General features: G+C 71.1%; 41 protein-coding genes (1 of these 41 only partly in view). 25 read left to right on the top strand and 16 right to left on the bottom strand.

The window, feature by feature from the left end; genetic code table 11:
- From WMF34_RS39510 to WMF34_RS39530, 5 genes are all read left to right on the top strand, one after another.
- Positions 1-605 carry the 3' portion of an AAA-like domain-containing protein gene (locus WMF34_RS39510; RefSeq protein WP_437991023.1) on the top strand. The gene continues 2,929 nt to the left of window position 1, outside the view, so only the last 605 of its 3,534 coding nucleotides appear in the window; its start codon lies off the left edge, out of view; its stop codon occupies positions 603-605.
- Positions 606-903: 298 nt separating this feature from the next.
- On the top strand, positions 904-4,548 hold the full coding sequence (locus WMF34_RS39515; protein WP_437991024.1) for a protein kinase domain-containing protein: 3,645 nt from the start codon (positions 904-906) through the stop codon (positions 4,546-4,548).
- Positions 4,545-7,679 carry a hypothetical protein gene (locus WMF34_RS39520; protein ID WP_437991025.1) on the top strand — a complete coding sequence of 1,045 codons (3,135 nt, stop codon included), beginning with the start codon at positions 4,545-4,547 and terminating at the stop codon, positions 7,677-7,679. Before WMF34_RS39515 ends, WMF34_RS39520 begins: the two co-directional genes overlap by 4 nt.
- Positions 7,679-8,293 carry a hypothetical protein gene (locus tag WMF34_RS39525; RefSeq protein ID WP_437991026.1) on the top strand — a complete coding sequence of 205 codons (615 nt, stop codon included), beginning with the start codon at positions 7,679-7,681 and terminating at the stop codon, positions 8,291-8,293. The genes WMF34_RS39520 and WMF34_RS39525 overlap by 1 nt, the downstream gene beginning before the upstream one ends.
- Before the next feature lie 165 nt (positions 8,294-8,458).
- Entirely contained in the window at positions 8,459-9,364 is a 906-nt protein-coding gene (locus tag WMF34_RS39530; RefSeq protein ID WP_437991027.1) for a hypothetical protein, read from the top strand.
- A gap of 88 nt (positions 9,365-9,452) precedes the next feature.
- Here the strand turns inward: WMF34_RS39530 and WMF34_RS39535 are convergent, their stop codons facing one another.
- The gene (locus tag WMF34_RS39535; RefSeq protein WP_437991028.1) at positions 9,453-10,976 is read right to left on the bottom strand and encodes an MFS transporter; all 1,524 of its coding nucleotides are present in this window, start codon (positions 10,974-10,976) and stop codon (positions 9,453-9,455) included.
- A gap of 515 nt (positions 10,977-11,491) precedes the next feature.
- Here WMF34_RS39535 and WMF34_RS39540 point away from each other — a divergent pair.
- Both WMF34_RS39540 and WMF34_RS39545 read left to right on the top strand, forming a co-directional pair.
- A complete protein-coding gene (locus tag WMF34_RS39540) occupies positions 11,492-12,550 on the top strand; it encodes a tyrosine recombinase XerC (RefSeq protein WP_437994697.1) in 1,059 nt (352 codons plus the stop codon).
- On the top strand, positions 12,547-14,859 hold the full coding sequence (locus WMF34_RS39545) for a sulfatase-like hydrolase/transferase (protein ID WP_012240397.1): 2,313 nt from the start codon (positions 12,547-12,549) through the stop codon (positions 14,857-14,859). The genes WMF34_RS39540 and WMF34_RS39545 overlap by 4 nt, the downstream gene beginning before the upstream one ends.
- Before the next feature lie 76 nt (positions 14,860-14,935).
- On the opposite strand, the gene WMF34_RS39550 is transcribed toward WMF34_RS39545, so the two are convergent.
- Positions 14,936-16,099: a formylglycine-generating enzyme family protein gene (locus tag WMF34_RS39550; RefSeq protein WP_437991029.1), complete on the bottom strand. Its 1,164-nt coding sequence runs from the start codon at positions 16,097-16,099 to the stop codon at positions 14,936-14,938.
- 439 nt (positions 16,100-16,538) lie between these two features.
- Here WMF34_RS39550 and WMF34_RS39555 point away from each other — a divergent pair, with 439 nt between their 5' ends.
- The 3 genes from WMF34_RS39555 to WMF34_RS39565 all read left to right on the top strand — a co-directional run bounded on the left by WMF34_RS39555 (position 16,539) and on the right by WMF34_RS39565 (position 19,651).
- The gene (locus tag WMF34_RS39555; protein ID WP_437991030.1) at positions 16,539-16,964 is read left to right on the top strand and encodes a MarR family winged helix-turn-helix transcriptional regulator; all 426 of its coding nucleotides are present in this window, start codon (positions 16,539-16,541) and stop codon (positions 16,962-16,964) included.
- Between the two features lie 53 nt (positions 16,965-17,017).
- Positions 17,018-18,001 (top strand): hypothetical protein, encoded by a 984-nt coding sequence (locus WMF34_RS39560; RefSeq protein WP_437991031.1) that lies wholly within the window; start codon positions 17,018-17,020, stop codon positions 17,999-18,001.
- Positions 18,002-18,103: 102 nt separating this feature from the next.
- Positions 18,104-19,651 (top strand): Eco57I restriction-modification methylase domain-containing protein, encoded by a 1,548-nt coding sequence (locus tag WMF34_RS39565; RefSeq protein ID WP_437991032.1) that lies wholly within the window; start codon positions 18,104-18,106, stop codon positions 19,649-19,651.
- A 350-nt stretch (positions 19,652-20,001) separates the two neighbouring features.
- On the opposite strand, the gene WMF34_RS39570 is transcribed toward WMF34_RS39565, so the two are convergent.
- Positions 20,002-21,237 carry a TIR domain-containing protein gene (locus WMF34_RS39570; protein ID WP_437991033.1) on the bottom strand — a complete coding sequence of 412 codons (1,236 nt, stop codon included), beginning with the start codon at positions 21,235-21,237 and terminating at the stop codon, positions 20,002-20,004.
- Between the two features lie 554 nt (positions 21,238-21,791).
- On the opposite strand from WMF34_RS39570, the gene WMF34_RS39575 reads away from it, so the two are divergent.
- The 4 genes from WMF34_RS39575 (at position 21,792) to WMF34_RS39590 (ending at position 27,926) form a co-directional block, all read left to right on the top strand.
- Positions 21,792-22,355: a hypothetical protein gene (locus WMF34_RS39575; RefSeq protein WP_437991034.1), complete on the top strand. Its 564-nt coding sequence runs from the start codon at positions 21,792-21,794 to the stop codon at positions 22,353-22,355.
- Positions 22,356-23,358: 1,003 nt separating this feature from the next.
- Positions 23,359-24,195, top strand: coding sequence for an HNH endonuclease (locus WMF34_RS39580; protein WP_437991035.1), 837 nt, complete (start codon positions 23,359-23,361; stop codon positions 24,193-24,195).
- 173 nt (positions 24,196-24,368) lie between these two features.
- Positions 24,369-25,454, top strand: a complete 1,086-nt coding sequence (locus tag WMF34_RS39585; protein ID WP_012240402.1) for an ATP-binding protein — start codon at positions 24,369-24,371, stop codon at positions 25,452-25,454.
- Between the two features lie 9 nt (positions 25,455-25,463).
- Positions 25,464-27,926, top strand: coding sequence for a DUF5682 family protein (locus tag WMF34_RS39590; protein ID WP_437991036.1), 2,463 nt, complete (start codon positions 25,464-25,466; stop codon positions 27,924-27,926).
- A 70-nt stretch (positions 27,927-27,996) separates the two neighbouring features.
- Here WMF34_RS39590 and WMF34_RS39595 read toward each other — a convergent pair whose 3' ends face one another.
- The gene (locus WMF34_RS39595; RefSeq protein WP_437991037.1) at positions 27,997-28,953 is read right to left on the bottom strand and encodes a hypothetical protein; all 957 of its coding nucleotides are present in this window, start codon (positions 28,951-28,953) and stop codon (positions 27,997-27,999) included.
- A gap of 171 nt (positions 28,954-29,124) precedes the next feature.
- A complete protein-coding gene (locus WMF34_RS39600; RefSeq protein ID WP_437991038.1) occupies positions 29,125-30,105 on the bottom strand; it encodes a LysR family transcriptional regulator in 981 nt (326 codons plus the stop codon).
- Between the two features lie 134 nt (positions 30,106-30,239).
- Here WMF34_RS39600 and WMF34_RS39605 point away from each other — a divergent pair, with 134 nt between their 5' ends.
- The 8 genes from WMF34_RS39605 to WMF34_RS39640 all read left to right on the top strand — a co-directional run bounded on the left by WMF34_RS39605 (position 30,240) and on the right by WMF34_RS39640 (position 37,909).
- A complete protein-coding gene (locus WMF34_RS39605) occupies positions 30,240-30,560 on the top strand; it encodes a putative quinol monooxygenase (RefSeq protein ID WP_437991039.1) in 321 nt (106 codons plus the stop codon).
- Positions 30,561-31,192: 632 nt separating this feature from the next.
- On the top strand, positions 31,193-31,465 hold the full coding sequence (locus tag WMF34_RS39610; protein ID WP_044966922.1) for a hypothetical protein: 273 nt from the start codon (positions 31,193-31,195) through the stop codon (positions 31,463-31,465).
- Positions 31,466-31,632: 167 nt separating this feature from the next.
- Positions 31,633-33,093: a sensor histidine kinase gene (locus WMF34_RS39615; RefSeq protein ID WP_044970084.1), complete on the top strand. Its 1,461-nt coding sequence runs from the start codon at positions 31,633-31,635 to the stop codon at positions 33,091-33,093.
- Positions 33,090-34,475, top strand: a complete 1,386-nt coding sequence (locus tag WMF34_RS39620; protein ID WP_012240409.1) for a sigma-54-dependent transcriptional regulator — start codon at positions 33,090-33,092, stop codon at positions 34,473-34,475. Before WMF34_RS39615 ends, WMF34_RS39620 begins: the two co-directional genes overlap by 4 nt.
- A gap of 222 nt (positions 34,476-34,697) precedes the next feature.
- Positions 34,698-35,366 carry a UPF0158 family protein gene (locus WMF34_RS39625; protein ID WP_044966924.1) on the top strand — a complete coding sequence of 223 codons (669 nt, stop codon included), beginning with the start codon at positions 34,698-34,700 and terminating at the stop codon, positions 35,364-35,366.
- A 23-nt stretch (positions 35,367-35,389) separates the two neighbouring features.
- Positions 35,390-36,022 carry an OmpA family protein gene (locus tag WMF34_RS39630; protein ID WP_012240411.1) on the top strand — a complete coding sequence of 211 codons (633 nt, stop codon included), beginning with the start codon at positions 35,390-35,392 and terminating at the stop codon, positions 36,020-36,022.
- Between the two features lie 50 nt (positions 36,023-36,072).
- Positions 36,073-36,459 (top strand): AgmX/PglI C-terminal domain-containing protein, encoded by a 387-nt coding sequence (locus WMF34_RS39635; protein WP_012240412.1) that lies wholly within the window; start codon positions 36,073-36,075, stop codon positions 36,457-36,459.
- Positions 36,460-36,667: 208 nt separating this feature from the next.
- Positions 36,668-37,909 carry a VWA domain-containing protein gene (locus tag WMF34_RS39640; protein WP_012240413.1) on the top strand — a complete coding sequence of 414 codons (1,242 nt, stop codon included), beginning with the start codon at positions 36,668-36,670 and terminating at the stop codon, positions 37,907-37,909.
- Between the two features lie 854 nt (positions 37,910-38,763).
- On the opposite strand, the gene WMF34_RS39645 is transcribed toward WMF34_RS39640, so the two are convergent.
- The 5 genes from WMF34_RS39645 to WMF34_RS39665 all read right to left on the bottom strand — a co-directional run bounded on the left by WMF34_RS39645 (position 38,764) and on the right by WMF34_RS39665 (position 48,240).
- Positions 38,764-40,953, bottom strand: coding sequence for an ATP-binding protein (locus tag WMF34_RS39645; protein WP_437991040.1), 2,190 nt, complete (start codon positions 40,951-40,953; stop codon positions 38,764-38,766).
- 16 nt (positions 40,954-40,969) lie between these two features.
- Positions 40,970-45,304 (bottom strand): HAMP domain-containing protein, encoded by a 4,335-nt coding sequence (locus tag WMF34_RS39650; protein ID WP_437991041.1) that lies wholly within the window; start codon positions 45,302-45,304, stop codon positions 40,970-40,972.
- A 112-nt stretch (positions 45,305-45,416) separates the two neighbouring features.
- Positions 45,417-45,836, bottom strand: coding sequence for a response regulator (locus tag WMF34_RS39655; protein ID WP_437991042.1), 420 nt, complete (start codon positions 45,834-45,836; stop codon positions 45,417-45,419).
- A gap of 17 nt (positions 45,837-45,853) precedes the next feature.
- On the bottom strand, positions 45,854-47,434 hold the full coding sequence (locus WMF34_RS39660; RefSeq protein WP_437991043.1) for an ATP-binding protein: 1,581 nt from the start codon (positions 47,432-47,434) through the stop codon (positions 45,854-45,856).
- Between the two features lie 392 nt (positions 47,435-47,826).
- Positions 47,827-48,240 carry a winged helix-turn-helix transcriptional regulator gene (locus WMF34_RS39665; protein ID WP_012240418.1) on the bottom strand — a complete coding sequence of 138 codons (414 nt, stop codon included), beginning with the start codon at positions 48,238-48,240 and terminating at the stop codon, positions 47,827-47,829.
- A gap of 142 nt (positions 48,241-48,382) precedes the next feature.
- Between WMF34_RS39665 and WMF34_RS39670 the strand changes: the two genes are divergently transcribed.
- Positions 48,383-49,513: an alkene reductase gene (locus WMF34_RS39670; RefSeq protein ID WP_437991044.1), complete on the top strand. Its 1,131-nt coding sequence runs from the start codon at positions 48,383-48,385 to the stop codon at positions 49,511-49,513.
- 192 nt (positions 49,514-49,705) lie between these two features.
- Positions 49,706-52,657, top strand: coding sequence for a HEAT repeat domain-containing protein (locus WMF34_RS39675; RefSeq protein ID WP_437991045.1), 2,952 nt, complete (start codon positions 49,706-49,708; stop codon positions 52,655-52,657).
- A gap of 134 nt (positions 52,658-52,791) precedes the next feature.
- Here the strand turns inward: WMF34_RS39675 and WMF34_RS39680 are convergent, their stop codons facing one another.
- The 3 genes from WMF34_RS39680 to parA all read right to left on the bottom strand — a co-directional run bounded on the left by WMF34_RS39680 (position 52,792) and on the right by parA (position 54,658).
- Positions 52,792-53,214 (bottom strand): response regulator, encoded by a 423-nt coding sequence (locus WMF34_RS39680; RefSeq protein ID WP_437991046.1) that lies wholly within the window; start codon positions 53,212-53,214, stop codon positions 52,792-52,794.
- Positions 53,215-53,319: 105 nt separating this feature from the next.
- Entirely contained in the window at positions 53,320-53,985 is a 666-nt protein-coding gene (locus WMF34_RS39685; RefSeq protein ID WP_437991047.1) for a hypothetical protein, read from the bottom strand.
- On the bottom strand, positions 53,936-54,658 hold the full coding sequence (parA, locus tag WMF34_RS39690; protein ID WP_437991048.1) for a ParA family partition ATPase: 723 nt from the start codon (positions 54,656-54,658) through the stop codon (positions 53,936-53,938). The genes WMF34_RS39685 and parA overlap by 50 nt, the downstream gene beginning before the upstream one ends.
- 182 nt (positions 54,659-54,840) lie before the next feature.
- On the opposite strand from parA, the gene WMF34_RS39695 reads away from it, so the two are divergent.
- A complete protein-coding gene (locus tag WMF34_RS39695) occupies positions 54,841-56,010 on the top strand; it encodes a DUF4419 domain-containing protein (protein ID WP_437991049.1) in 1,170 nt (389 codons plus the stop codon).
- Here WMF34_RS39695 and WMF34_RS39700 read toward each other — a convergent pair.
- From WMF34_RS39700 to WMF34_RS39710, 3 genes are read right to left on the bottom strand one after another with little or no spacing between them, the layout of a single operon-like run.
- Complete coding sequence (locus WMF34_RS39700) at positions 55,991-56,548, bottom strand: flavin reductase family protein (protein WP_437991050.1); 558 nt, start codon at positions 56,546-56,548, stop codon at positions 55,991-55,993. The genes WMF34_RS39695 and WMF34_RS39700 overlap by 20 nt on opposite strands.
- A 22-nt stretch (positions 56,549-56,570) precedes the next feature.
- Positions 56,571-57,098 (bottom strand): N-acetyltransferase family protein, encoded by a 528-nt coding sequence (locus WMF34_RS39705; RefSeq protein WP_437991051.1) that lies wholly within the window; start codon positions 57,096-57,098, stop codon positions 56,571-56,573.
- 15 nt (positions 57,099-57,113) lie between these two features.
- Positions 57,114-57,431 carry a MafI family immunity protein gene (locus WMF34_RS39710; RefSeq protein ID WP_437991052.1) on the bottom strand — a complete coding sequence of 106 codons (318 nt, stop codon included), beginning with the start codon at positions 57,429-57,431 and terminating at the stop codon, positions 57,114-57,116.
- Positions 57,432-57,671 lie beyond the last annotated feature (240 nt).

The raw sequence follows: 57,671 nt of genomic DNA on the forward strand, positions 1-57,671 counted from the left end.
ATGGCCAGCACATCGTGGCGACGTCGGGCCCCAACGTGAAGGTCTGGCCCGCGGACGGCCGCGGCGCCCCGCGCGTCCTCCCGTCGGGGTACGACGACCGGGCGATCGCCGCGATCGCGGTGAGCCCGGACGGGAGCCACGTCGCGATCGCCGCGCTCGACGGCGGCGTGCGGCTGCTCCGCGTCGACGGCCAGGGCCAGCCCGTCCTCCTGAGCGGCCTCGGCGCGGCGGTCCGGACCGTCGCGTTCAGCAGCGACAGCGCGCGCCTCGTCGCGGTGTCGAGCGACGGCATCGCGCGGGTGCTCCCCGTCGACGGGCAGGGCGAGGCGATCACCCTCCGCGCCGAGGGCGTCACGCTGACGGACGCCGTGTTCAGCCCCGACGCCACCCGCGTCGTGACCGCCGCGAACGACGGCGCGGCGCGCGTCTTCTCGATCGCGGCCGAGTCCCTGATGGCGCGGGCGTGCGCCTACGCCGGGCGCAACTTCACGCGCGAGGAGTGGGCGCAGCTCATGCCCGGCATCGACTACCGCGCCACGTGCCCCGAGTGGCCAGGCGCCCCCGAGCAGGACGCCGGCGCAGCGCCGCGGCTGGACGTGCGCTGAAGCGGGGAATCGTCGGTGATTGTCCGGGCGTGTCGGCGCGCTCCGCGGCGGGCCGTGATCGTCGCTATCGGTTGCACGCGAAAACTGAACTCACGTGAACCCACGTGAACCCAGGTGAACCACGCGCTGCGCGCTACGAGGCGCCTGGTAGCAGCCCCAGAGGATGCTTCTCCCACCTTTATTCCGTGGGGGCGGACGTTCTTGTCATGGTTCGCGCTTCAGCGGGAACCATGTATGCTCGGCCAGGCTTGCTCGCCCTCTGCCGCGCACTGCGCGGCCCCTGATCGCTGCCCGGTCTATGGCCCCGCTCGACCCGCACGCCGAGGAGCCGAACCTCGTGGACACCGCCGCTGCGCGGATCGGGACAGCCCTGAACGCCAAGTGGCGGCTCGACGATCTGCTCGGCGTCGGCGGCATGGGCGCGGTGTTCGCGGCGACCCACCGCAGGGGGACGCGGGCGGCGGTCAAGGTCCTCCACATCGAGTTCGCGCGCAACGCCGAGCTGCGGGACCGCTTCCTGCGCGAGGGCAAGATCGCGAACCGGGTCGATCACCCGGCGCGCGTCGCCGTGGTCGAGGACGACCTCAGCGACCGCGGCGAGCCGTTCCTCGTCATGGAGCTGCTCTCCGGCACCACGCTCCAGCGGCTCGCGAGCAGCGCCGGCGGCACGCTCCCCCTCGCCCAGGTGCTGCCGGTCTTCGACGTCGTGCTCGATCTGCTCGAGAAGTGCCACTCGATCGGCATCGTCCACCGCGACATCAAGCCGGCGAACATCTTCGTCACGAGCACCGGCCACGTGAAGGTCCTCGACTTCGGCATCGCCCGGATGCGCGACCCCGAGCGGCAAGCCACGCGCGCGGGGCTCACGTTCGGCACGCCGGCCTTCATGTCGCCCGAGCAGGCGATGGGCGTGTCCGGCATCGACGGCCGGTCCGACCTCTGGTCGGTCGGCGCGAGCCTGTTCACCCTGCTGTCGGGCAAGCGGCTCAACCGCGGCCGGAGCGAGTCCGAGTCGTATTTCCTCGCCGCGACGCAGACCGCGCCGTCGATCGCGACCGAGGTCCCCGACCTGCCGGTCGAGATCGTGGCGTTCGTCGACAAGGCGCTCGCCTTCGAGCGCGGGGGCCGCTTCCAGAGCGCCGCCGCGATGCGCGGCGAGCTCCGCCGGCTGACGGCCGCGCACGCCGCCGGCCAGCTGACGCCCTCGCGCGAGAAGAAGGCGCCGCGCGTGCTCGTCCGCGGCAACGACACCATCGACGAGGACCAGGATCCGCCGTCGATCGTCGAGCAGACCTGCCAGCGGCTCGTCGGCGTCTGGAGGCAGCTCGCGCTCGTGCTCAGCAACATCCGCCAGTACGGGTGGAACCACCCCCACGTGAACAAGGGCATCCACTTCGCGTTCGACGAGATCACGCGGACGCTCTCGCAGAACCCCCTCGGCGTCCGCTGGGAGGTCACCCCGAGCGCGTTCACCTCGGGCGGCCAGCCGATCTGGCAGCCCGACAGGCCCCCGTTCGATCGCATCCCCTACCAGCTCTTCGCCGACGGCGTCCGGAAGATCCAGATCAAGGCCGGCATCACCGAGGCCGAGCTCCGCGATTTCGCGGCCATCCTGCTCCGCGACCAGAGCTTCGGCATGAGCGAGGACGACGACGCCGTGACCGCGCTCTGGGACCGGCGCTTCGAGCACATCGCGTACATGGCGATCGACCAGTTCGCCGAGGGCGACGCGGACCTGGAGGATTTCGAGGAGCAGTGCCGGGAGGTCGCGGTGGGGGCGCGCGCCCTCGCGCAGATCGAGAGCCTGTGGGACGAGAGCTCGCTCGCGGGCAGGGCGCTGCAGCGGAACGTCGAGGCCGCGCTCGCGGAGACGGGCGCGGCCGCCTCGGCGCTCGCCATCGACCCGCTGACCCGGAGCACCCTCGGCGCCCAGATCGCGCTGCCGTCGGAGCAGTGGAACGAGCGCTACATGGACGCGTTCGTCGACGGTTACGTGGACGCCGTCCGGCACGGCGACGAGGACCGCATGACGGGGGCGCTCACCGCGTGGACCGCCGACCAGATCGTCCTGCACAGCTACGAGCTCGCGTTCGAGGTGCAGACGATGCTCCGGCGCGCGTTCTTCGCGCGGCTCGACGGCATGCAGCGCGGCGCGGCGGGCGCGGCAGGTGCGGCAAGTCGATCGAGCGCCGCGCTGCCGCAGCTCTCGCCGCGCGCCGTCGACCGGGCGCTCGCGCAGGCGATGTTCCCGGTCGAGGCGCTCAGGGCGATCCTCAACGACCTCGCGACGGCTCACCCGGAGGAGCCGGCAGCCACCGGCGCGGCGGCCACGGGAGCGTCGGCCCCCGGCGCGGCGGCCGCGGGCGCTGCCCTCGGCGCGGCGGCCGCGGGCGTGGCGGCGCAGGCCGGCGTGGGCCGGAGCGCGGCGCAGGCCGGCGCAGGCCGGAGCGCGACACAGGTCGACGCGGGCCGGAGCACGGCGCAGGCCGACCCAGGGCGCAGCGCGGCGCAGGCCGGCGCAAGCCGGAACACGTTGCAGGCCGGCGCGAGCCGGAGCACGGCGCAGGCCGGCGTGAGCCGGAGCACGGCGCCGCTCGACCCGGCGATCGTCGAGGGGCTGGCCCACGCGCTCGACGCGCTCGAGGACGGCTCGCTCTTCAGCGCCGCATGCCAGTGCCACGGCGCCGTGCAGTCCGAGCGCCTGCGCGAGGTCCTGTTCGGTTACATGCGGCGGTGGGCGCCGGGCCGGGAGGCTGAGCTCGGGGACCTGCTCTCTCGCGCGCCGGCCCCCCTCGCCCTGACGCTCCTCCAGCTGCTCGCGCAGCTCAAGACGCCCGGCGCCCTCGCCGCGCTGGAGGCCGGCTTCGCGAGCCCGCACGTCGAGGTGCGCATCAACGCGCTCGCCGAGCTCCCCGACGCCGCCGCGGGCGAGGGCGGCTCCGCGGGCTCCGCGGCCGAGCGCGTCCGGGAGGAGCTCCAGAAGCTCCTCGACGACCCCGCGCCGCCGGTGCGCTGCGAGGCCCTGCGCCTCATCGGCAAGCTCGGCGTGCTCGCCGCGGGCCCGACGCTCGTGCGGCGGATCGTCGCGCCGTCGTTCCACGACCTCTCGGGGGCAGAGCGGCGGCAGTGGCTCGAGACCGTCGCGCAGCTGAACCCCACGCGCGCCGAGAAGCTCGCGATCGAGCTGCTCGAGAAGCGCCAGCTCATCCCGTCCGAGGCGATCGAGCAGACCCGCGAGCTGGCCGCGCACTTCCTCTGCCAGGCGCGGAGCTACGAGGCGCTCCGCGCGGTCAAGGAGGCGACCAAGCCGCGCTGGTGGAACACCCCGCCGGTGCGCGACGCCGCCGCGCGCGCCGCGGTCGCGATCGCCGCGCGCCTCGTCGCGCCGACCCGCCCGAGCGAGCGCCCGCCGGCGCAGGCGCACCCGGACGCGAGCGCGCCGCCCTCGCGCGCAAAGCGCTCGTACTCGCCCGTCTCGGTCCGGCGCGTGAGCCCGGGCGGGCCGCTCAGCCTGCCGGACCAGCTCGAGCCGTGGAGCACCCCGCGCCCCGGATCCATGGCCCCGAACGGCGGCGACGCCGGCCGATCCGCCTACAGGCCGCCGCTCGTGTCGCCGGTGCCCGCCTCGACGAGCGCCGCCTCGGCGCCTCCCACCTCCGTGCCGTTCAGCCGGCGTGGGCAGCCGCCTTCCTCGACGTCGGCGTCCACCCCGACGGCCGCGCCGCCGCCGATGCCGCCGTCGATGCCGCGCCCGGCCACGCCGCCGAGGTCCCCCGCCCCGCCCTCCAGCGCCAGCGCCGCGCCGTACAGCGCGCGGCAGGGCCCCGCCTCGTTGCCGTTCGGCGCGCCGTCCCGCACGGCCCTCGAGCCTGCGCCCGGCAGCGCGGTGCCCTCGACGAAGCCGGCGCCGTCTCCGTCGCCCCGCGGCGGGAGGAAGCCGTGAGCGAGGAGAAAGCCAACCTCCACGAGAGCACCGGCGACACGGCGATCTCGGGCGTGAAGGCCGACGGGCGTCGCCGCGCGGCGCTCGGCCTGGTGCAGATGATCTACCGGCTCGCGAAGGCGTGCCTCCTGCACAGCGACTCGAACCAGGCGGTGCTGTCGCTCGTCCCGTCCGCGATCGACAGCATCGTCCAGTTCTGCGAGCTGTCGGGGAGCGAGGCCGCGACGATCGTGTTCGCGGGCAACACCCTCTTCATCAACGGCCAGATGCTCCGCGCCTCGCGCGAGACGTACGAGGTCGCCCTGGAGCTCGGCAGCTTCTTCGAGGCCTGCGACGTCTCCGAGCTCGTGCTCGACAAGGCGGTCCGTCGGGCCGAGCTCGCCGCCTTCGCCCGCCTCCTCGCCGACGCCCAGCGCGACCGCAGCATCGCCGCGCGGCTCCTCCAGTCGAGCCTGCGGGGCGTCCGCGTCCGCAAGCTCACGAACCCGTTCCCTGGCGGGGCCATCGACGGCGACGGCACCCGCATCGGCCGGATCAGCCGCACCTACGCGGCGGCGATCCTCGTGATGCGGTCGTTCTATGCGGCCCTGCGCTCGTCCCCGGCGATCCTGCCGCAGCGGGTGAAGCGCGTCGCGCAGAAGCTCGTCGCCGCGGCCGAGGAGGACGCGCGCCTCCTGCTCTCGGTCGCCGCGGGCAAGATCGCCGACCCGGACGAGGGGGGCCTCAGCGTGTCCACGGCGATCGTCGCGCTGGGCATCGCCCGGCAGCTCACGACCGACAGGAGGATGCTCGGGAGCCTCGTCACCGCGGCGCTGCTCTACGACGTGAGCCGGCTGCGGCTCACGGGGGTGCTCGCCGGCTCGGCCGACGGCGAGGAGCCTGTCGCGCGCTCTCTCCTCGAGCGCGGCCTGAGCGACGACGAGAAGGAGCGGCTGCCCGCGAGCGCGGCCGTCATGTTGACGGCGCTCGGCAAGCTGCACGCGCCCTCGATCACGCGCACGGTGATCGCCTACGAGGCGCTCGCGCTCCGGCAAGGCGGCCGGCAGGGCCCGCTCTACGGCGGCCGGCGCAGCCCCACGGTGCTCGCGCGGATCCTGGCGGCCGCCCGCCAGTTCACGGAGCTCCGGACGGCGCCGTTCCCGACGATCGACGCCGCGTCGGGCGGCGCCTCGTCGCTCGACGCCGTGCTCCAGCGCATGATCTCGGGCGCCGAGAGCGCGACCGACCGGGCGATCGGCAAGCTGCTCGTCGGCGCGCTCGGCATCATCCCGACGGGGACGTTCGTGCAGCTGAGCACCGGCGAGCTCGGGGTCGTCCTCTCGACGCCGCTGTCGCCCGCGCACTTCGCGCAGCCGCCGGTGCGCGTCCTGTTCGACGAGCAGGGCCACCTCCTCGGCGCGCCGTTCGACGTCGACCTCTCGCAGCGGGCGCCGGGCGCGGAGCCGTGCTTCATCGTCCGGCCCGTCGAGGTCGAGCCTCACCACGAGCGGGCGATCCGCGCCGCCTTCGGCTTCCGTTCCGGGAGGGGCGCCGCGGGGGTGGAGTCGCGCGTGACGGCCGCCGCGCCGGTGCTCTTCGGCGACGAGGTCCCGCCGACGGAGCCGGGCGACACGCTCGCGCCGCGCGCGGTCCGCTCGGAGGAAGGCGCGCGCTCCGCGCAGGCGCGCAAGGAGGCCGCGTGGCTCGGCAGGCCGCTCGCGGGCTCCGCGCAGGCCGGGCCGTCGCCGACCAGCGTGCAGCCCCGGCAGCCGGCGCCGGCGGATCGCCCGGCGGCGGCCGAGCGGGGTCGCGACGAGAACCTCATCTCGACGCAGCCGCCTCCCTCGACGGCGGCGGCGCGCGCGGCGATGGCCGTCCCTCCTCCGCCGCGGTTGCCGCGGGACTCGCGGCCCTTCGGGCAGGTCGCGTCGACGAGGTACTCCGTGCCGGCGCCCGAGCCGACGCGCCCGTCGCGGCAGATCGAGCGCCGGGACGACGCGCCGTCGCGGGACCCGGGCGTGGGCCAGCTGCCGACGATCGGCCCTCCGGCGGGGTTCCCGGCGTCGCGGAGGTCGGGGGATCTCCGGCTCGGCGCGTCGTCGCGCCGGTCGGATTCCCGAGTTGATCCGGAGGATTGGGACTGGGACGACGAGCTCCCGACCATCGATCCGCCGCCGCCGGGGCCGCCGCCCACCTCGCGGAGCCCTTCCTTCGCGTCCGAGCCTCCGCCCGCCAGCGCGCTCGATCACGCGCCCACGTACACCCCGCCCCGTCCTTCCACGCACGCGTCGGACCGCGCCCCTGCCCCTCGCCATCCATCGCCCCGTCCTTCCACGCACGCGTCGGACCGTGCCCCTGCCCCTCGCCATCCATCGCCCCGTCCTTCCACGCACGCGTCGGACCGTGCCCCTGCCCCTCGCCATCCGTCGCCCCGTCCGCCCCGTCCTTCCAGCCACGCGTCGGACCGCGCTCCTGGTTATCCCCCGCCCCGTCCTTCCAGCCACGCGTCGGACCGCGCTCCTGGTTATCCCCCGCCCCGTCCTTCCAGCCACGCGTCGGACCGCGCCCCTGGTTATCCCCCGCCCCGTCCTTCCAGCCACGCGTCGGACCGCGCCCCTGGCCACGCGGCGCCCCGCATCCCCAGCCCGGCGCCGGCCCGTGCCTCCAGCCATGCGCCGGGCGGTGCCCCGAGCTACGCCCCGGAGCCTGTCCCGACGGAGCGGAACGCGCCGCGCGCGTTCTCCAGCGCCGGGTCCGGATCGAGCCTGGACGACGCGGACCTGACGTGGACCGACGAGCTGCCGACGCTCGATCCTCCCCCGCCGCCGAGCACGGAAGAGCTCGAGCGCGATCGGTTGCTCGCGGCGTACCTGGCCGAGCGCACGCCCTTCCCGCAGGCTGGTTTTCATGAATGGAGCTCGGCGCCCAGCGAGGCGCCGGGGCGCGCCGAGGCGGACGTCGACGGCAGGTGGCGCGGCGACGCGCTGTCCCAGCGGCCGGCGCCCGACTCGCGGGCGATGGCGCCGATCACCATGGCGCCGACCAGCTCCAGCTCCTTCGGCGCGACGAGGCGCCCGCGCGCGCCCATCCCGCGGGAGGAGCCCGAGGACGACGGGGGTGATCCTCCGGCGCCGGAGGGGCGGGACCGCTGATGGCCTGGCCCGCTGCGGCGAGCCGTGCGCTCGCTGCGCTGCTGCTCGCCGCGCCGGCGTGCGCCGACGACGGCGGGGATCCCCCGCCGGTCGAGCACGCCTGCAAGCTCGGGTACCTGGGCGAGGAGGGCGCCGACATCCGCGTGGAGGTCATCGCGCTCGACTCGAGCGACGCGGCGCACCCGGTGAGCGACGGCGACGGGATCGACATCATCATGCCGCCGCAGGGCGGGCGGGTGCTCTTCCTGGGCGTCCGCGCGACGAACCTGAGCGCCTGCGGCGTCCAGCTGTCCGGCTCGCTCCGCGATCCCATGTCCGGGCGTGTGATGTCCGAGTCGAGGACGGTCAACCTCAGGCCGACCGGCGACGGCTGGGGAGCGAGCGTCGACGCCGACATCTCGACCTTCGCGAACGTGGGAGTCTGCCCGAACAACTGGTCGGGCAGCGACATCTTCGATCACGACTACGAGATCGAGGTGCAGGTGAAGGACAGGGAGGGCCGGACGGTGAAGCAGGTGCGGCAGGTCCGGCCGGCGTGCAACGAGCCCGAGTTCGAGGTCGAGTGCCGCTGCATCTGCAAGCACGGGTACGTCCTCGGCGAGGCGTGCGAGTAGGCCGGAGCGCTGCGAGTCCAGCAGCGGAGTGGCTGATCAAAAAAAACCCTCGTTCGCAATGCGATCTCGTGATGCGCATGCACCAGCGCGCGTAAGAGACGAAGCGGCGAAAAACACGGCAAAACGCGCTGGTTCCTGTGCACACGCTCTGCTACTGCGCCGCGCGTGGGGCAGCCGGACCAGTTCGCCAAACGCACCTTTGCCGCGCAGACGGAGCGGATCACCGGCGGTGCTGTCACATGGCAGGATCCGCCCGAGATCGGCCTGGTGAAGGTGCAGAGCGATGGGCTCTTGCTCGTACGCCACCCCGACCGTATTGCAGCGCTGCCCGCCCCGTGGCCAGAGGCCGGGAGCCACGAGGAGGTCCTGGTCGAGCTGAAAATGCCAGGAGATCATCTCGATTTCCCGGCCGTCGAGCGCGCGCTGCTCCGGCGGCAGGCGAGGCAGGTGCAACGGGCGGAAGACAGCACGCATGCGTGGTCGGGCCAGGAGCCGCTCTGGCTCGTCGCGCCGCACGTGCCCGACTGGCTGCGGGCGCAACGCGCGCTCATCGCCGTCGGGCAAGCTTGTTACCGTGTGGAGCCGTCGAGCTTCCCCTTCCTGTGGATCGCAGCCAACGACCTTCCGCTGCGCGACGAGCTCGTGCCCTTCCTGGTCGCCCGCTCCGGACGGGCGCTCGACGAGTTTGCCCGGTGGGTCGCCTCGCGAATGCCCCTCGCATGGGTGCTCGGCATGGTAAGATTCACCGCGATGTCGTCGACCGTGCGCGAGGAGCTGTTGTGGTGGGTTGGCAAGGGTGAGGACCCCGAGGTCAAGGCGCGGGAACGAGAGATCCTTCAGGCTCTGCTCGGTGCAAACCCGGACGTGCAGCAGAAGCTGGTCGAGAAGGGCATCGAGCGGGGTCGCCTCTCCGAGGCCCGGACCGCGCTGCGCAGGGTGCTCGAGCAGCGGCAGCTCGCGCTGCGTCCTGAGGAGGACGCACGCATCGAGGGCTGCGCCGAGCTCGAGGTCCTGGAACGGTGGCTCGAACGCGCCGTCACCGCCACGACGGCGGCCGAAGCGTTGACGTAACCGCGAGCTGCCCTGCCTGGAGGCGCCGCTCGCGCGGCGACCGGCTACGCCGGCCGGCGCCACGCCCCCTCGCGCGCGGCCGCGCGCCCTACACGTCGAGGTCCTTCCACCGCCTCGAGCGCCGGGAGAAGATCAGCATCCCCACGAGCGAAGCGACGCCGATCGCCGCGAACGAATACCAGATCTCGTAAGGCCGGTACGTGTCCCAGAGCAGGCGCGTGGCCTCGGCGGCGTCGATGTGCAGCGTCTCCTGCAGCGTCCTGAAGGCCTGCTGGCGCGACACCCCGAGGAGCTCCGAGAGCGACGCCACATCGCCGTTCCAGGCCTTCCCCTTGGCGAGATCGGTCTTCTCGGCGAGGTAGCGCAGCGCCAGCGTGGCCTTCTCGCCCCGGGTCCCATAAAGGATCCCCGCCATCTGCGCGCCGATCGCGGGGCCGATCGCCGCCGGGATGTTGACGTAACCGAGATAAAGCGCCTTCTTTCCCTTCGGCGCGATGAGCGCGAAATACTCGCTCTTCTTCGGGCCGGTCAGCATCTCGCCGATGGAGAAGAGCAGGATGCCCACGAAGAGGACGTAGAGCGACGTCGTGGTCCCTGCGACGAGGATGCCGAAGATGGCGACGAGGATGCCCAGCGTCATCGCCGAGAGCACCTTCATCCTCGCCACCAGGTACGAGAAGGGCACGAGGAGCAGGACGATGCTCACCGAGTTCAGGTTGAGCACGTTCTCCTGCTTGAGCTGGACCCCGCGCGGATCCTTGATATCGAGCCACGACGCCGGGAGCCAGGGGTTGTTCTGCACGAAGGAGGTGCTGCTGATCCAGTCCGTGTAGAAGTTCGGCATCAGGTCCCAGAGCTGGTACATCATCAGCCAGAACCCCGAGAGCAGCAGGATCACGGTGATGAGCCGCGCGTCCCAGATGTTCTTGATCGTGTCCTTGAAGACCTTCCACGCCCCGGAGGTCTTGTCTGCGCCGGAGTCGACCTCCTTGTACGTGAACAGCATGAGGAAGTTCAGGGAGATGATGGCGGCGCAGCCGTAGAAGACCCACGACCAGCTCTTGCCGTGGAGGTAGCCGGCGAGCGGCGGGCCGATCGCCGCGCCCACGTTCACGAGCCAGTAGAAGAGGCCCCAGCCGACCGACGAGTTCGACTTGTCCATCGACTGGGCCAGGGTGCCCTGGATCCCGGGCTTGAAGAGGGCCGTGCCCGTCGCGAGGATGACCACGCCGAGCAGAAAGCCGGCGAAGCTCCGCTGCGTCGCCATCAGCAGATAACCGATGATCTTCAGCCACACCGTGATGAAGATCGTGCGCTTGTAGCCGTACCGGTCGGCGTAACCGCCGGTGATCATCGGGAGCAGCGACTGGATGAGGGCCCAGACCATGTAAATGGTGCCCTTGTCCTGCTGGCTGAAGTGGAGCCCTCCAGGCTCGTCGGCCTGCGCGATGTAAATGGGCATGACGACGCGCACACCGTAGTAAGCCAGCCGTTCCCACATTTCCATGGTGCAGCCCATCCAGAAGGAGCGCGGCAGGCTTTTCAGGGTCTGAGCAAAGGAAAGCTTCGTCGGCGCCTCGACGGCCGGCTCGCTCACGGCGGCGTTGGTCATTTCATGCTCCTCGTGCGCCCGGGCCCCGGGCAAGCCCTCGTACCACACCGAGAGCAGCGTACACACCTGGATCACAAGCGTGTCCCGCCGCGGTCCGTCAGGGGCAACTACGATTGAGCAGCTCCTTCACAGCGAGCGAGCGGGCGCCTGTCTCACGCGCGTCGAAACAGCCGGTCTTCACCGCCGCGCCCTGCAGTCCGATTCACGCTTCGACAGCGCGGATCATGGATCCTGCTCGACAGCAGAGCCGGGAGCGCGCGGCGCTCGTGCCATGTCGCCCACCGGGTGGGTGGTTCGCTCGTGATCCGTGAGGGGCGTTTTCTTGTCAGGGCATGGCGAGACGCGCCCCGCGACCTCCACCTGCCTGCCGCGGGACGTGGCGACCGCGGTCCCCTCCGGCCAGCGCCCGCCCCCCCTGCCGCGCCGCGCAGCGGCGCCGGCCGAGCGGCGCTCCGCCTCGTCCGCCGGCGAGTCTTTGCCTGCGGCGCCGTCCTGATGGTAGGGCAAACCCCGTGATGCACGCGCGGCGGAGCGGCGATCGATCCGGCGGGACCACGCTGGAGCAGGCGATCGCGCGTTTCCTGACCTACCTTGCGGCCGAGCGGCGGGCCTCGCGCCACACCGTGGCTGCGTACCGGCGCGACCTCGAGCAGCTCGCGCGCTTCGCCCGCGAGAAGGCGGCCGCCAACGCCGATCACCGCCCTGCGCGAGCGCGCGGCAAGGCCCCGGCCACCGGCAAGGCCCCGGCCACCGGCGAGGCCCCCTCTCCGGACGAGGCCACGGCCGTGGATGGCCTCGACGTGCTCCTCCTGCGCAGCTGGCTGGGCTCGCTCGCGCGCACCCACGCGCCCGCCTCGATCGCGCGCAAGGTGGGCGCCGCCCGCGCCCTGCTCCGCTACCTGGAGCGGCGCGGCGAGGTCGACAAGAACGCGGCGGCCCAGCTCGCCCTGCCCAAGGTCCGGCGCCCGCTGCCCACCTTCCTGGACGTCGACGCCGCCGCCGAGGTCATGGAGATCCCCGGCGCCGAGACGGCCGAGGGGCTCCGCGACCGCGCCATGCTGGAGACCCTCTACGGCGCGGGCCTGCGCGTCTCCGAGCTCTGCGGGCTCGACCTCACCCACGTCGATCGGCGCCCGGCCGACAGGGCCGCGGTGCGCGTCGTCGGCAAGGGCGACAAGGAGCGGGTCGTCCCGCTCGGCTCCCACGCCCTCGCCGCCATCGAGCGCTACCTCGAGCGGCGCGACGAGCTCGCCGATCCGACGACCGGCGCCCGCGACCCCCGCGCCCTCTTCCTGTCCCGCCGGGGCGCGCGCATCGGCGTGCGCCGCGTCCAGGCGCTGGTGCAGCGCTACGGCGCGCTCGGCGCCGGCCGGGCCGACCTGCACCCGCACGCGCTCCGGCACACCTGCGCGACCCACCTGCTCGACGGCGGCGCCGACCTCCGGGCCATCCAGAAGCTGCTCGGGCACGCCTCGCTCGCCACGACGCAGCGGTACACGCACGTCTCGATCGACCACCTGCTCAAGGTCTACGACGCCGCTCACCCCATGGCGCGGAAGCGGGGCCCGACGTGAAGCGAGCCTCGAGCGCGCCGGGCCCCGCGGTCCCGACGCTGGCCCGCGCGTGGGCGGGGCGGCTCGCCAGGAGCGCGCTCGGCGCCAGCGTCTTCGGCGTCGTGGCCGCGTCGCTCGACGCCGGGTGGGCCACGGCGGGCGCCGGCGACGACGCCGCCTTCCAGCTCGCCACCTACCTCGCCGACATCGGGGTGTTCGCGCCCGTCGCGCTCGTCGTCGGCCTGCTCGCGGGCGCCTCCGCGATCGTGGTCGACCCGTCGGGCCCGCCGTCGCCGGCCACGCTCGTGAGCGCGCTGCGGGTGCGGGCGATCGGCCGGCCCGCCGACATCGCGGCGTTCGTGCCGCTCGCGGTGCTCGCGGCCTTCCTCTGGATGACCCTGTGCGCCCACCTCGCCCGCGCCCTGCTCGGCCTCGAGGCCGCGCCGCTCCTGGTCGGCACCGCGGTCGCCGCGGGCGCGCTCGGCCTCGGCCTCATCGCGGGCCTCGCCGTCCTCGCCCTGACGCCGCCGCTCCGGCGCGCGCTCGCCAAAGCCAGCGACGGCCGCCCCGCCTGCGTCGATCCGGCGGTCACGGGCGGCGTCGCGCTCGCGATCGCCGCGGCCCTGTTCGCGTTCGGGGTCGCCACGGGCGGCGTCTCGGGCGAGGGCGGCTTCCTCGGCGTCTACGGCATCTTCAAGCGCCCCGAGCTCGACCTGCGCGCCCCGGCGCTCCTCCTGGTCGTCGCGCTCGCCGCCTTCCTCGCGCCGGTCGCGGTCCGGACGGCGCGCGCGCCCGTCGCGCTCCTCGCCGCGCTCCTGCCGCTCGCGCTCACCGCGCGCGCCGCCTCCGCGCTCAACGCGGAGCCCGCGGTGGCGCAGGCGATCGAGCGCGGCGCGCCCGTCGGGGGCAAGAGCCTCGCGGTCCTGCGCCGCCTCGCCGATCGCGACGGCGACCGCGCGGCCGCCCTCTTCGGCGGCGGGGACTGCGACGACAGCGACGCGCGCGTCCACCCGCTGGCCGAGGAGATCCTCGACAACGGCGTCGACGACGACTGCTCCGGCGGCGATCTGACGGCCGCGGCGCTCGCCGCGCTCGCCCCCGCCCCGAAGGCGGCCCCGAGCGCCGACGCGCGCGGGTCGTACGCGGCGCGCCTGCCGGCGGACCTGAACGTCGTCCTCGTCACCGTCGACACGCTCCGCTGGGACCTCGGCTACGCGGGCAATCCGCGGCCCGTGTCGCCGAACCTCGACGGCCTCGCGGCCCGCTCCACGGTGTTCGAGCGCGCGTACTCGCTCGCGTCCTACACGGGCAAGAGCGTCGGCCCGATGCTCATCGGCAAGTACGGGAGCGAGACCCACAGGAACTGGGGGCATTTCAACAAGTTCAGCGAGGAGGACACGTTCGTCGCCGAGCGCCTGAAGCGCGCCGGGGTGCGCACGATGAGCGTGCACGGGCACCGCTACTTCGGCAGCTTCGGCGGGCTCGATCGCGGCTTCGACGTGGTGGACATGTCCGCGGCGCCGCCGGAGGGCGCGCCCTGGGACGTCGACAACAAGGCGACGAGCGCCGCGCTGACCGACGCCGCGCTGCGGCTGCTCGGGTCGGCGGACAACACGGGCGGGCGCTTCTTCCTGTGGGTCCACTACCTCGACCCGCACGCCGACTACCTCCGGCACGACGACGTGGCGGGCTTCGGCGCGGCCTCGCAGCGGGATCTCTACGACGGCGAGGTGGCCTTCACGGACCGGCACATCGGCCGGCTGCTCGACGCGATCGCGGCGGCGCCCTACGGCGGGCGCACGGCGATCGTCGTGACGAGCGATCACGGCGAGGCGTTCGGCGAGCACAAGATGTTCCGCCACGGCTTCGAGCTCTGGGAGGAGCTCGTGCGGGTGCCGCTGGTCGTCCACGTGCCGGGCGCGGCGCCGTCCCGGGTCTCGGCGCGGCGCAGCCTGATCGATATCGCGCCGACGCTGCTCGATCTGATGCGGGTGCCCGGGCCCGCCGAGGGCGCGGCCGCGAGCGACTTCCTGTCGGGCGCGTCGCTCTTGCCCGACGTGTTCCTCGCCCCGGGCGAGCAGGCCCAGGCGCGCGACGTGCTGATCGACATGCCGGCAGGGCCGTACAACGACGCGCGGCGGTCGTTCCTCCGCGGCGACATGAAGCTGACGATCTCGGGCGGCGCCCGGTTCGAGCTCTACGACCTGGCGAGCGACCCGGAGGAGCGGAAGAACCTCTGGGGCACGCCGGCGGCGAAGGAGATCGAGCCGTATTACGCGGCGGCGCGGGCCCGCCTCCGCGAGGTCCACGTGACCGGCCCCCGCAAGTGACCGGCGCGCGGAGGTCATCGGCTCGCGGGGGTCACCGGCTCGCGGAACGTCTCGTGACGTCGCGGGTGCAGCTCGCTCACTCCGCGGACGGCGGGTTCCTCGCGCACCGGACCCCCATCCCGGGGTCATAGCGACCGGGGATGCGGTAAACGCCGCGGCTCGTCGTGTACAGAGACGCCTCGCTGTCGAGGGCGCTCCCGCCGCGGACGACCACGTAGTTGCCCATCGACGACGGATCCAGACGAGCACAGTCGACGCACGGGACCTGGAGCGGGTCCGAGGAGTCCCGAACGAACTCGCTCACGCCTCCGGCGAGATCCTGGTGGCCCCATCGCCCTGCTCCCATCGGCTTCGACCCGACAGGGGAGAAGTCGTCCAGCGAGCACGCCGGCGCGGCGTCCGCGTCCCCGAGGCAACCGTAGCTCGCGCGGCTCAGGTCGATCCCCTCGCCCCACGGGTAGCTCCGCTGCTCGTCCCCGCCGGCTGCGGCGTAGTTCAGCTCCGCGTCCGTCGGGAGGCGCCCTCCGTCCCACGCGCAGAACGCGAAGGCCTCGGGCCACGTGACGCAGTTCATGGGCAGATTCTCGTTCGGCCCGGCGTCATCGGTCCAGGTCGAGCGAGGTGGGTCGCAGTGCAGGGCAGCCTTGAGCGCCGCCGTGTCCTCCTCGAGCCAGCCTTTCCAGTCGGCAGACCAGCCGCTCCCCGGGATCTTCGAGTGCTCCCCTGCGCCGGCCTCGGGTGCGCTCGCCTGCGTGCCTCCTCCGGCATCGACGAACGCGCGAAACCGCCCCACTGTCACCTCGAACGTATCCAGGAGAAAGCCGCTCACCGTCGCGGGATAGGCGCCGTCGGCTTCGCGCGCACCAGCGAAGTTCCGGTCGAACGTGCCTCCCGGAACCAGCTTGCTGTCACAGCAGCTGATCTCCTCGGGACCGCACAGCAGCTCCGTCCCCAGCTCTCGTGAGCCGCAGCTCCGAGGAGCAGCCGCCTCCCCGGCGCCCGCGCCGCCGGCCCCGCCGCCGCCCGTCGCATCCCCGCCGGCCCCGCCGCCGCCCGTCGCATCCCCGCCGGCCCCGCCGCCCGTCGCACCCCCGCCGGCCCCGCCGCCTCCGCCTCCGCCCTCGCCGGGGGCGTCCTGTTCGGGATCGGCCCCGCGGAATTCCACGCAACCACCGGCGAGGACGAGCGCCGCGATGATCCAGATCCACGTGCCTCGACCACGGCTCTTGCTCTTCGCCATCGGCTGCCTCCGCTCCGTGCCACGCGCCTCGATTGCGGCCCTTCCGGTGGAGCCCGCGCGAGAATGGTAGGGTCTTCCGGGAGAAGAAGCCGCGTCAAGCCACGCTCGGGAAAAGCAGGTTATCGTCACCGGTACCGGCTTATCGTCACCGCGTCACCGGTGCCGGCCGGGCGTCCGCCGGCGGGCTCATGGCGATTGTTGGCGACGAGCAACCACGGCGGCCGGCGCGCAGAAGTGACCGGCGCCCGCAGGTAACCGCCACCCGGACGCGACCGCCCCACGAAGCGGCCGGCCCGCGTGGCTGACCGCCCGCGCCGGTCGATGGCCGGCCGCGCGGCGCGCTTGCCAGCCCTCCGCGGCGGACGGATCCGCGCGGTGATCGCGCGATCGCGCCAGCAACTACTTGCGCAATAGCAACTAATGCGTAATAGATAATATTGTGAGTAAGCAAAAGGTCCTGGGCTCGCCGCTCGAGCGGTTCACGCGGATGATGTTCTCGCGCATCATCGCGGGGCTCGCGCGCACGCTGCATGAGGAGGACTTCAGCGTGGCGCAGGTGGCCGCGCTGCACCTCGTCGATCACGGCGGCCCGATGCGCGTCACCGTCCTCGCCACGTCGCTCGGGCTCTCGGCCTCGGCTGGGAGCCGGCTCGCGGAGGGCCTCGTGCAGCGGGGGCTCCTCGCGCGGCAGGAGGATCCCGAGGACCGCCGCGCGAAGACGCTCGCGCTCACGCCCCTCGGTCGTCGGTTCGTCGATCGGGCGAGCGTGGAGCGGGTGCGGGTGATCATGGAAACGGCCGAGTCGCTGCCCAGGGAGATCTCGGCGGCGATGCTGGCGGCGATCGACGCGTACCAGCGCGGCTGAGCCCTTCGATGGAACGTCTCGCGTGAACCCCCTTGTGAGAAGAGGAGGTCGGTATGGATATCGTGGTTTTCAGCTGTGATGAGCTCCCGGCGGCGCTCGGCGCGCTCCGGGAGGTGGCCCTGGCCGACGGCGCGCTCGCGCGCTTCGACCCGGCGCAGCGCGCCGTCCTGGAGGAGCTCGCGGCCCTGCACGGCGCCCGCGCCGACGTCGACGGGCTGCCGCGCGTCGCGCCCGAGGCGGTGGCCAGCGCGATCCCGGATCCGCACCGGCGCAAGCGGCTCGTGCAGCTCGCGCTCGTGACCGCGATGGCCGACGGCGAGGTGACGGCGGCCGAGGTGGACGCGGTCGAGGCGCTCGCCCGGGCGCTCGGCGTGCGCGAGCAGGGCGTGGGCGTGCTCCGCCTCGTGGCGCGCGGCCACAGGGGGCTCGCCAAGGCCGCCGTGAGGCGCCGGCTCGTCGGCGCGTTCGCCGGCGAGGTCCTGAGGAAAGAGGGCCTGGCCGGCGTGCGCAGGCTCCTCGGGCCCTTCTTCCGCACGGGCGTCGAGGATCGCTCGCGGGCCCTCCGCTACAAGCAGCTCGGGCTCCTGCCCGAGGGCACGTTCGGCCGGGTGTTCTGGGAGCACTGCACCGCGCGCGGCTTCCTGTTCCCCGGCGAGAGCCGGGACGCGATCCCGGAGCGCATGGTGTTCCACGATCTCGGCCACGTGCTCGCGGAGTACGACACCGATCCCGCGGGCGAGATCCAGGCCGGCTCCTTCCAGGCCGGGTTCATCCGGCGCGACGGGTTCGCCTTCCTGCTCTTCGTGATGCTGCAGTTCCACCTCGGGATCCAGATCACGCCCGTCGCCGCGCCGCAGGTCGGGCTCTTCGAGGCGCGCAAGGTGCTGCGCGCGGTGGCGCGCGGCGCGGCCTGCAAGGTCGATCTGAGCGATCGCTGGGACTTCTGGGGCGTCGTTCACCTGCCGCTCGGCGAGGTGCGCGAGCGCTTCGGGATACCGCCGCTCGCCGCGATGGCAGCGCGGCAAGAGGCCGCCTGAGCGGCGCGCCGCGGGCGCCGCCTCGCTGACAAGGCGCCCACGGCGCGTTCACCGCCGAGGCACGGTTGGCTCGATGCCCCAGCTGCGGTAACGACGTCATCGATGAGCCGGGCAGCGAGACTCGAGGCAGCCGCCCCGCCGCCGCTCCTCGACCGCGTCGACCTCCACCGCATCGAAGCCGCGCGGGCGCTCGATCCCCGCGCGCGGTCCGAGCTGGGTCAGTTCCTCACGCCGCCGCCGGTGGCGTCGTTCATGGCGTCGCTGTTCGAGCGGCCCTGCGAGGAAATCCGCGTGCTGGACGCCGGCGCCGGCGTGGGCAGCCTCCTCGCCGCGTTCACGGCCAGCGCATGCGCCCGCCGGAAACGCCCGAGCGCGATCCGCGCGACTGGCTTCGAGATCGACCCGCGGCTCGCGGCGTACCTTCGTCGGACGGCGCGCGCGTGTCGCGACGAGTGCGCCGGCGCCGGGATCGACTTCGCTGCCCGCATCATCGAGGCCGACTTCATCCGGTCGGCCGTCGACCGACTCGACGGCGGCCGACCTCGCCCGGGCATGCCGCGCTCGTTCACGCACGCGATCCTGAATCCACCCTACAAGAAGCTCAACTCGGACACCGAGGCCAGGGCTGCGCTGCGGCGCGTGGGCCTCGAGACCAGCAACCTGTACACGGCCTTTCTTGGTCTCGCGATCCTCCTGCTGGAGCCGGGCGGGGAGCTCGTCGCGATCACCCCCCGGAGCTTCTGCAATGGTCCTTACTTTCGACCGTTCCGGGAGCTGTTCTTCCGGGAGATGTCGCTGCGAAGGGTGCACGTCTTCGAATCGCGCAAAGCGGCGTTCGCGGAGGACGAGGTCCTTCAAGAGAACGTCATTCTTCATGCCGTCAGGGGCGGCCGGCGCGATCCTGTCGCCATCTCGTCGTCGCGCGGTCCCGAGGGCGAGCTGCTGTCGGTCCGCTCCGTGCCGTTCGAACACGTCGTCCGGCCCGGAGATCCCGAGCTGTTCGTCCACGTGGTGCCGGACGACGCCGGGGAGAAGGTCGCTGCCACGTTCGCGCGCATGCCCTCCCGATTGACGGACTTGAACGTGGGCGTCTCGACGGGAAAGGTCGTCGACTTCCGAGCGCGCGAGTTCTTGCGGCAGGAGCCCGGCAGGGGCACCGGTCCGCTGATCTACCCGACGCACCTCGCGTCGGGCGTCGTTCGCTGGCCCAAACGCGGCAAGAAGCCGAACGCCCTCGTGGACGCGCCCGAGACGGCTGATCTCTGGATGCCCAGCGGGAACTACGTGCTCGTCAAGCGATTCTCGTCGAAGGAGGAGCGGCGGCGGGTCGTCGCCGCCCTCTTCACGCCCGAGAGCGCGCCGGGCGACAGGATCGGGTTCGAGAACCACCTCAACGTGCTTCACCGAAGCGGCAAGGGGCTGCCGGCCGTGATGGCGCGCGGCCTCGTGGCCTTCTTGAACTCGACGCTCGTGGATACACACGTTCGGCAGTTCAACGGGCACACCCAGGTGAACGCGACCGATTTGAGGAACCTCGGGGTCCCGACCGTCGAGCAGATCGAGCGGCTCGGGCGGCGCGTGCCCGATCCCGGTCTTCCGCAGGAGGAGCTCGATCACCTCGTCGAGGACGTGCTCGGCCTATCCTCATAGAGGCGTTCACGAGTCACAGGCTCGTGAACCCAAAGAGAAAATGTGAATAACCGAGCTTTTCCACGCTGCTCGCCGTGTCCACCGGCCGCTCGGTGGCGCCGGCTCTCCACCATCGATAGGGGCCCCGGTCTCCCGAGGCCCTTCTCACAGAACCGGACTTGTGGGCCTCACATCCGGCTCTTCAGGACGTCGGCGCCCTAAGCATGTACGTGTTTGCTGAGGGCGCCAGTTGCAAACGTCCGACGGCACGCGGCGCGTCAGACAAGCCAAGCATCGCCGGGTGCTCGGTCTCGCACTCATCGGCATCTTCGTGAAAGGACTAATGCCTGATTTCTCGGTCGGATCGCCCCTCATCCCGCGAGGAGCAGACGACGCAGCCCACTCGTCACGCTCGACCACGCTTCGTCCTCACTGCCCCAGGCAGTGATGGGCTGACCATTTTCTGGGAGTGGCTGGAGCACCCCGAGCGGAGACTCACGCCAGTCCGAGGGGCGTACGAGCACCGGCACCACGATCGGCGCGCGGCTTCGGCTCCTCCGCCGCAGGGCACGATCCACCTGGTCGGCACAGCCTTCGTGGGCGAGGAATGAGGCACTCACTAGGCAAAGGACGATGTCGGACTGGTCTAGGCTTGCGGCGAGCGCATCCGCAACCGTGCTACCCGGAAGCATATCTTCGGCGCGAAAGGTTTCGATAAGCCCCTGCCGGTGTATCACGCTCAGGTGTGTGCACAGCGCTCTCGCATGCTTGAGGTCGTCGGGCGCATGGCAGAGGAAGATCCGACGCGGACGAGCCTCCGTGAAGATGCGATCCTCACCAGGAAGTCCTGGTCGATGCCAGGCCCAACGAAGCGGGGCGGGCCGGGGTGCCGGGGAAGCCCATGCGCCATCGAACGCCTGCGCGGATGGGCCAGGATCTGCGACCGTCGGAGCCGGCTCGCGGAGCTCCATGCGCGCGAGGCGCTGGCCGAACAGATCGTCAAGGCCAGCTTTGAGGGTACTCGGCTGAAGCGCGTCCACGATGCGCACGAGGGCCATCTGATGGACATGCACCTGCTCCCATACACGGAGGTAGAGCGCTTCAGCGACTCGCTCCAGATCAGCACGACGCGAACCGCACAGGCGCACGATGGCGGTATCACCCTGTACACGGTACTCGGCCACATAGCAGTCCGTTTCCCGACCTAGCACGCCAACGATTATCCCTTCGACGAGCAGCTTGTCGAGGGCGCTCAGCCGCGTGCTGAAGCACAGGAGGAGCCCCTCGCGCTCCATTGCCAGCCGCTCCTGTGCTCCTCGAGATGCGCGGTGCTTCGCGATGCTCGCCATGACCGCCACTGTCGGGGTGGTCACCGCGTAGACGACCACGCGAAGCAGATTGTCCGCGTTGTAGTGGAACGGCATCCCGTCTTTAGAGAAGTAGAGCGCGAAATAGACGCAGGATATGAGCGCGGCTATCATACTGCTCCAGAGCCCGCCCCTGAATGCTGCGAAGACGATAATCATCGAAAGGATCGCCGGCGGGTTCGGCACAGTCCAGTCAAGCGCGGCTTCCAGGAACGCGACCAGGCTGATGACGCTGAGCACAAGAACCGGCCCGAACGTTATATCCCAGAGCCTCTCTTTCAAAGGGCGCGCTTGAAACAGCTCGGCCGAAAAGCCGCGATCAATGGCCGCTGGCAGGGGAGCCTCGCGGCTCCCCTCAACGGCACGGCGTGAGGGTTCCTCCGTCGACCACATTACCCCAGTACAAATAGCGGTTTTGCGAAGGCGCGTCGACGGGGGCTACGCCGACCCGGTTCGCCCCGCTTCGCCGGGCACCTCTCGGAAACCGGCGGGTCGAGCCTGAAGGAAGCGGGCGCACTGGCAGCTGGCCGTACCCAGAGTGCAAGCTCGCAGGCCGTGAAGCGAACGCGGCCCCTTCGATGCACGGATAAGGTATTGATACAACGGCACTTTTTCAGGAGGGAGGTGGATCGCGTAAGGTGTTCTATGTCAACCAGCGCGTGCAGCGTGGCTGTACGGTGGGACGGCCACTACGAGGAGCTAGGCTTTCGTATCGCATTTGGATTTCCTATCCCCTCGAGCGCGGCGCCTCCGAGCCTCAACCGCACCGCGCCGGAGGCGCGCGATAACGCGCTATGCGGGAGCGCGGCAACCTACTGCTCCGGCGGAACGACTACGCCAACGCCGGGCGCGACTACGACGAGGCACTCGCGCTGTTCCGGGCGACGGGCGACGTGCTCGGGCAGGCTCAGGTGCTCATGGATCGCGGCGCACCACGCCTACGGGAGGGCGTCCCGGTGCAGGCGATGCGCGACTACGACGAGGAGCTCGCGCTGTCCCCGACCGCGGACGATCGCGACGGGGAGGGCAACGCGCTGCGGGCGCGGCGCTTCGCGCGCGCCGAGGAGGGCGATCTCGGCGGCGCGGTGTGCGACTACGATCTGGCGATGCAGCTGTTCCTGCAGCTCGGCGATCGCGAGCCGCTCAAGCCCCGGGCTGGGTCGCGTGGGGTGGCCGCTGACGTCGACGTCGCAGGCCCCTCGGAGCCGCCGCGCGCCGGCAGAAACCACCTGCGCCGCGCCGGCATCGACCGGTCTGAGCTGTTCGAGACCACTGCATTTAGGCTGAATATCCGCTTGCACGATACACGCGCGACCTTCATCACCATCAAGATCTCAACCGGCCGCAAGGAGACGTAGATCTCTGATCGGACCGGCTGCAAGTCGAGCCGCCAAAGCCACCACTACAAGCGCGCCGCCCACAAGGCCGCAGAGCTCGGCTTGGGCGACTTCGCCCCCCTCGATGAGGCGATCCCGGGGCTCCGAGGCATGGGCGGGTCGGTCGGAGGCGCTCCCATGGCGACGGGACTGCATGCAGGGGCCGCGAGCGAAGGCGGCTCCCTCGGCGCCTCACGACCGGGCCAGGTGCCAATGTCGACCGATGATGCTGTGGGCCCCGGGCAGCGGCTGGCGCGGCGGCGGAGCGGGGCGCGTTCGGCCACGCCGAAGCTGCCCTCAGTGGCAAAACAGCCAGGAAATGCGGAAATCGCTATGATTTCTGGCAGGGTTTCTGACCCGCAGAACGAGAGCCCCCGCCCTCCCAACCCTCGCCTCTCCACCCAGCCCCCTAGGGCACGCGACGTCCCAGCCGTCGCCTCCTCACCCGGCCCCTGAGAGCACCCGGCTTTCCCTCCGTTGCCTCCCCGCCCGGCAGGCCCCGCGAACGGCGAGGCAGAGCCCGCTGCACCGCCACCGGGCACGCCGCCGCCCACGCCCGCATCTGGGGTGCAGCCGATCGACCTCTGATTGCCCGGCGGAACGCCCCGCCTCCGCTGACACCGAGGAGCAACCTTCACCAGCCCGCCGAGGCCACGTACGATCAAGAGCTCGCGGCCCTCGCCGCCAACGATATGGCTCCGAGGCGACCAGGAAGACGCCGCCCTGAGAGCCACCGAGACCTACATCGCTCGACAGCGGCACGCCCATCGGCGGCGGCCCGATCACCCCCGCGCACATCGCCGATCGCGCGCTCGCGCAGGTCGCCCTCGCCATGCTCTCCTGATAGTCTCCACAGGGGAGCAGCTACGGCGTGCGAGGTTACGTCGGCAACACGGATTTCGACTGGTACTCCTTCCTGGTGGCGCGCCCGGAGCTCCAGGAGGTCAACTTCTGGCAGCCGTCCGGAGGTCGCAGGTTCGCCGCCGTGGCGCCGGGCGAGCCGTTCTTCTTCAAGCTGAAGAAGCCGCACGACGCCGTCGCCGGATTCGGCTGGTTCGCGCGCCACGTCGTCGTCCCCGCGACGCTGGCGTGGGAGGCGTTCGGCGTCGGGAACGGCGCGCCTGACCTGGCCACGATGCTGGCGCGGATCGCCAAATACAGAGCGGATGGCGGGAGCAATCCATACACCTCGCTCGTCGGCTGCCTCATGATCGCACAGCCGGTCTTTTTTGAGGAGCGCTTCTGGATCCGGCAGCCGGCAGACTGGAAAGCGAACATCGTTCAGGGAAAGTCCTATGACATGATGCACGGGGAGGGGAGGCGCCTCCTCGAAACATGCCTCGACCGGTCGCGGCGCAAGCAGCTCGGCGACGCCAGCGCGCCGTCGATGCCGGCCGTGCTTCAGGCCCGGGAGCAGACCGAGCGCTATGGCGCGCCGCAGCTCGTGCGCCCGCGCCTGGGGCAAGGGACGTTTCGTCTCTCGGTGACCGACGCCTACGCGAAGGCCTGCGCAGTGACGGAAGAGCATTCGCTCCCCGTTCTCGAGGCCGCTCATATCCGGCCTTACTCGAAGGAGGGGAGCCACGAGGTGGAGAACGGTCTCCTGCTCCGTACCGACATCCACCGCCTGTTCGATCAGGGCTATGTCACCGTGACCCCGGAGCACAGGTTCGAGGTGAGCCGACGCCTTCGCGAGGACTACTCAAACGGCCGCACATACTACGCTCTGCACGGCAAGCAGATCCACGTGCCGACTCGAACCGTCGACAGACCATCCAAATCGTTGCTGTCCTGGCACAATGAGAACGTGTTCCTGGGCTGATCCGGGTGAGTCGACGTGAGCACTGCACGGCCGGCTGGGTCGGATTCGTCGAGATCGCCTCCTGCCCCCCTGACGCCCGCCGGTCCCCGCCGGTCCTCCACGAACTCGAGTCCGCTCGCGCCGTTCTCCCTCCCGCTCTCCGCCCCGTTCTGCGGTAACCTCCTGTGCCACCCATGAGCGACCTCCGCCAGCCCGCCGAGACCAAGTACGAACACGAGCTCGCGGCCCTCGCCGCCAACGACACGGCGCCGAGGCCGCCCGGGTGGCGCCTCTCGCCGAGGGCCGTCGAGACCTACATCCTCGGCAGCGACAAACCCGTCGGCGGCGTCGCGATCACCCCCAAGTACATCGGTGATCGCGCCCTCGTGCAAGTCGCCCTCGCGACCCTCGCCTCCGACCGCGCCCTCATGCTCGTCGGCGAGCCGGGCACCGCCAAGAGCTGGCTCTCCGAGCACCTCTCCGCCGCCATCAGCGGCACGAGCGCCCTCGTCGTCCAGGGGACCGCGGGCACCAGCGAGGAGCACGTCAAATACGGCTGGAACTACGCGCTGCTCCTCGCCGAAGGGCCCTCGCAGAAGGCGCTCGTGCCCTCGCCCATCCTCCGCGCCATGCGCGACGGGCGCTTCGCGCGCTTCGAGGAGATCACCCGCACCTCGTCGGAGATCCAGGACGCGCTCATCTCCATCCTGTCCGAGAAGCAGATCGCCGTCCCGGAGCTCGACCAGGTCGTCCCCGCGCAGCGCGGCTTCAACCTCATCGCCACCGCCAACACCCGCGACCGCGGCGTCAACGAGATGAGCGCCGCGCTCAAGCGCCGCTTCAACTTCATCACCGTCCCCGTCGTCGACGACCTCGAGCAAGAGATCCGCATCGTGCAGAAGCGCGAGGCCGAGCTCCGCGGCGACTACCAGGTCGGCGTCGAGCCGCCCGCCGAGCTCGCCAAGCTGCTCGTCACGCTCTTCCAGGAGCTCCGCGCCGGCGTCACCAAGGACGGCAAGACCAAGGTGAAGACCCCGGGCTCCGTCCTGTCGACCGCGGAGGCCATCAGCGTGCTCTTCAACAGCGGCATCCTCGCGCAGCACTTCGGCACAGGGAAGGTGACCGCCGACGACCTCTCCCGCTCGCTGCTCGGCGCCGTGAGCAAGGAGGGCGGCGACGACCTCAAGGCCGTCCGCGAGTACTGCGAGACCGTGGCCAAGGGCCGCGCAGGGCTCTGGAAGGAGTTCTACGCCTCCGCCAAGAAGCGCCTCGCGACCTGAAGGGACCCGATGGACCTCGACCGGCTCGCCGCCGTCCACCTCTTCCCGGTGCGCCACCACTCGCCGCGCTCCAGCGCGACGCTGCGCGCCTACCTCGACGAGGTGCGCCCGAAGGCGATCTTCGTCGAGGGCCCGAGCGACGCCACCCCGCTCCTCGAGGCGCTCGTCGACCCGAAGACCGTCCCGCCCGTGGCGATCCTCGGCTACCGCACCGACGGGGAGCCCGCGTCGTCGCTGTGGCCGTTCGCCGCCTACTCGCCCGAGTACGTCGCGGTGAAATGGGCCTTCGAGCACGGCGTGCGCGTCGAGCTCATCGACATCCCCGTCGGCACGACGCTCGCGCCCTTCGACGGCGCCCTGGTCGGCCACGACGACGCCGACGATCCGGGAGGGCACGAGGACGCGCACGCGCACGCGCACGAGCACGAGCACGAGCACGAGCACGAGCACGAGCACGAGCACGGGGACGGGGACGGGCCGGCCAGCGCGGAAGGGGAGCAGGAGAGCATCTATGCGGCGTGCGCGCGCGCCCGGGGCTTCCGCTCGTTCGAGGAGTTCTGGGAGGCCTCGTTCGAGGCGCCCCGCTACGATCCCGGGCCGTTCCGCGAGGCCCTGCTCGCGTACGCGGACCTCGTGCGCAGCGATGGAGACCGGCTGATCCACCGGGCGCGCGACGCGTACATGGCGCGGAGCATCCTCGAGCGCATGGGGCCGGACCTCGCCCCGAGCGAGGTCGCGGCCGTGCTCGGCGCGGCGCACGCGGCGGCGTTCGCTGCGCGCGACGTCGATCCGGCGCTGGAGGCGCGGCTGCCGGCGCCGATCCCGTGCGCCATGACGCTCATCCCGTTCAGCTTTCCGCGGCTCTCCGAGCAGCTCGGCTACGGCGCGGGCAACCGGGCGCCGCAGTATTACCAGCGCGCGCACGACGCGGGCGGCGACTTCCGGCGCGCCACCCTCGAGGTGCTGATCGACTTCACCGAGCACCTCCGCCTCCGCGGCTTCATGGCCTCGCTCGCCGACACCATCGAGGCCTTCCGCCTCGCGGTCTCGCTCGCCGAGCTCCGCGGCAAGGCGGAGCCCGGCCTCGACGAGGTGCGCGAGGCGACGATCGCCACGATGTGCCGCGGCGACGCCACGCACGTCGACGGCTTCCTCTGGCCGGCCGTCATCGGGCGCAACGTGGGCCGCGTCGGGGGCGGCATCGGGAAGAACTCGCTCCAGGAGGAGTTCTGGCGCGAGGTGCGCGAGCGCAGGCTCCCCGCCACCGACGCGCCCGAGTCGTTCCGGCTGTCGCTCACGAACGAGGTCGAGGTCGGGACGAGCGTGCTCCTGCACCGGCTCCGCATCGCGAAGATCCCCTATGCGGCGTACGCCGGCACCCGGGCGGCCGGGCGGGGCGGCGCGGGCGCTCGCGGGCAGCGGCGCGGGCAGGCGGCGAGCGAGGTGCCGCCGGACGAGCTGCTCCGGCAGCTGAGCGAGACGTGGGAGGCGCAGTGGACGCCGGCGACCGACGTGGCGCTCGTCGAGAAGATCGTCCTCGGCGACACGCTGGAGCAGGTGGCGACGCGGCTGCTCGAGGAGGACCTCGCGGCGTGCCACACGACCGGCGAGGCCGCCGACGTGCTGCTGAACGCCGTGCTCGCGTCGAGCGCCCGCGCGGCGGCCTCGGCGCTCGACGCGTGCGACCGGTTCGCCGCGGGCGACAGCGATCTGCCGTCGCTCGCCCGGGCGTGCCGCGCCTTCGCGGGGCTCGCGTCGTTCGGGTCGTCGCGCTCGCTGTCGTCGCTCGGCGACGGGGTGATCGCGACGATGCTGGAGAAGACGTTCGCGCGCGCGGTCCTGCGCGTCCACGGCGGCTGCACGGGCAGCGACGAGGCGGTCGCCCCGGCCAAGGAGGCGCTGCGCACGCTGCACGACGTGGCGCTGTCGCAGCCGATCGTCGACCGCGCCGCGTGGTTCGAGGCGGCGCGGGCGCTCGTGGACAGCGACGCGGTGAACCCCACGGCGTCGGGCCTCGCGTGCGGGCTGCTCTACCTGGCGCAGGAGCTCGACGACCGAGGGGACCGCGAAGGCGGATCCCCGGACCACGATGACGCGGTGGCGCGGATCGTCGGCCTGCGGCTCGGGAGCGCGGCCCCGCCCGAGGCGGCGGCGTCGTTCCTGGCCGGTTTCCTCGAGGTGAACGCGCTCGTGCTCGTGAAGAGCCGCCCCGTTGTCGAGGCGCTCGACGCGTTCCTCGGGGGCATCCTTCCCGAGCGCTTCAAGGACACGCTCCCGGTCCTGCGGCGCGCGTTCGCGGCGCTCGGCGCGACCGAGCGGCGGTACCTGCTCGAGAACGTGCTCGCCGCGCGGAAGCTCGGGGACAAGGCGCGCGCGGCGCAGGCGGTGCTGCTCGAGAAGGACCGCGAGAAACTGAAGGAGATGAGCGAGGACCTGTCGCAGGCCATGGACGACCTCGACGACCTGCTCTGACGCGGGGCCGTGAGGGGGCGGCGCGGCGCGCCGCCCTCACGGCTGACGGGGCCGGCGGGGCTCGCTCGCCTCACTCCTCCCGACCGGACCGCGACCAGCCGCCGACGTTGAGGTCCGGGTGCGCCGCCAGGAAGCTCTGCATGCCGGGCGGCGGGGGCACCCACGCCGCGAGGCGCGCCGGCGCCTTCTTGGCGGGCACCACCGCCGAGCGCGTGTAGGAGCTCCACGCGCCGTCGCCGCAGGCATAACACGCGGAGCGCGCGAGCTTCGCGGTCACCCGGAGCGCCCCCCGCGCGTCGTAGGCCGGCGCGATCTGCACGAGCTCCGGCGCATTCTCCTCTTGCCGGGCGGCCTCGGGGTCGGCCTCGTCCTCGTCGAGGAGCGCCTCGGCCTCGCCCTGCAGCGCCGGCACGCCGGACACCTCGGCGAGCAGGTTGACGATCGCCCCCTTGTCGGCGTCCCACACCGTGAACTCCACGCCCACGAAGCCGTGTGCGCCGCACGCATAGCTGTACGTCCGCTCCTCGATGAACAGGTACGGCCCGACGCTCCCGATCACCTCCGCCTCGTGCTGGATCACGTTGCTGCCGTCCGCGTCCGGCGGCGCGATCACCTGCTGGCGCGCGCCCGTCCCGCGCAGCACGAGCTCCGCGCGGTTCGCGGTGCCCTCGCCCGGCTCGTGCGTCTCCTCGGGCCCGAACTCGCAGGCCGAGGTCTCCACCTTCACCTCGCGCACCTCCCAGCGCCACTCCCCTCGACCGGTCGCCACGACGATCCCCGGTTCCTCGCGGATCACCGCGCCGTCCTCGGTGAGGTGCCATGTCCGAGGCGGCCCATCGCCCGTGCGGCCCCAGACCAGGAGCGCCCCGCCGAGCGCGGCGCCCTCAGCGCCCTTGGACTCGAACGAACGCGGTGCAGGCGCAGGCGGGACCGCGAGGGCAACGGGAAGGGCCGACTGCGGGCGGGCGGCGCAGCCGGAGATCAGCGCAAGCAAAGCGATCGACGTGGCGAGTCGGGGGCGCGGCATGCCGGCCGGAAGAGCACGGCACATGCCGCGAAGCGCCCCCCGGAAAACCAACACCGCGCCAAGGATCGGTGTCGCCACGGGCCCACGCCGCGTGGCAGGCCAGCCCCATCGCGATCCGGTCTCGACCTGCGCCTCGCGGAGGAGCTCCCGCTCCGCGTCAGGAGCTGATCCTCAGCCGCCGTCGCCCAGGCCCGCGAGCGGCTCACACGCGACGGCGCGCTCGATGGCGGCGCGAAGCCAGCCGTGGCCCTCGTCGCTCTCGGAGCGTTCCGGCCAGACGAGCGTCAAGGTGTAGCCCCTCGCCTCGAGCGGACACGGCCGCACCACGAGATCGAGCTTCCGGGCCAGCGCCACGGCGACCCGCGCGGACACGGTGAGCAGCAGGTCAGAGCCGGAGAGGATGAACGGCGCGACGAGGAAATGCGACACGGTCAGGGTCACCCGACGACGCAGCCCCCGCGCCGCCAGCTCCTGATCGATGACGTTGTGGTCCTCTCCGTGCGGCGAGATCATCAGGTGCTCGCAGGCAGCGTAGCGCCCCGCCGTGAGCGCCTTCCGGGAGGCCGGGTGGCCCCGCCGCATCAGGCAGACGAGCTGCTCGGCCGCGAGCTGCGTGGACCGGCATCCGTCGGGCACCGGCCCGCCGCGCCCCAGCTTGGCGTCGAGCTCGCCGCGGCGCAGGAGCTCGGCGAAATCCGGCGGGATGTTGCGGCACCGCAGGTTCACGTGCGGCGCCTCGGCGGCGAGGATCCTGGTCAACGGCGGGAGCACGAGCAGCTCCAGGTTGTCGGTCGCGACGAGCCGGAACGTGCGGGTCGAGCGCCTCGGGTCGAACCGCTCGGCCTGGCAGAAGACCTGCTCGAGCCGCTCGACGGCCTCGGCTGCCCTCGGCAAGAGGTCCCGCGCTCGCTCGCTCAACGTCATCTGCCTGCCCACCTGGACGAGCAACGGATCCCCGAAATGGGCGCGCAGCCGTGAAAGCGCGTGGCTCATCGAGGGCTGCGTCACGCCCACCCGGCGCGCGGCGCGCGTGACGCTCCTCTCCTGGAGCAGAGCGTGCAAGGCCACGACAAGGTGGGTGTCCACCGACGGCAGACGCATGGTCGATGGATACCACGGCAACCCATAGACATCGTCTATGGATCGGTTCACCGGCTGTCGATTCGACGATCGATCCGCCAGCGCGTATCTCTGGTCTCCAGATGGCTCGTGCCGCCGCACGGCGCCCCCAGGTGCCGCCGCACGGAGCCGGAGCCCTCAGGGCGCCCCCAACCCAGGAAGCTGCCATGATCATCGAGTACATTCGCTACACGATCCCCGCAGAGCAGGAGCAGGCGTTCCTGTCGGCTTATCGCGCCGCAGCCACGGAGCTGCGCGGCTCCGTGCATTGCCTCGACTACGAGATCTCCCGATGCACCGAGGAGCCGGCGAGCTTCGTCGTCCGCATCCGCTGGGACTCGCTGGAAGGCCACCTCCAGGGGTTTCGCAAGGAGGCGTCGTTCCCGTCATTCTTCGCCAAGGTGAAGCCCTTCTACGGGTGCATCCAGGAGATGAGACACTATGCCTTGACCGACGTCGCCGGCGCGGGGGGCCGCCCTGGCGGCTGAACGAGCGCGCGTACGACGCGGGCTCCCCTGGTTTCGCGCAGGCCATCGTGCGATGCTCCCTCGATGACGCGGAAGATCGCATCGTTCCAGGCGCTCGCTCTCGGACGGTCGCTCTCGCTTCTTCTGCTCCTCGTTCACTGCACGAGCACGCCGAGCCCGACGACCTCGGCCGCGACCCCGGACGCTCCGCCCGGCCGAGGGCCAGGCTCGCTCGCGGAGCGGGGGCCCGGCCCCGACACGGCCCCCGAGCAGGGGCCGGTCCGAGGGCCCGAGCCCGCGACCGATGGCGCGCCGGCGTCCGATCCCGCCCAGAGCCCTGCTTCCGGTCACGCGCCCAGAGCGGACCTCCCGCCGCCCACCAGGCCGGCACGATGCGCTGCTCCGGCCCGACCTGCTCAGGACTTCGTCGACTGCGTCGCCCTCGAGGTCTTCGCTGCCGGCTGCTGCTACCCCAGCTTCGAAGCGGCCTGTGCTGGCCTCGGCTGCGCTCTTACGGCCTGCGAGCTCTTGAAATCGAGCCCCCCGCAGGCCGGATGCACCCGCTGATGTCCATGCACCCGGAGGGCGCGGCGATAGGTACCTCTCGACAACAGCCATGTCCGCGGCGACGGCCCGGTCGCTCGTCGCCGCGGGTGCATAGGCCCGTCGCGGCGCTCCTCCTGCTGCTCGTGGCGGGCGCCGCGCTCACGGCCTGCTCCAGGGTCACCGGCGCGCCGAAGGGCCGCGAGGCAGCGCCGGAGCGCGACAGCGCCTGCGCGGATCCATCGAAGCCCAAAGCGTACTTCTATCCTGCGGAGAACCGGACGGACTACGCGCCTGACGACCCCTGGAAAGACGGCTGCGCCATGCTGGTGCCAGATCACCTGTTCTGCTGCCCGGAGAAGGCGCCCGCCGAGTCGCGGTAACAGGTCCCACCGAAGCGGCCCGCCAGGCTCCGCAGGGAAGCGCTCTTGCGACCCGCGCGGCCCGCGCGCGGGCCATCGCCGGTGCCGCAAAATGCGGCATGTCGTACTTTGCGGCGGCGTCGAGCGGCGTTGGCTCGCCGCGCGCCACCTGCGCTACGACGTCGGGCATGAAGCTGGCGCGCAAGCTGACGCTCGCCCTTGTGTTCGGGGTCTTCCTTGTGCTCGCGCTGAGCGCCTACGTGCAGATCCGCAGAGAGTCCAAGATCTTCGAGAACGACGTCCAGCGGGACCATCACGCGATGGGCCGCGCGCTGGCCGCCGCCATCACGGGGGTGTGGCGCACGGAAGGGCCCGCGCGGGCGCTGCGCCTCGTCGAGGACGCCAACGAGCGCGAGAGGCAGGTGGACCTCCGGTGGGTCTGGCTCGACGCGCAGGCGGATGATGCCCATCGGCCCCGGCTCGCGCCGGAGCTGCTCGTCCCCGTCTCGCGAGGGCAGGCGGTCGTGCACAGGCTCCCTCGCGAAGACGCGGACCTGCTCGTCACGTGCGTGCCGGTGCCGGTGACCGGCGACCGCGTCGGCGCGCTGGAGCTCTCCGAGTCGCTGGCGGGAGCTCGCCGCACCATCCACGGCATGATCCTGAACACGGCGGTCACGACGGCCGCCCTGACGCTGGTATGCGGGTTGCTCGCGACGTCCCTCGGAGTCGGGCTGGTGGGACGCCCCATGCGCACGCTGATCGATCAGGCCCGGCGGATCGGCGCGGGCGATCTCTCCCGGCGCCTTTCGTTGCGCCAGGAGGACGAGATCGGCGAGCTCGGACGGGAGATGGACGCGATGTGTGATCGCCTCGCCGCGGCGAACCGGAAGCTCGAGTCCGAGGCGACCGCGCGGCTCGCCGCGCTCCAGCAGCTCCGCCACGCCGAGCGGCTCGCCACGGTCGGCAAGCTCGCGTCCGGGATCGCACACGAGCTGGGAGCGCCCCTCCAGGTCGTCGCGGGGCGCGCGCGGATGCTTGTGGACGGAGACGTCACGGGAGATGAGGTGCCGGCCAACGGGCAGATCATCCTCGAGCAGTCGCAGCGAATGACGCAGATCATCCGCCAGCTGCTCGATTTCGCCCGGCGCCGCAGCGCTGAGAAGCAGGAGACCCCGCTGAGGAGCGTTATTCACAGCACGTTCGTCATGCTGAGGCCGCTGGCCGAGAAGCAGGGCGTCACGATGGTCCAGGAAGGAGACACGCCGGAGCTGGTCATCCACGCCGACGCCGACCAGCTCCAGCAGGCGCTCACCAACGTGGTGGTCAACGCGATCCAGGCGATGCCGTCCGGCGGCACGTTGACCGTCGGCCTCCGGGCAGAGCGCGCCAGTCCCCCGGCCGACCAGGGAGGGGCCGAGGGCGATTATGTCGCGCTGTCCGTTCGTGACGAGGGACAAGGCATGCCGGCCGACGTCCTGGAGCACATCTTCGAGCCGTTCTTCACGACCAAGCCCGTGGGCGAAGGGACCGGGCTCGGCCTGTCGGTCGCCTACGGCATCATCAAGGAGCACGGCGGCTGGATCCACGTCGACAGCCGGGTCGGCTCCGGGAGTCGCTTCACGATGATGCTGCCGCGGGGGAACTCATGACAGGGCGCGTCCTGATCGTCGATGACGAGCGCGGCGTCTGCGAGCTCCTCGACGCCGGGCTCAAGAAGCGCGGGTTCCGGACGGCGTGGCGGACGTCGGCCGCCGAGGCGTTCGAGCTCCTCGGCGTGGAGGATTTCGACGTCGTGGTCACCGACATGACCATGCGCGGCATGAGCGGCCTCGATCTCTGCGAGCGGATCGTCCAGAACAGGCCCGATCTCCCGGTCATCGTCATCACCGCGTTCGGGAGCCTCGACACCGCCACGTCCGCCATCCGCGCCGGCGCGTACGACTTCGTGACCAAGCCGTTCGAGCTCGACGCGCTCCGGCTCACCGTCGAGCGCGCCCTGCGCCACCGCGCCCTCCGCGAGGAGGTGCGCCGCCTGCGGCGCGCCGTGGCCGACGCCCGCGGCTACGAGCAGATCCTCAGCGGCAGCCCGGTGATGAGGAGCGTGTTCGACCTGCTCGATCGCATCGCCGACTCGGACACGTCGATCCTCATCACGGGAGAGAGCGGGACCGGCAAGGAGCTCGTCGCCCGCGCCGTGCACCAGCGCAGCCGGCGGAGCGAGGGAGCGTTCGTGGCGGTCAATTGCGCCGCGGTCCCGGACGCCCTCCTCGAGAGCGAGCTCTTCGGCCACGCGCGGGGCGCGTTCACCGACGCCAAAGGGGCCAGGAGCGGCCTGTTCGCGCGGGCCCACGGCGGAACCCTGTTCCTCGACGAGATCGGCGAGCTGCCGATCGGGCTCCAGCCGAAGCTCCTGCGCGCCCTCCAGGAGCGCGTCGTCCGGCCCGTCGGTGCCGACGAGGAGCTCCCGGTGGACGTCCGGCTCATCGCCGCGACGAACCGCGACCTCGAGACAGCGATCGAAGAGCGCCGTTTCCGCGAGGATCTCTACTACCGGATCAACGTCGTTCACGTCGACCTGCCGCCGCTCCGCTCCCGCGGCGCCGACGTGCTGCTGCTCGCGCAGCATTTCCTCGAGCACTTCGCGACCGTCAAGGCGAGGCCCATCCAGGGCCTCTCGGCGCCCGCGGCGGAGAAGCTCATGGCCTATGCGTGGCCCGGCAACGTGCGCGAGCTCCAGAACTGCATCGAGCGGGCGGTCGCGCTCGCGCGGTACGATCACATCACCGTCGACGACCTGCCCGAGAAGATCCGCACGTACCGGCGCTCCCACGTCCTTGTCTCGAGCGACGACCCGACCGAGCTCGTCCCCATGGAGGAGGTCGAGCGGCGCTACATCCTGCGCGTCCTGGAGGTGGTCGGCGGGAACAAGAGCCAGGCGGCGCAGATCCTGGGCTTCGACAGGGCGACCCTCTACCGGAAGCTCGAGCGGTACGGCATGCGCGTAGGCCGCTCGAGCGACCCGAAGCCGTGATCCGCCCGGCGGCCTCGCAGCAGCGCCCGGCCGTGCGGCGCGCGCCGCGCCTGGTCGAGCGCGCGCCGCGGCTTCCCAGTGGGCGCGACTCCACTCCTCGTCGGCCTGTTGCACAACGCGACACCCGCGGCTGCTGGCGGAAAACACGCTTCCACGCGCGCCGCGCGGCCGCGCGCCTCCTGCGTGACTGGCATGCGAGCTGCCTGCGGGCCGGTCGCGCAGATGAGCACCACCACGCCGGAGTCCGCCGCTGCGAACCGGCGCATCCCTGTCGACTGGAACGCCCTCGCGAACGCCTTCGACAACACCGCTCAGCACATCCGCTATTTCCTTCACCTCGAGACAGGCGCGGTGATCCGGCTGGTCGACGGGCTCGCCGACCCGGACACGCGCGCGCGCGTCGAGGCGGATCCGGGCTGCGTGCGCGTCGACGCCATCGGCGCGCCGGAGCAGTACCGATGGCTGCAGGCGTTCATCCCGACGGTCGACGACCTCGAGCTCCAGCTGCTGCTCCTGCAGTGCCTCCAGGGGCGGGGATCGTTTCGGCGGTTCAAGGCCGTGCTCTCTGGCAGGCCAGAGCAGCTCCGACGCTGGCGCGTCTTCCGGCTCGCGCAAATCCGTGCCACCATCCTCGCGTGGTTTCACACCCGCGGCCTGATACCGGCTTCATTCGAGCATGCGTGGCCCAGCGAAAGCGCTGAGCCGAGGAGATCTCACGCCGCCGACTCGGCTCGCCAGCGGCTCCACGCGGCGGCGAGCGCCCTCGCGCCCGGCGATCTCCACGCGCTCACGTCGCTCGCGGAGTTCCTGCGCGCGACGCGCTCCGGCCTGCCGATTCCCGCGGTTTCATCGAGGGGCGACGCAGAGCGCCCCGGTGGCCTGGGCCCGTGACAGCGGGCCATGGAGACGCGATCATGAACGATATCGACGATAAACGAGATGTGACGAGCCGCCCGAGCCCCCGCCGCTGGCTCGTCGCGCGGCGAGCCACGGGCCTCGGCCCCTGGGTCGCCGGCGCCGTGCTCACGGCGATGGCCCTGGGCTCGATCGCCTGCGGCGGCGTCACCACGTTCGAAGGAGGGAAGGCGCTCGCCGTCGTGGGCCGGCCGCCCGCGCCGCCCCCGCCGCCTCCGCCGCCCCCGCCGGAGCGCGTGGTCGTGACGGACGACAAGATCATCATCAACGAGAAGATCCAGTTCGAGTACGACCAGGCGACGATCCGGACGGAGTCCCACAGCTTGCTGGACGAGGTCGTCGGCACGATCAAAAAGCACACGCACATCAAGAAGATCGCGATCGAGGGTCACGCGAGCGCCGAGGGGTCGGAGGATCACAACCTGAAGCTCTCGGACCGCCGCGCCAAAGCCGTGATGAAGTACCTCGTCGATCACGGGATCGCCGCCGGCATGCTCACCGCCAAGGGCTTCGGCAAATCGAAGCCCATCGCGGACAACGACACGCCGGAGGGGCGCGAGAAGAACCGCCGCGTCGAGTTCAACATCGTCGAGCAGGACACCGCGCAGAAGACCGCGGACGCCGAAAAATGAAGGCTGTTCCGAAGCCGCCCGCGAGCGGCGCTCCCCGCAAGGAGACGAGCATGAAGCAGTTGTTTTCGGGTCTCACCATGATGGTCCTGGCGATCGCGTGCGCGGGTTGCTCCTTCGCCGTGCGGAACGCCGAGATGTACCGCGACGATACGGCCGCGCTGCTCGAGACGAGGCGCGACGAGATCAGCGCTTGTTATGACGCGGAGCTCGCGCGGAACCCCCGCGCGCAGGGCAAGGTCACCGTCGCTTTCACGGTGCTCGAGGACAGCGGCCGCATCACGGACGTCGCCGTCGACCCCGCCGGCACCACCGCGTCGGACGATGTGGCGAGCTGCGTCGTGAAGTCGATCGACGGGCTCGTCCTCACCCCGCCTGACGAGCGGCAAGGAAAGGGGAAGTTCGTCTGGGAGTTCACCGTCGGGGCTCCGAAGGCGTAGCTCCGCCGCGCCGGCGGAGCCCGACAGCACCGCCGCGCTCCGCCGCGCCGTCCTCCTTGTGCCCGGCGGCCACGCCCCCTATCCTGCCGCTGTGCGGCACGCGCACGGCGCTTGCGGCCGCTCGCCGCTCGCGCCGCGGGGCGGCTCATCGGGCTCCCGCCAAACAGGCTCTCTGGAGAGCTCACGACCCCTCCGACACCCCACAGCGATGAGCGCCCGCACCTCCAAGAAAGCCCCTCCGCCTCCCCCCCTCGCCGGCGCGACGGATGACCTCACCGACGGCGACCGCGACGCCCTCCTGCGCTGGCGGCTCGCGCTGGGGCCGGAGGCAGAGCGCGTCGATCCTCGGCTCTCCCTCGGGGGGCTCGGCGGCGGGGCGTCCGCGCTTCACGTCGACCCGCGGCGGCTCGGCGATCTCGACAAGGCCCTCTCGTTCATCTACGACGAGCGCGCCGGCAACCTCGGCGGCTCGCGGCCGTACGTCCCCGAGTGGCTCTCCGCGGTGCGCGAGTTCTTCAGCCACGACATCGTCGCGCTCGTCCAGAAGGACGCCATCGAGAAACGAGGGCTGACGCAGCTCCTCTTCGAGCCCGAGACGCTGCCCTTCCTCGAGAAGAACGTCGAGCTCGTCGCCACCCTCATGAGCGCGAAGGGCCTCATCCCCGACGCCGCCCGGGAGACCGCCCGGCAGATCGTGCGCGAGGTCGTCGAGGAGGTGCGGCGCGCGCTGGAGTCCGAGATCCGCACCGCCGTCCTCGGCGCCCTGCGGCGGAACACGACGAGCCCGCTCCGCGTCCTCAGGAACCTCGACTGGAAGCGCACCATCCGCAAGAACCTCAGAGGATGGGACGCGGAGCGGCGCCGCCTCGTCCCGGACAAGCTCTATTTCTGGGCGAACCAGACGCGGAGACACGAGTGGGACGTCGCGATCCTCGTCGACCAGTCGGGCTCCATGGGCGAGAGCGTCGTCTACAGCTCCATCATGGCCGCGATCTTCGCGTCCCTCGACGTCCTCCGCACTCGGCTCCTCTTCTTCGACACCGAGGTCGTCGACGTGACTCCGATGCTCGTCGATCCGGTCGACGTGCTGTTCACGGCGCAGCTCGGCGGCGGCACCGACATCAACCGCGCCGTGGCCTACGCCCAGGCGAACTTCATCGAGCGCCCCGAGAAGACGCTGTTCATCCTGATCACCGACCTGTTCGAGGGCGGCAACGCCGAGGAGCTCCTCGCCCGCATGCGCCAGCTCGCCGACAGCAAGGTGAAGTCGATCTGCCTGCTCGCGCTGTCCGACAGCGGCAAACCCTCGTACGACCACGACATGGCGCAGAAGCTCGCCGCCCTCGGGACCCCGTGCTTCGGCTGCACCCCGAAGCTCCTCGTCAAGGTGGTAGAGCGGCTCATGCGAGGTCAGGACCTCGGCCCGCTGCTCGACGCCGAGGCGCGCTGAGCGCCCGGCGGGGGCACAAAGACGACGGAGGCACAGAGGACACAGAGGTTCTTTTCCTTCCTCTGCGTCGTCTGTGCCTCCGTGGCCCCTCGCGCCGTAAAGCGAGGGCGGCGTGCTCTCTCGACACGGCCGGCGCCAGCGGGAGCGTCCGCGACGCCCCGCGCCGGCCCTGTCACCGCGCGCGGCGGGTCGCCTTCGCCGAGCGCTCGTCCGTCCGACGGGCGGCGGCGCGCTTCCGGGACGTGGCGCCCCGGGCAGCGGTCGCAGAGACCCGCCGACGGGCCCCGGCCGCCCGAACCACCTCTTCGAGAGAGGGTGTCTTGACCAGGAGGGGACCCGCGCTGTTCACGGCGCTGATCGAGGGGCCAACTAGGCTGATAGAAAGTTTCACTTGAACTACCGATATGTGTGGCGGACTGATCACGTCGCTCAGCGAGGGCTCATCACCTATAAACCGTTTTGATCTTTTACGCAGCGTCGCAGTGCGGAGATCACGAGCCCTGAGCGCCCGTCCGGACGTGAACTTGTCCACCCGGGAGATCCGCTCGCCTTCCGCCTCTCACGGCGGATGCACGCAGGCACCACGGAGGCACGAAGGCACGGGTCTGGGTTCGCTCCGTGCCTTCGTGTCTCCGTGGTGATCGGCGAGGGATTGCCCCCGGGTGTCGCACCGGGCGCTCTGTCACGAGCTTGTTGCACGATGCAGGCCAACGATGGCCGGATGCCGGCATGGCCGCTTTTCCCAGGGGGACCGTGAGGCGTCTTTCACGGTTGAAACCACCGGTTGCAACGGTGGCGCAGCGCGACCGCATCCCTGCTCCCACGAGCGCCAGGTGAGCTCAGGAGAGCGCCTCTCAGCCGGCGGGACCGGTCAACGACGATCCAGGGCGCTCGCCCAGGGGCCCGGACGGACCAGCCGCTCGAGGCGGGAGAGGCAACGCCACCTGGAACCTCGCCCCCATGCCCGGGGCGCTCTCCACCTGGATGCTGCCGCCGTGGGCCCTCAGGATCTGGTCCACGATGTACAGGCCGACACCCAGCCCGCCATACGAGCTGGTGGGCGCCGCCCGCTCGAAGCGCCCGAAGATCCGGGCGATGTACTCCTGTGCGATCCCGATGCCCTGATCTGCCACCTGGAGCACCGCGGACCGCCCATCCACCGAGATGCGCACCTGGATCGGCTTGCCCCGCCCGTATTTGATGGCGTTCATGAGCAGGTTGGTGATCACCTGATCGATGCGCAGGCGGTCCCACCGGCCGACCGCGGTCACCGGCATGTCCAGGTCGAGCGTACAGCCGGCCCGCTCCAGCTCGGCCTCGAGGCGGCCCGCCACGTCGCGCGCCACGTCGCACAGATCCACGTCGTCGAGGCTGAGCTCGAGGTGGCCGCTGTTGATGCGCGCCACGTCGAGCAGCGTGTCGATGAGCCGCGTGAGCCGGTCGATCTGCCCGCCGGCCTGGGAGAGCTTCGCCAGCACCTGCTCCGCCGGCAGCCCGCCGTCCGCGCGGTGGAGGGCGCGGGTGAGGCCCTGGACCTGGAGCACCAGCGCGCTGAGCGGCGTCCTCAGCTCGTGCGAGGCGACCGCCACGAAATCCTCGCGGATCTGCACGGCTTCGCGCGTCATCCGCAGCAGCCGGGCGTTCTCGAGGCAGAGCGCCGCGCGCTGCGCGATGTCGAGGGCGACCGCGAAATCGGGCGGCTCGAAGCGCTCGCCCGGCTCGACCCACACCATGCTGAGCGCCCCGAGCACCTCGCCGCGCGTGACGAGCGGCACGCACAGGTAGCTGCTGGCGCCGATCTCCTGGATCACGGCGGGATCGTCGATGTCGAGCGCCGCCGCGACGTCGCGCGGGGCGCACTCGACGCGCAGGTCGGGGCGGCCGGTCGTGAGCACCGCGCCGATGCCGTCCGCGGTCAAGGCGAGCTCCCGCGGGCCGAACCGCGCCATGAACCGCGCCGCGTCGCGGGCCCTGTGCGCGGCCGCGAGCCGGCGCGCGCCGCCCTCCTCCCGCAGATCGAGCACGCACCAGGTGCAGACGCGCTCCGCGGAGATGCGCACGAGCGCCGCCGCGACGCTGTCCTCGTCGAGCGACGCCGAGAACGAGCTCGACGCCTCCGCGAGGATCTCCGAGCGGCGCACCGCGGCCTCGGCCTCCGCGCGGGCCGCCCGCTCGCGCGTCAGGAGGTGCAGGCGCTCCTGCTCGTGGCGCTTGCTGTCGTCGATGTCCGTGAAGCTGCCGAGCCAGGCGACCACCCGCTTCCAGACGTCCCGCTCCGGGACCGCCCGGCACAGGTGCCAGCGGTAGGCGCCGTGGATCGACCTGAGTCGACATTCGCCCTGAAAAGGCTCACCCGACTCCAGGCAGCGCCGCCACTTGCTGACGAACTGGTTCAGATCGTTCGGGTGCACGGCGGCCTGCCAGCCCCAGCCGCGGAGCGCCTCGAACGCGAGCCCCGTGTACTCCAGCCAGCGCGAGCTCACATAATCGATGCCGCCGTCGAGCTTCGCCGTGAAGACGCACTGCGGGATGGCGTCGGCCAGGTTCTGGTACCTCGCCTGCGCGGCGCGCCGGAGGTCCTCGACCTCGGCGTCGCGCCGCCGCTGCTCGGCCTGGCGCAGGAGCTCCGCCTGCTCCTTGATCTGCTCGCCGCGCCGGTGGAGCTCGACGAACACGGCGACCTTCGCCTGGACGACCTCCGGCTCGAGCGGCTTCAGGAGGTAGTCGACGCCGCCCACGGCGTACGCCCTGTAAATGGCCGCGAGATCGTCCGTCGCCCCCGTCAGGAAGATGATCGGCGTGTGGCGCGACCGCTCCCGCTGCTTCACGAGCGAGGCGACCTCGAAGCCGTCGATGTCGGGCAGCCGCACGTCGAGCAGGATGACCGCGAAATCCTCGGACAGGATCCTGAGGAGCGCGTCCTTCCCGCTCGCGGCGGTCACGAGCCGGTAGCTCTCGTCGGCCAGGATCGCCCTGAGCGCCGTCAGGTTCTCCGGCTGATCGTCGACAAGGAGAATGCTGGTCGTCGCGGGCGGGGTGGACACCGTACGGCTCCGTGGCTCAATCCGGCCGCACCCAGTGCAGGATGGCCGACATCAGCCGCCCCTCGTCCACCGGCTTGGCCACGAAATCGTTCAGCCCGGCGTCCAGGCACTTCTGTCGATCTTCCGGCATCGCCTTGGCCGTCACCGCGATGATCGGCAGCTCGTTGAAGCGAGGATCGCTCCGGATCTCCCGCGTCGCCTCGTAGCCGTCGAGCTCGGGCATCATGATGTCCATGAGGACAATATCGATGGGCGAATCGGCCTCGCGCAAGATCTCGATACCGTGCCTGGCGTTCTCGGCCAGGACCACGTGCGCCCCGCGCCGCTCGAGCAGGCTCGTGATGGCGAAGACGTTGCGCGCGTCATCGTCGATGACGAGCACGCTGCGCCCGGCGAGCGCGACCGAGGAGGCGCCGTTCGTGAGGAGCGGCGCGACCGGTTCGGGCAGCTCGGCGCGCGCTGGCCTCGTCGCCTTCAGCTCCGTCCGCTCCGCCGGCAGGTACAGGGTGAACTTGCTGCCGAGCCCGGGCGTGCTGTTCAGCGAGATCTCCCCGCCGAGCAGGCTGGCCAGCTCCCGGCTGATCGTCAGGCCGAGCCCCGTGCCGCCGTAGGTGCGGCTGGTCGACGCGTCCGCCTGCTGGAACGCGTCGAAGATGAGCGTCTGCTTCTCTGTCGGGATGCCGATACCCGTGTCCGTGACGGCGAACGCCAGGACGGTCTTCGCCTTGATGAGCGTCTCCCGCTTGAACGTGAGCCCCTTGCTGGCCACCTCGATCTCGAGCGAGATCCGCCCGGACGACGTGAACTTGAACGCGTTGGACAGCAGGTTCTTCAGGATCTGCTGGAGCCGCTGCAGATCCGTCATGATCCCCGCGGGGACGCCGGTCGCGACCCGCACCCAGAACTCGAGCTCCTTCTGCTCGGCGATCTGCCGGAAGCTCCGCTCGACGTACTCGGCCAGCTCGGAGAGCAGCACCCGCTGGGTCTTCACGTCGATCTTGCCGGCCTCGATCTTCGACAGGTCGAGGATCTCGTTGATGAGCTGCAGGAGGTCCTGCCCCGCCGCGGCGATCGTCTTCGCGTACTCGACCTGCTTCGGCGTGAGCGTGTGCTCCTCGTTGTCCGCGAGGATCCTGGCGAGGATGAGCAGGCTGTTCAGCGGCGTGCGCAGCTCGTGCGACATGTTCGCGAGGAACTCGGACTTGTACTTCGAGGTGCGCGACAGCTCCCTCGCCTTCTCCTCCAGGGAGGCGCTGGCGCGCGCGATCTCGCGGTTCTTGATCTCGAGCTCCGACGCCTTCTCCTCCAGCTCCTGCGAGCGCGAGCCGAGCTCGGTGTTGGACCTCTGGAGCTCCTGGAGCAGCTCCTCCGTCCTCATGCTGGCGCCGATCATGTTGAACACGACGCCGATCGACTGCGTGAGCTGCTCGAGGAACGTGAGGTGGATGGGCGTGAAGTTCTGGAAGCTCGCCAGCTCGATGACCGCCTTGAGGCCGCCCTCGAAGAGCACCGGCAGGACGCAGATGTTGCGCGGCGGCGCGTCGCCGAGGCCCGAGCTCACCCGGATGTAGTCGTCCGGGAGATCCGTGACGACGATGCTCTTCTTCTCCAGGCCGCACTGCCCGACGAGCCCCTCGCCCAGCGCGAACCGGTTGGAGATGCCCTTGCGCTTCTGGAACGCGTAGCTCGACGTGAGCTTGAGCGCCGGGTACTTCTCCTCGGACTCGAGCACGTAGAAGGCCCCGTGCTGCGCCGAGACGAGCGGCGTCACCTCGGACATGATGAGGCGGGAGAGCGCCTCGATCGTCCGCTGCCCGGCCATCATCCCGGAGAAGCGCGCCAGGTTCGTCTTCAGCCAGTCCTGCTCCTGGTTGGCGCGCGTCGTGTCCCGCAGGTTCGAGATCATCTGGTTGATGTTGTCCTTCAGCTGGAGGACCTCGCCCTGCGCCTCGACCGAGATGGCCCGCGTGAGGTCGCCCTTCGTCACGGCGGTGGCGACCTCGGCGATCGCGCGCACCTGCGTGGTGAGGTTGCCCGCGAGCTGGTTCACGTTGTCCGTGAGGTCCCTCCACGTGCCGGCCGCGCCGGGCACCTTGGCCTGGCCGCCGAGCTTGCCCTCGATGCCGACCTCGCGCGCGACCGTGGTCACCTGCTCGGCGAACACGCGGAGCGTGTAGGTCATGTCGTTGATGGTGTCCGCCAGCGACGCGATCTCGCCCTTGGCCTCCAGGGCGAGCTTCTGGCGGAGATCGCCGTTCGCGACCGCGGTCACGACCTTGGCGATGCCGCGCACCTGCGAGGTGAGGTTCGAGGCCATGACGTTGACGTTCTCGGTCAGGTCCTTCCACGTGCCGGAGACCCCGGGCACCTGCGCCTGGCCGCCGAGCTTGCCCTCGGTGCCTACCTCGCGCGCCACGCGCGTCACCTCCGCGGCGAACGCGCGCAGCTGATCGACCATCTTGTTGATGGTGTCCTTCAGCTCGAGGATCTCCCCCTTCGCCTCGACCGTGATCTTCTGGGACAGGTCGCCGCTCGCGACCGCCTTCGTGACGAGGGCGATGTTGCGCACCTGGTTCGTCAGGTTGCCGGCGAGCTGGTTCACGTTGTCGGTGAGGTCCTTCCACGTGCCGGCGACGCCCGGCACCTGCGCCTGGCCGCCGAGCTTGCCGTCCGTGCCTACCTCGCGCGCCACGCGCGTCACCTCCGCGGCGAAGGCGCGCAGCTGATCGACCATCTTGTTGATGGTGTCCTTCAGCTCGAGGATCTCCCCCTTCGCCTCGACCGCGATCTTCTGGGACAGGTCGCCGCTCGCGACCGCCTTCGTGACGAGGGCGATGTTGCGCACCTGGTTGGTCAGGTTGCCCGCGAGGACATTCACGTTGTCCGTGAGGTCCTTCCACGTCCCGCTGACGCCGCGCACCTCCGCCTGCGCGCCCAGCTTGCCCTCCGTGCCCACCTCGCGCGCAACGCGCGTCACCTCCGACGCGAACGCGCGCAGCTGCTCCACCATCTTGTTGATGGTGTCCTTCAGCTCGAGGATCTCCCCCTTCGCCTCGGCGGTGATCTTCTGAGAGAGATCGCCCTTGGCGACGGCCGTCGTGACGAGGGCGATGTTGCGCACCTGGTTCGTCAGGTTGCCGGCGAGCTGGTTCACGTTGTCGGTGAGGTCCTTCCACGTGCCGGCGACGCCCGGCACCTGCGCCTGGCCGCCGAGCTTGCCGTCCGTGCCTACCTCGCGCGCGACGCGCGTCACCTCCGCGGCGAACGTCCGGAGCTGCTCCACCATCTTGTTGATGGTGTTCTTCAGCTCGAGGATCTCCCCCTTCGCCTCGACCGTGATCTGCTTCGACAGGTCGCCGTTCGCCACCGCCGTCGTCACGACCGCGATGTTGCGCACCTGGTTCGTCAGGTTGCCCGCGAGGACATTCACGTTGTCCGTGAGGTCCTTCCACGTCCCGCTGACGCCGCGCACCTCCGCCTGCGCGCCCAGCTTGCCCTCCGTGCCTACCTCGCGCGCCACGCGCGTCACCTCCGACGCGAACGCGCGCAGCTGCTCCACCATCTTGTTGATGGTGTTCTTCAGCTCGAGGATCTCCCCCTTCGCCTCGACCGTGATCTGCTTCGACAGGTCGCCGTTCGCCACCGCCGTCGTCACGACCGCGATGTTGCGCACCTGGTTGGTCAGGTTGCCCGCAAGGACATTCACGTTGTCCGTGAGGTCCTTCCACGTCCCGCTGACGCCGCGCACCTCCGCCTGCGCGCCCAGCTTGCCCTCCGTGCCTACCTCGCGCGCAACGCGCGTCACCTCCGACGCGAACGCGCGCAGCTGCTCCACCATCTTGTTGATGGTGTTCTTCAGCTCGAGGATCTCCCCCTTCGCCTCGACCGTGATCTGCTTCGACAGGTCGCCGTTCGCCACCGCCGTCGTCACGACCGCGATGTTGCGCACCTGGTTGGTCAGGTTGCCCGCGAGGACATTCACGTTGTCCGTGAGGTCCTTCCACGTCCCGCTGACGCCCTGCACCTCCGCCTGCGCGCCGAGCTTGCCCTCGGTGCCGACCTCGCGCGCCACGCGCGTGATCTCGGAGCCGACGGTCTGCAGCTGCTGGACGACGTCGTTCACCTCATCGGCGATCTGACCGATCGTCCCGGGCACCTCGCCGATGCCGACGCGCGCGGAGAAGTTGCCGGCCTTCACCGCCTTGAGCACCTCCAGCACCGCCTGGAGCTGCATCTCCCGCACATCCAGGTGGCTCCCGTTGGCGCCGCGCTTGCGGGGCGGCGGCTTCTTCTTGCTCGCTCCGCTCCCGTGCTTTTCCTTCGAGGTCGCCGCGATGTTGTTCGATTGCATGACCACCTTCCTGACGACGATAGCGCGCCTGGAGTGCTAGTTCCCGTTTCAGGTGTTCAGACCTCGTCGACGCCGGGGGAGCTCGGCGTCATGAGACCCTGGAGGACCGCCGTCACGACTTGCCGCGGCGCAATACCTCCGCGACTTGCCGCTGGAGACGAGCATGCTCGATATCGCGAGCGCGGCGCTCGAGCGCGCGTCGCATGCGAGAGCTTAGCTCATCGGAGCGGAAAGGTTTGGAGAGGTAGTCGGAGGCGCCGACGCGGAGGGCGCGCATCCCGGTCTCGACGGAGCCGAACGCGGTGATCGCGATGATCGCCAGCGACGGGTCGTGCTCCTTGGCCCGCGCGATCAGCTCGATGCCATCCATCCCCGGCATGCGGATGTCGGTGATCAGCAGGTCGAAGCCCCCCGACGGCAGCAGACCGAGGCCCGACATCGCATCGGCCACGTGCGTCGCTTGGTAGCCGTGGTCCTTGGCGATGTCAACGACGAACCGGCCGAGATCATCGTCGTCTTCGACAACCAACACACTCGGTGAGCTCAAACTCATGCTTTCTGCCCTTCCTCTCTACCCCCCCTATTCGACTCCGAGCTCGCCTCTGAGCTCGCTTCCACGCTCGCCGGTGAACCGGACACGATCGCGGGTAGCGTGACACGGAAACACGCCCCGCCCGTCGACGAGGCGGTGGCCTCCACCGAGCCGCCGGCTTCCTCGACGATCCCACGGACGATCGCGAGCCCGAGCCCGCTGCCGCCGCCGGCCGCCTTCGTCGTGAAGAACGGGTCGAAGATCCGGCGCAGATCCTCGCCGGGGATCCCCGGCCCCGCGTCGGCGACCTCGAAGCACACGACGGAAGAGCCCGCTGGACCATCGCACTCGGGCAGGATGCGCACCTCGAGCTCGCCGCCGCGGCTCTGGGCCTCGACGGCGTTCAAGCACAGATTGAACACGACCTGAAACAGACGATCGGAGTCGAGTGCGACGCGCACCCTCGCGGCGCCCTCGCACACGACGCTCGGCTCGATGCCGCGCCTCCTGCACTCCGGGCCCAGGAAGGCGACCACATCGTCGATGACGCGCCTGAGATCGCTGTCCGCCTGCTGCGGTCTCGGCGGCCGAGCGAGGGAGACGAGGCGAGAGACGACGCGCGTGATCCGCTCGGACTGTCGCGCGATGGTCTCCAGCTCGGCGCGCAGGTGCTCCGGGCAGCCGGGCAGATCGGCCGCGCGGCGCGCGCGGCCATGGATCACGTTCAGCGGCGATCCGATCTCGTGGCCGAGCGCGGTCGCCACCTGCCCCGCGGCGGCGAGCGCCTGCGCCTGCTGCAGCTTGCGCTCCCCGTTCACCCGCGCCGCCTCCTCCCGCACCGCGCGCTCCCGCGCCTCGCGGAGAGAGCAGGTCATCGTGTTGAACGCGCTCGCCAGGCGAGAGAGCTCCTCCGCGCCGCGCTCGGGCACGGCCGCGTCCAGATCGCCGCTCGCGACGCGCTCGGCCCCGGCGAGGATGGCCCGCGCCGGGAGCGCGACCGTGAAGCGCCCGACGAGCCCGGCGACGACCGCGCTGACCAGCAGCAGCACGACGCCGGTCACCGCGAGGCCGTGATTCAACGTCCTCTCCAGCACCTCGATATAGTGACGATCGCGCACCAGGACGGCGACCAGGGGCTGATTGGCGCTGCTCGGCCGGATGGAGACCGTGCGGAGCAGCACGGATTGCTCGGCCAGGCTGGCGGTCTCCTCGATGTCGCCGCCTTCACGGAACGCCCGGCGCGCGAGCTCCTCGAGGCGCGCTGCTTCGCGCTCGACTCCCTTCGTGATGAAGATCGCCTCACCTTCGCTGGTGAACGCGGCGATGCCAAGGATGCGCTCGGCGCTCGCGAAATCCTCTGCCCTCCGCCGGACGAGCGCGACGTCGCTGCGCTGCAGCGCGCTCTCGACGAACGCCTGAAGCAGGGTGGCGTAGTTGCGGAGCTCCGCCGTGGCCTCCTCCCGCAGGACCTGCTTGCGGTGCGCCGACGCGAAGATGCCATACAGCAGGATGGCCATCGCGATGGGGAGGACGAGAGACAACCAGAACTGGTGCGCGAGCCTCATCCCCCCCGGTCGGCGCTGGTGCTGCAGTACCATACGGCGATCCACCGCGACCCCCAGGGGACGCCCTCGCATTAACGCTCCGCGTCATAACGCGGCTGCATGTTCGTATTCGGGTATCTGGCGGGCTCATCCGCGTCGTTCGGCTCGTTGCCGCGTACTTTCGTACGCCTCACGCGCCTGCCTAACGGCTGAGCTCGTATCCCACGAATCTGCACCCCGCTTTGACAGCCACCGAGATGCGAAGCCCTCGAATTACATCACCATTCCACCTGAGCGGCAAGCGCAACCTCGAGCTCGACAGAGGCGCTCCTCTCACCACCTCGCCGCCACCTCGCCACACGAGCGCTCGGCGTCAGGTATTGCCTGAGCGCTGCTCAGGACCGGGCGGACTCCTTCGTGACATTCGTCACGCGACTGCGTGGAGGCTACGTAGATGACGTGGATGACGCCCGCGCGCGCTTCGCCGCCGGTGCGGCTCGTGCCGCCCGCGCGGCGCGCTTCGCCCCCCCGCCGCGCGCCGCGCTCACAACGAGCCGCTCTCCCCACCGCGAGATCGCCTGCGCCACCTCGCCGAATCCCCGCCCGGCGTCGGTCAGCTCGTACTCCACGCGCACGGGGGGCCCCGGCAGGACGCGCCGCACCACGAGGCCCAGCGCCTCGAGCTCCTTCAGCCGGCTGGAGAGCATCCGATCGCTGATCGCGTCGAGCCGCTCGCCGATCTCGCCGAAGCGCAGCGCCCCCTCCTCGAGCGTCGCAATGATGAGCCCGTTCCAGGGCTTCGCGAGCACGTCCATCGCGACCTGAAACTTCTCGCAGAGGTGCTGGCACGCGTGCTTCATGTGTCGTCCCAGACACCAGCATGACCTATCCACTTCCAAAAGGGAAGTGACTTGACATCGCGCAGTGCAGATTCATGATGCTCGCCGAACGGATGCTACTTCCCTTTCGGAAGCTACATCTTCTTTGCAAGGAGCATCGATCGTGACCACCGCCAAAGACCTGCTCTTCAGCCCCTTCGCGCTCGGCCCCCTCTCGCTGCCGAACCGCCTCGTGATGGCGCCGCTGACGCGCTGCCGCGCCGGCGAGGGCAACGTGCCGACCGAGCTCAACGCGCGGTACTACGAGCAGCGCTCCTCTGCGGGCCTCATCATCACCGAGGCGACGCAGGTCACCCCGGAGGGCGTCGGATATCTCCGCACACCCGGCATCCACACGGACGCGCAGGTCGCCGGGTGGCGGCTCGTGACGGACGCGATCCACCGGGCGGGAGGGCGCGGCTTCCTTCAGCTCTGGCACGTCGGGCGGGCGTCGCACCCCTCGTTCCAGCCGAACCGGCAGGCGCCCGTCTCGTCCTCGGCCATCGCCATCCGCAACGGCCACGCGTACACGCCCGAGGGCCCGCAGCCGTACGCGACCCCGCGCGCCCTGGAGACGGGCGAGATCGCCGGCGTTGTCGCGCGGTTCGAGGACGGCGCGCGCCGGGCCAAGGCCGCCGGCTTCGATGGAGTCGAGATCCACGCGGCGAACGGCTACCTCATCGACCAGTTCCTCCGGGACGGCGTGAACCAGAGGACGGATCGGTACGGCGGCTCGGTCGAGAACCGGGCGCGGTTCCTGCTCGAGATCACCGAGGCCGTGACCGGGGTGTTCGGCGCCGACCGGGTCGGCGTGCGGGTCTCGCCGCTGGCCGACTTCAACGACATGAGCGACTCCGATCCGAGGGCGCTCTTCGGCCACGTCGCCGCCGAGCTCTCGGCGCGCAAGGTCGTCTATCTGCACGTCGTGGAGCCGCTCTCGGGGCAGGCGCTCGACGCCGCGGCGCGGGTGACGCCCCTCCTCCGCGAGCGGTTCCGCGGCGCCCTCGTCGTGAACGGCGGCTACACGCTGGAGACCGCGGAGGCAGCGCTGCGGACCGGCGCGGCGGATCTCGTCTCCTTCGGCGCGCCCTTCCTGGCCAACCCCGATCTTCCGGAGCGCCTGTTGCGCCGCGCGCCGCTCAACGCGCCCGACGTCGCGACCTTCTACTCCGAGGGCCCGCGCGGCTACATCGACTACCCGCGCCTCGGCGAGGCCGCGGTGGAGCGCGCCAGCGCCGGCGCGCAGGTGGCCTGACGGCTCGAGGGCCCGAGGGCCTGATCTCATGATCCGATGGCCTGATCGGGCGGAGGCGGGCGGAGGTGGCGAGGAGCTCCCGCGCCGCCGCCCGTGATAGGCTCCCAGCCCGATGCCGGCCGCCCATCCGCTGCTCCCGAACGACGAGATCCCCACGGCGCCGCGCCCGGCGCGCTCGCCCGCGGAGGCGCCGTGAGCGCGGCCCCGGGCGACGTGAAGCGCATCGGGGCCGGCGAGCTCCGGGCGTTCATCCAGGACGCGGGAGAGCTCAAGAAGGGCACGCTGCTCTACGACGGCGGGCAGCTCCTGAACCTCGCGCGCTACGAGAACAAGCTGTTCTGCGACGCCAAGGGCTCCGGGGCCTCGCCTTACAAGGTGTCGCTCGTCTACAGCGACGCGCCGGCGCCCGCGTTCAAGGGGCGCTGCTCCTGCCCGGCGCGGACCTTCAACACCGCGTTCTGCAAGCACGCGGCGGCGCTGCTCGTCGCGTGGGCGCGCGCGCCCGAGTCGTTCGCCGTGAGCGAGGCGCCGCCGCCCGGCGCGCCGGGCGGGGACACCGCGCGCAAGAGCGTGAAGAAGGGCAGCGCGAACGCGCAGGCCATGATGAAGTCCGGGGTCGAGCAGGTCGGCACGCTCGTGCGCGAGCTCGGCGTGTCCGGCGTCGCGACGATCGGGGGCGACCGCATCGAGCAGATGGAGAAGCTCGCCGAGGCGCTCCGGGAGAACCGCCTCCGGCGCCTCTCGGCGCGCACGCTCGACCTCGCCGCGCTGCTCCGCGGGCAGGCCGCGGGGGGCCGGCAGGCCCGGGGCGCCCCCCGCGGCGCGCTGCCGGCGGTCGCCTACGCGAACGTGATGGCCGATCTCCTGCTCACCGCCCGCAAGCTCGAGAAGCACCTCGCGGGCGAGCCGCTCGACGACCGCCATGTCGAGGAGCTCGTCGGCAAGACGTGGAAGGCGTCCGACAGGAAGCCCGCCGGGGACCTCACGCTCGTCGAGTACGCCTTCTCGACGCGGACGACGAGCGACGATTTCGTCATCCGGGAGAGCCGCTTCATCGACCTCGAGTCGGGCCGCCACGTCAGCGAGAAGCAGATCCTCCCCGTGTTCCTGGCGAAGCGGACCGAGCCGAAGCGGAGCTTCGCCGGCGAGGTGCTCGCCGGGGCGCGGGCGACGACCTACCCGGGCTACCCGCCGCTCCGCGTCGACTTCAGCGATCTCGGCGACAAGCGCCCGCTCGACGCCGGCGCCCTCGAGGCCGTGCTCGCGCGGGCGCTGCCCGACGTCGGCGCGGCGCTCGCGGCGCTCCAGGAGCACCGCAAGGACGTCTTCGCGCCCGACCTCGTGCCCGTGGCGGTGCTCACCGACACGCTCTTCGCGCGCGGCGCGCGGCTCGCGGCGGTCGACGACAAGGGGGAGGCGCTCCACCTGCCCGACGACCCGGCGCTCGAGGAGCGGCTCGCCGGCGCGCTCCGCGACGCGCGGCTCCGCGCGCTGCTCGGGGACATCGGCATCGACGCCGCGCTGCCCACGCTGTGGCCGCTCGCCGCCGTCGTCGAGGGGCCGCTCGGCCTGGAGCTGCGCGCTGTCCTCGATCAGGGCGCCGCGCAGGGGAGCGCGGCGCGGGGCGGGCCGCTCGAGGGCTCCGCGTGGAACGCCGCCGCCCGCGAGGCGGGCGCCTCGCCCGCGGCCATCGCGCTCGGCGAGGTCCGCGAGGAGCTCGCCGAGGCGCTCGTCACGGGCCTGACCGGGCTCAGCGCGCGCGCGACGGACCCGCTGGCCGCGCGGCTGCGCGACCTCCGCCTCGAGAAGCAGGCCGCGCTGCTCCAGGCGCTGCCGCAGCGGCCCGAGCCGGCCGATCGGCTCGACGACTTCATCAAGCTCTACCAGGTGCTCGAGATGGCGCTCGTCCGCCTGGCCGGCGCGACGCAGATCGACCGCGCCTCGACCGAGCGCGTGCCGACCTACGAGAGCGTCGCGGTGGCGCGGCCCGACGAGACGCTCTCCCCGGACGAGGTGGCGCGGCGGCGCGCGGCGGGCGCGATGAACCGCTACGTCGCCGCGGTCCACCACGCGCGCTACTACGCGTCGCTGCCGGCGAGCGAGCTCGTGGCGAGCATCTTCCCGATCTGGGCGGACGGCACCGCGACGCCGACCATCGCGAGGACGTTCGCGCCGCTCGGGGCCGAGGCGATCGCCGCCGCGGAGAAGGCGCTCACGGTGAAGGCGGGCCGCGTGGCGAAGCTGACGGCGGTGCGGGTGCTGCAGGCGGTCGTGCTGCACGGCGGCCCGGCCCGCGCCGAGGCCACGGCGATGCTCGGCAAGGTCGCGGAGCACGCGAAGGACGCCGGCCTGCGGGCGCTCGCCCGCGACGCGCTGGACGTGATCGACGCTGCGCCGTCGGGCGGGCCGGGGAACGACGCGGTGCGCGCGCGGCGCGCCGCGCGGCTCGGGCGCGTGCACGAGCTCGCGAAGGCGCTGGGCGCCGCGCCGACCAAGGAGGAGCGGCTCGAGGCGCTGAAGGCGCTCTCCGAGCTCGGCGATCTCGCCGCGCTGCCGGCCTTCCGCCGCGCGTTCTACGCCGACGCCTCCCGCGAGGTGCGCGAGGAGGCCGCCTACGCGCTCGCGCAGCTCGGCGACGTCGAGATGGTCGAGACCTTCGTGCGGATGCTGGCGAGCCGGGGCGTGGACGAGCGGGAGGCGAAGATCGCCGCGTACGCGCTCGGCTTCCTCGGCGATGTCCGCGGGCTGAGCGAGCTGCTCTCGGCCTACGCCGACGGATACAAGCCCGGCATCGTGGCGGACGCGATCCGCGCGTTCGGCCCCGTGGCGCTCACGCCGCTCGTGGACCTCATCGAGGCGCGGCCGGAGCTCGCGAAGCGCGCGGCGGCCCTCGACGCGCTGAAGAAGATGGACGACACAGCGGTGGCGGCCTGCCTCGTCGAGCGGATCGAGGCGCGGCGCGGCGACGCCGATCTCGCCGACAAGGCGCCGCTCTACCTCAAGCTCGCGGACGTGCACGCGCACAGCCGGCGCGAGGTCGCGACGGCGCTCATCTCGGCGCTCTCGAGCGCCCCCGGCAAGGAGGCGCAGGCGGCCGTCAAGGCGGCGCAGAAGGCGCTCGGCGTCGTCAAGCGCAGCAAGTAGCCGGACGTCGCCCGGCCGCCCCCGCGACACCGCGCCTGAAGGCGCGACACGCGCTGTCTCTCGGAGAGCGTGAGTGCGCGCGCCGCGCGGGGCGCCCCTCACCACGACAAGGACCGGAAAGCCGATGTGTTTCGCTACGGTAGCTCCACAAGTCTCCAGTATTTGTTGAGCGCCGCCATGAGCTCGACGAAGCTGAGGAACGTGACCGGCTTGAGGAGATAGCCAGCCACGTTGAGGTTGTAGGCTCCCACCTTGTCGCGATCGTCGTTCGATGTGGTCAACACGACGACCGACGTGGCCCCGAGCTCAGGATCGGCCCGCAGCTCGCGCAGGAACTCGATCCCGTTCATCTTGGGCATGTTCAGGTCGAGCAGGATGAGGCGCCGCTCGGCCGGGACGACGCCGCTGCGCAGCATCTCGAGGGCCTCGACGCCGTTCCCGGCGACCCAGAGGGGATTCGAGATGTTGTTCCGCTTGAACGCCCGGCGGACGTTCATCACGTCGACCTCGTCGTCTTCGACGAGGAGGATGTTCAAGAGTTTTTCTTCGACGTCCATTGTCTCCTAGGTTCTCATTGGCGAGATGGACGTGAACGTCAACTCCCGGCGAGGCGACCGCGCCAGTCAGGTGCGATAGGGGCGGAGTCGATGCGCGCCGGTCGGTCAGCTCGCCCGCGGCCGCTGGCGCCAGAGCGTCATCAGCACCCGTCCGACCTGGACCACGCGACCGACCCGCCCTTTCGGGCTGGTGTCCGCCGGACGGAACGGCTCGGTGCGGTAGCTCGCGCTCGGGGGCGGCGCCTCGCGGGGGACGGCGGACTCAGCCGGAGCCGCGGAGACGGACGCCGGCCCGAGGCGCTTGTCGAGGTGGACCTCGACCGCCTCGCCGACCAGGTTGCTCATGTCGCGGTCGTTTTCGATGCAATGGAGCAGCAGCCGATCCGCGAGCGGATCGGGCAGGTAGACGGTGACCGCGCGCCGGGAGCGGCCGTCGTTGCCGAGGAGCACCGGCGGGCCGGCGTGCGGCTCCGAGGTGGTGGCGAGCGCCTGGGGCGCGGCGGCGGCGCTGGCTGCCTGCGGCGCCGTCGCCGCGAGCGGCTCGGCGCCTGGCCGCGCCTCCGGCGCTCGCTCCTGCGGCGCCTCCTGCGCTCGCTCTCGCTCCTGCCGCGCCTCGACGGGCTTCTCGCCGTCGTGCGCGCGCTGATCGGCGGGCCTCGACCTCACGACGTCGACCGCCGCTTTGCCGCCTTCGCCCCCCGCGACGAACGCGTCGGCCTTTTCAGGCGACGGCGGCTTTCGTAGCGAGACCGCGACTTGCTTTTTGGCCATGATGAAGCTTCTCCAGTTCTTCGAGAAGGTGGGTGATCTCTCTGGCCGCGGCGTCCCGCGGCGCGTAGCCCGTCACCCCTTGCCCGCAGGCGAGGGACTCCTGGTAGGCGATGCGATAGCCGAGCTCCGTGGAGAGCACCGGCAGGCCCGACGTCTCGAGCACCGCGCGCGCCGATTTGCCGAGCGCCGTGCGGCCTTGCTTGCGCGTGATGAGGATGCAGCCCTTGAGCGCGCTCCGCAGCGCGGCGGCCTCGCGGAACACCTCGAGCGCGGCGGTGAGGGCCCAGGCGTCCGCGGCCGTGGGGCCGCAGGGGTAGACGGCGATGTCGGCGACCATCAGCGCCGATCGCGCGATCTCGCCGTGGCGTGGCGGACAGTCGATGATGGTGAGGTCGTACGCGGCGGCGACTTCCGGCAGCTGTCCCGGCTTGTGCATCGAGGCGCCCATGGCCATGACGGTCGGCGTATCGTGCCCCGCCTCGGCGGCCACGTCGCCCCACGTGCGGACGGTCCCCTGGGGATCGGCGTCGACGAGCAGCACACGCCGGCCGCTCGCCAGCGCGGCCACGGCGAGGCTCACGGCCGTGGTGCTCTTGCCGATCCCACCTTTCTGTCCGGTGAGCGCGATGATCATGATAGACCCCCCTAGCAGAACCTTCGCCGGGCGGTCCACTTTCTTGCGAGCGCGGACAGGGCTTCTACCGAGCCGTCCTGGGGGGAATTCCCGACGGGGACGTTGATTTCTCGGTTCTGTCGGCGGGTTGGCCGGCACATCGCAAGAGGTGGTTCAGCTCTCTATCCTGCGGGAGCGTCTCGACGTGGCGGTGTCGTCGACGCGCAGGGTAGGATGCATCGATGTCAATCACCTTCGCCGTGTCCGATGTCGATCGGCCGCAGCAGCTCATGCAGGTGCTCGATCGCGCCAAGGCCATCCCGAGCCTGCTCGGCGGGGGTGAGCGAGCCGCGCCGGGGCAGCGGCGAATGCTCTGGGGCAGGCCGCGACCTCCCGTGGTGCGCGTCGAGGCGTTCTCGTCGAGCGACGCGCCGCTGGTCTCCGCGACCGACGCCCACGCGCTCGCGCAGGCGGCGCACGACGCGTTTTACCTTCACCACCCGCTGGTTCTGTCGCCGGATGCCGTGTGGCTCTGCCTCGCGCAGGGGTTCGCCCACCATGTCGCGCTGAACGCCGAAGCGCTGCGCGGGAGGTTCGTCCGTCATCAGGGGAAAGAGAAGCTCGTCATCGTTCGGCCCGACTTCTTCCTGGGCCAGCCCAATCCATGGCCCGAGGCGTTCACCGCGTTCTCGGAGCAGATCGCCGCGCACGTCGGCCGCCTGCGCGACCTGATCGTGGCCGACTTCTCGACGACCGGCGCCGTGGAGCGCGCCGCCTCGGAGGTCGTCCTCATGGACGCGTTCCAGCCCTACTTCGAGTACGAGATGCTCTGTGGTTGCGGCATCCCTGCGATCACGCTGCTGGGCAGCGCCGACGACTGGAAGAGCGTTCGCCGGCGCGCCGCGATGCTGTCCGAGTTCGGCCTCGAGGCCTGGACCGACGCGCTCCTCCCGGTGCTCGACGAGGTCGTCCGCACCGCCGAGGGGCACGTCGACCCAGGCTTCTGGCGCTCGTTCTTCCGCTACCAGAGCGGCTCCGGGCCGAGCGAGCTGACCGGCTGGATCCTCGTCCTCTTTCCGTACCTCAAGACGTTCGATCGGAACGGCGAGCGCATCGAGCCGAACCCGTACTTCGGCCGGTGGGAGCAGGCGCTGCGCGCCGCGGAGAAGCGCACGGACTGGAGTTTCAAGCCCGAGGGACCGAGCCTCCTGCAGATCCCGAGCTCGATCTCCAGCGCCCCCGTCAGGTTCGTCGATGTGCGCGACCGCACGGAGCACCCGTTGCGCTTCGTCGCAGGGCTCTTCGGCGTCACGCAGGAAGCCACGACCGGCGCGCTCGCACCCGAGTTCGGCTGGGCGATCGTCCATGACGACGGCGGATCGAGCGCCCCGGCTACAGGTTCTCCGGTTTGAAGAGCCTCCGGTAGCTGACATTGCGACCGGACACCATGAACACCCCGTCGCCGCGGTAGTGGACGGTCGTCGGATAGCGCGGCGATGTCGCGACGTGCGCCTTCACCACCTCGAAGACGAACAGGCTGAAGCGCTTGACGGCGCTCGTGTCGACGAGCTTGCACTCGAAGCTCGCATAACACTCGGCGATGAGGGGCGCGCCGACCTTCGTCGCCTCGACGGCGGTGAGCCCGAACTGCTCGAACTTGTCGACCTCGGATCCGTGGCTGTTCCCTATCCCGATGACGGCGCGCACGAGATCGACGGTGGGCACGTTGATCACGCACTCCTTGCTGCGCCGGACCATCTCATGGCTATCGTTCTGGTCCCAGATGAAGCACCCCACGAGGGACGGCTCCTGCATCATCACCATGTGCCAGCCCATCGTCATGATGTTCCGCCGGCCCTTGTGCGCAGAACTCACCAGCACCACAGGACCCGGCTCCAGGAAGCGCCGGACGTTCGCGACCGGAAAATCAGCCTTCTTGTAGGTCTTCATGCGATCACCCGTGCTGGCGAGATCAGAGCTTGCGGTACATCCACACGCTGGGGATCTCGATGTCGAACCCCGCCTTCCGGTACGCGCGTCGCGCCGGAGCGTGGCTCGGATCGCCGCCGGTGCCGACGGTGGCGACCTTCATCCCCGCCTGCTTCAGGCGCGCCGCCGCGAACTCGTACATCGCCGTGCCGATCCCCTTGCCGGCCTGCGCGGGGTCGACGGCATTGAGGCCGATCTCGCCGACAAGCGTCTCCGGAGCGAGCCGAAGCGCCACGAAGCCGACGACCTCGTCGCCGGATCGCGCGACGTACAGCTCCCAGCCCGAGTCGGCCGCCATCAGCGACGTCAGCAGCCCCTCGTGCGCTTCGTCGTCTCGCCGCTGCGCCAGCTCGTAGAGATCGTCGCCGAGAATCGAGCGGAACGACGCGAACACGGGCGCGAAGGCCGCGCGCCGGATGTCCTGAAGGCGAGCCGCGTCCTCGGAATGGGCACGGCGGAAATGGAGCTCATGCAATTGGCTTTCCTCCTGTAGGGCGCCACGCACGAGCATGGCGCTTGTGAAGCTTCATGCGGACTCACCCTCACGAGAATTCCGCGATTTGAACGACGCGAAATATCCACGGAGCCACTTCATCCTCGAGCTCTCGGCCCATCCCATTGCGTTCATGGCGCGCTCGATGGCGTCGAATTGCCCTTGGTCGACCGGGAGATCGAGGTCGCCGACCCAGTCGATGACGAACTCCATGGCGAGCCCCCACTCCCCGTACCGGTGAACCCAGTCGTGCGCATCACGGAAGCGCTCTGGGGGGAGCACGCCCTTGAAGGACTCAAGCGCGACAGCGCACAAGGCTTGGATTTCTTGTTTCGTGAGGTCGACTACCATGTGCTCCCCGAGTGCGTCACGTTCGCGGCGCCTTACTGGGCACACAGGCGCAATTGGTGCCGTCCGTGAACGGGAACCTGAACCGCGGACCACCCCAGTTCTGGCAGCTTCGTCGATCGGGGAACCATTTCTCGATCGCCATCACATGGCTGTCTTCGGTGCGTACGAGCTTCATCTGCTTGGCGTCGATCCCCGGCCCCCTCTCCGACGGGATCGGTCGCATCACCCGTGCGGTAGTCG

Source organism: Sorangium sp. So ce145, assembly GCF_051525985.1.
GTDB classification, from domain to species: domain Bacteria; phylum Myxococcota_A; class Polyangia; order Polyangiales; family Polyangiaceae; genus Sorangium; species Sorangium cellulosum_B.

Bases quoted from the DNA above. Each gene is read 5' to 3' on its own strand.
- WMF34_RS39515 (WP_437991024.1), top strand. From the start codon at position 904: ATGGCCCCGCTCGACCCGCACGCCGAGGAGCCGAACCTCGTGGACACC.
- WMF34_RS39525 (WP_437991026.1), top strand. From the start codon at position 7,679: ATGGCCTGGCCCGCTGCGGCGAGCCGTGCGCTCGCTGCGCTGCTGCTC.
- WMF34_RS39535 (WP_437991028.1), bottom strand. From the start codon at position 10,976: ATGACCAACGCCGCCGTGAGCGAGCCGGCCGTCGAGGCGCCGACGAAG.
- WMF34_RS39540 (WP_437994697.1), top strand. From the start codon at position 11,492: ATGCACGCGCGGCGGAGCGGCGATCGATCCGGCGGGACCACGCTGGAG.
- WMF34_RS39550 (WP_437991029.1), bottom strand. From the start codon at position 16,099: ATGGCGAAGAGCAAGAGCCGTGGTCGAGGCACGTGGATCTGGATCATC.
- WMF34_RS39560 (WP_437991031.1), top strand. From the start codon at position 17,018: ATGGATATCGTGGTTTTCAGCTGTGATGAGCTCCCGGCGGCGCTCGGC.
- WMF34_RS39565 (WP_437991032.1), top strand. From the start codon at position 18,104: ATGAGCCGGGCAGCGAGACTCGAGGCAGCCGCCCCGCCGCCGCTCCTC.
- WMF34_RS39575 (WP_437991034.1), top strand. From the start codon at position 21,792: ATGCGGGAGCGCGGCAACCTACTGCTCCGGCGGAACGACTACGCCAAC.
- WMF34_RS39585 (WP_012240402.1), top strand. From the start codon at position 24,369: ATGAGCGACCTCCGCCAGCCCGCCGAGACCAAGTACGAACACGAGCTC.
- WMF34_RS39590 (WP_437991036.1), top strand. From the start codon at position 25,464: ATGGACCTCGACCGGCTCGCCGCCGTCCACCTCTTCCCGGTGCGCCAC.
- WMF34_RS39595 (WP_437991037.1), bottom strand. From the start codon at position 28,953: ATGCCGCGCCCCCGACTCGCCACGTCGATCGCTTTGCTTGCGCTGATC.
- WMF34_RS39605 (WP_437991039.1), top strand. From the start codon at position 30,240: ATGATCATCGAGTACATTCGCTACACGATCCCCGCAGAGCAGGAGCAG.
- WMF34_RS39615 (WP_044970084.1), top strand. From the start codon at position 31,633: ATGAAGCTGGCGCGCAAGCTGACGCTCGCCCTTGTGTTCGGGGTCTTC.
- WMF34_RS39620 (WP_012240409.1), top strand. From the start codon at position 33,090: ATGACAGGGCGCGTCCTGATCGTCGATGACGAGCGCGGCGTCTGCGAG.
- WMF34_RS39625 (WP_044966924.1), top strand. From the start codon at position 34,698: ATGAGCACCACCACGCCGGAGTCCGCCGCTGCGAACCGGCGCATCCCT.
- WMF34_RS39630 (WP_012240411.1), top strand. From the start codon at position 35,390: ATGAACGATATCGACGATAAACGAGATGTGACGAGCCGCCCGAGCCCC.
- WMF34_RS39635 (WP_012240412.1), top strand. From the start codon at position 36,073: ATGAAGCAGTTGTTTTCGGGTCTCACCATGATGGTCCTGGCGATCGCG.
- WMF34_RS39640 (WP_012240413.1), top strand. From the start codon at position 36,668: ATGAGCGCCCGCACCTCCAAGAAAGCCCCTCCGCCTCCCCCCCTCGCC.
- WMF34_RS39650 (WP_437991041.1), bottom strand. From the start codon at position 45,304: ATGCAATCGAACAACATCGCGGCGACCTCGAAGGAAAAGCACGGGAGC.
- WMF34_RS39660 (WP_437991043.1), bottom strand. From the start codon at position 47,434: ATGGTACTGCAGCACCAGCGCCGACCGGGGGGGATGAGGCTCGCGCAC.
- WMF34_RS39665 (WP_012240418.1), bottom strand. From the start codon at position 48,240: ATGAAGCACGCGTGCCAGCACCTCTGCGAGAAGTTTCAGGTCGCGATG.
- WMF34_RS39680 (WP_437991046.1), bottom strand. From the start codon at position 53,214: ATGGACGTCGAAGAAAAACTCTTGAACATCCTCCTCGTCGAAGACGAC.
- WMF34_RS39685 (WP_437991047.1), bottom strand. From the start codon at position 53,985: ATGGCCAAAAAGCAAGTCGCGGTCTCGCTACGAAAGCCGCCGTCGCCT.
- WMF34_RS39695 (WP_437991049.1), top strand. From the start codon at position 54,841: ATGTCAATCACCTTCGCCGTGTCCGATGTCGATCGGCCGCAGCAGCTC.
- WMF34_RS39700 (WP_437991050.1), bottom strand. From the start codon at position 56,548: ATGAAGACCTACAAGAAGGCTGATTTTCCGGTCGCGAACGTCCGGCGC.
- WMF34_RS39705 (WP_437991051.1), bottom strand. From the start codon at position 57,098: ATGCTCGTGCGTGGCGCCCTACAGGAGGAAAGCCAATTGCATGAGCTC.
- WMF34_RS39710 (WP_437991052.1), bottom strand. From the start codon at position 57,431: ATGGTAGTCGACCTCACGAAACAAGAAATCCAAGCCTTGTGCGCTGTC.